Origin of the sequence: Aeromonas sp. 97A, assembly GCF_051919185.1 — a bacterium.
Lineage (GTDB): Bacteria > Pseudomonadota > Gammaproteobacteria > Enterobacterales > Aeromonadaceae > Aeromonas > Aeromonas veronii.
In genome coordinates this window covers 3522501-3570000 of record NZ_JBQBFF010000001.1, presented here as the reverse complement: position 1 = coordinate 3570000, position 47500 = coordinate 3522501, and the positions used below count along the sequence as shown (strand labels likewise).

Annotated in this window: 46 protein-coding genes, 1 tRNA gene and 2 rRNA genes (2 of these 49 only partly in view); 29 read left to right on the top strand and 20 right to left on the bottom strand. The window is 60.5% G+C overall.

The features are described from left to right. From ACTG27_RS16215 to ACTG27_RS16205, 3 genes are all read left to right on the top strand, one after another. A 23S ribosomal RNA gene (locus ACTG27_RS16215) occupies nt 1-2517 on the top strand (it extends 373 nt beyond the left edge of the window). A gap of 122 nt (nt 2518-2639) precedes the next feature. After that, a 5S ribosomal RNA gene (gene rrf / locus ACTG27_RS16210) occupies nt 2640-2754 on the top strand. A 95-nt stretch (nt 2755-2849) separates the two neighbouring features. After that, nucleotides 2850-2926, top strand: a tRNA-Asp gene (locus ACTG27_RS16205). Between the two features lie 265 nt (nt 2927-3191). On the opposite strand, the gene ACTG27_RS16200 is transcribed toward ACTG27_RS16205, so the two are convergent. Next, nucleotides 3192-5774: a bifunctional acetate--CoA ligase family protein/GNAT family N-acetyltransferase gene (locus ACTG27_RS16200; protein ID WP_439979961.1), complete on the bottom strand. Its 2583-nt coding sequence runs from the start codon at nt 5772-5774 to the stop codon at nt 3192-3194. Between the two features lie 73 nt (nt 5775-5847). Further along, nucleotides 5848-6039, bottom strand: a complete 192-nt coding sequence (locus ACTG27_RS16195) for a hypothetical protein (RefSeq protein WP_005339486.1) — start codon at nt 6037-6039, stop codon at nt 5848-5850. 192 nt (nt 6040-6231) lie between these two features. Here ACTG27_RS16195 and ACTG27_RS16190 point away from each other — a divergent pair, with 192 nt between their 5' ends. Further along, nucleotides 6232-7092, top strand: coding sequence for an amino acid ABC transporter substrate-binding protein (locus ACTG27_RS16190; RefSeq protein WP_160881293.1), 861 nt, complete (start codon nt 6232-6234; stop codon nt 7090-7092). On the opposite strand, the gene ilvY is transcribed toward ACTG27_RS16190, so the two are convergent. Then, nucleotides 7081-7974, bottom strand: coding sequence for an HTH-type transcriptional activator IlvY (gene ilvY, locus ACTG27_RS16185; RefSeq protein WP_005342097.1), 894 nt, complete (start codon nt 7972-7974; stop codon nt 7081-7083). The genes ACTG27_RS16190 and ilvY overlap by 12 nt on opposite strands. 221 nt (nt 7975-8195) lie before the next feature. Here ilvY and ilvC point away from each other — a divergent pair, with 221 nt between their 5' ends. Beyond that, nucleotides 8196-9677, top strand: a complete 1482-nt coding sequence (gene ilvC / locus ACTG27_RS16180) for a ketol-acid reductoisomerase (protein ID WP_005355979.1) — start codon at nt 8196-8198, stop codon at nt 9675-9677. 169 nt (nt 9678-9846) lie between these two features. Here the strand turns inward: ilvC and pgi are convergent, their stop codons facing one another. The 5 genes from pgi to coaBC all read right to left on the bottom strand — a co-directional run bounded on the left by pgi (nt 9847) and on the right by coaBC (nt 15243). Then, nucleotides 9847-11496 (bottom strand): glucose-6-phosphate isomerase, encoded by a 1650-nt coding sequence (gene pgi / locus ACTG27_RS16175; RefSeq protein ID WP_005339491.1) that lies wholly within the window; start codon nt 11494-11496, stop codon nt 9847-9849. Between the two features lie 338 nt (nt 11497-11834). Next, nucleotides 11835-12671 carry a mechanosensitive ion channel domain-containing protein gene (locus tag ACTG27_RS16170; protein ID WP_041210774.1) on the bottom strand — a complete coding sequence of 279 codons (837 nt, stop codon included), beginning with the start codon at nt 12669-12671 and terminating at the stop codon, nt 11835-11837. Nucleotides 12672-12836: 165 nt separating this feature from the next. Beyond that, on the bottom strand, nt 12837-13433 hold the full coding sequence (gene slmA / locus ACTG27_RS16165; RefSeq protein WP_005339495.1) for a nucleoid occlusion factor SlmA: 597 nt from the start codon (nt 13431-13433) through the stop codon (nt 12837-12839). Nucleotides 13434-13501: 68 nt separating this feature from the next. Then, nucleotides 13502-13960, bottom strand: coding sequence for a dUTP diphosphatase (dut, locus tag ACTG27_RS16160; RefSeq protein WP_123174040.1), 459 nt, complete (start codon nt 13958-13960; stop codon nt 13502-13504). Between the two features lie 80 nt (nt 13961-14040). Continuing rightward, entirely contained in the window at nt 14041-15243 is a 1203-nt protein-coding gene (gene coaBC / locus ACTG27_RS16155) for a bifunctional phosphopantothenoylcysteine decarboxylase/phosphopantothenate--cysteine ligase CoaBC (protein ID WP_123174039.1), read from the bottom strand. Between the two features lie 147 nt (nt 15244-15390). On the opposite strand from coaBC, the gene radC reads away from it, so the two are divergent. The 6 genes from radC to ACTG27_RS16125 all read left to right on the top strand — a co-directional run bounded on the left by radC (nt 15391) and on the right by ACTG27_RS16125 (nt 19053). Continuing rightward, nucleotides 15391-16065, top strand: a complete 675-nt coding sequence (gene radC / locus ACTG27_RS16150) for a RadC family protein (protein WP_005339502.1) — start codon at nt 15391-15393, stop codon at nt 16063-16065. A gap of 136 nt (nt 16066-16201) precedes the next feature. Beyond that, nucleotides 16202-16438: a 50S ribosomal protein L28 gene (rpmB, locus tag ACTG27_RS16145; RefSeq protein WP_005307492.1), complete on the top strand. Its 237-nt coding sequence runs from the start codon at nt 16202-16204 to the stop codon at nt 16436-16438. An 11-nt stretch (nt 16439-16449) separates the two neighbouring features. After that, the gene (gene rpmG, locus ACTG27_RS16140) at nt 16450-16617 is read left to right on the top strand and encodes a 50S ribosomal protein L33 (RefSeq protein WP_005307500.1); all 168 of its coding nucleotides are present in this window, start codon (nt 16450-16452) and stop codon (nt 16615-16617) included. 93 nt (nt 16618-16710) lie between these two features. Further along, complete coding sequence (locus tag ACTG27_RS16135) at nt 16711-17166, top strand: hypothetical protein (RefSeq protein ID WP_139429835.1); 456 nt, start codon at nt 16711-16713, stop codon at nt 17164-17166. A gap of 24 nt (nt 17167-17190) precedes the next feature. Beyond that, complete coding sequence (gene mutM, locus ACTG27_RS16130) at nt 17191-18003, top strand: bifunctional DNA-formamidopyrimidine glycosylase/DNA-(apurinic or apyrimidinic site) lyase (RefSeq protein WP_021231536.1); 813 nt, start codon at nt 17191-17193, stop codon at nt 18001-18003. A 114-nt stretch (nt 18004-18117) separates the two neighbouring features. Next, nucleotides 18118-19053, top strand: a complete 936-nt coding sequence (locus ACTG27_RS16125) for a VirK/YbjX family protein (RefSeq protein WP_439979960.1) — start codon at nt 18118-18120, stop codon at nt 19051-19053. Nucleotides 19054-19141: 88 nt separating this feature from the next. On the opposite strand, the gene coaD is transcribed toward ACTG27_RS16125, so the two are convergent. Further along, nucleotides 19142-19627, bottom strand: a complete 486-nt coding sequence (gene coaD / locus ACTG27_RS16120) for a pantetheine-phosphate adenylyltransferase (RefSeq protein ID WP_005357393.1) — start codon at nt 19625-19627, stop codon at nt 19142-19144. Nucleotides 19628-19761: 134 nt separating this feature from the next. On the opposite strand from coaD, the gene ACTG27_RS16115 reads away from it, so the two are divergent. Then, complete coding sequence (locus ACTG27_RS16115) at nt 19762-20799, top strand: glycosyltransferase family 9 protein (protein ID WP_252413458.1); 1038 nt, start codon at nt 19762-19764, stop codon at nt 20797-20799. A gap of 51 nt (nt 20800-20850) precedes the next feature. Here ACTG27_RS16115 and ACTG27_RS16110 read toward each other — a convergent pair whose 3' ends face one another. Beyond that, the gene (locus ACTG27_RS16110; protein ID WP_204380396.1) at nt 20851-21627 is read right to left on the bottom strand and encodes a glycosyltransferase family 2 protein; all 777 of its coding nucleotides are present in this window, start codon (nt 21625-21627) and stop codon (nt 20851-20853) included. Nucleotides 21628-21903: 276 nt separating this feature from the next. Between ACTG27_RS16110 and waaF the strand changes: the two genes are divergently transcribed. Next, nucleotides 21904-22938 (top strand): lipopolysaccharide heptosyltransferase II, encoded by a 1035-nt coding sequence (gene waaF, locus ACTG27_RS16105; protein WP_204380395.1) that lies wholly within the window; start codon nt 21904-21906, stop codon nt 22936-22938. Between the two features lies 1 nt (nt 22939). Continuing rightward, on the top strand, nt 22940-24205 hold the full coding sequence (gene waaA, locus ACTG27_RS16100; protein ID WP_236317848.1) for a lipid IV(A) 3-deoxy-D-manno-octulosonic acid transferase: 1266 nt from the start codon (nt 22940-22942) through the stop codon (nt 24203-24205). 78 nt (nt 24206-24283) lie between these two features. Here the strand turns inward: waaA and ACTG27_RS16095 are convergent, their stop codons facing one another. The 3 genes from ACTG27_RS16095 to ACTG27_RS16085 are packed head-to-tail and all read right to left on the bottom strand — an operon-like array spanning nt 24284 to nt 26361. Further along, nucleotides 24284-25543 carry a PTS ascorbate transporter subunit IIC gene (locus ACTG27_RS16095; RefSeq protein WP_005357405.1) on the bottom strand — a complete coding sequence of 420 codons (1260 nt, stop codon included), beginning with the start codon at nt 25541-25543 and terminating at the stop codon, nt 24284-24286. Between the two features lie 51 nt (nt 25544-25594). After that, nucleotides 25595-25882 carry a PTS sugar transporter subunit IIB gene (locus ACTG27_RS16090; protein ID WP_005356014.1) on the bottom strand — a complete coding sequence of 96 codons (288 nt, stop codon included), beginning with the start codon at nt 25880-25882 and terminating at the stop codon, nt 25595-25597. Nucleotides 25883-25917: 35 nt separating this feature from the next. Next, nucleotides 25918-26361 carry a PTS sugar transporter subunit IIA gene (locus ACTG27_RS16085; protein ID WP_439979958.1) on the bottom strand — a complete coding sequence of 148 codons (444 nt, stop codon included), beginning with the start codon at nt 26359-26361 and terminating at the stop codon, nt 25918-25920. A 251-nt stretch (nt 26362-26612) separates the two neighbouring features. On the opposite strand from ACTG27_RS16085, the gene ACTG27_RS16080 reads away from it, so the two are divergent. The 4 genes from ACTG27_RS16080 (at nt 26613) to ACTG27_RS16065 (ending at nt 29318) form a co-directional block, all read left to right on the top strand. Beyond that, nucleotides 26613-27635, top strand: coding sequence for a LacI family DNA-binding transcriptional regulator (locus ACTG27_RS16080; protein ID WP_439979957.1), 1023 nt, complete (start codon nt 26613-26615; stop codon nt 27633-27635). 32 nt (nt 27636-27667) lie between these two features. After that, nucleotides 27668-28648: an acrylyl-CoA reductase (NADPH) gene (acuI, locus tag ACTG27_RS16075; RefSeq protein WP_439979956.1), complete on the top strand. Its 981-nt coding sequence runs from the start codon at nt 27668-27670 to the stop codon at nt 28646-28648. 74 nt (nt 28649-28722) lie between these two features. Continuing rightward, nucleotides 28723-28848 (top strand): hypothetical protein, encoded by a 126-nt coding sequence (locus tag ACTG27_RS16070; protein WP_005339521.1) that lies wholly within the window; start codon nt 28723-28725, stop codon nt 28846-28848. Between the two features lie 137 nt (nt 28849-28985). After that, the gene (locus ACTG27_RS16065) at nt 28986-29318 is read left to right on the top strand and encodes a DUF2799 domain-containing protein (RefSeq protein WP_166740634.1); all 333 of its coding nucleotides are present in this window, start codon (nt 28986-28988) and stop codon (nt 29316-29318) included. A gap of 20 nt (nt 29319-29338) precedes the next feature. On the opposite strand, the gene ACTG27_RS16060 is transcribed toward ACTG27_RS16065, so the two are convergent. Both ACTG27_RS16060 and ACTG27_RS16055 read right to left on the bottom strand, forming a co-directional pair. Then, nucleotides 29339-29503 carry a hypothetical protein gene (locus tag ACTG27_RS16060; protein ID WP_005339525.1) on the bottom strand — a complete coding sequence of 55 codons (165 nt, stop codon included), beginning with the start codon at nt 29501-29503 and terminating at the stop codon, nt 29339-29341. A 112-nt stretch (nt 29504-29615) separates the two neighbouring features. Continuing rightward, nucleotides 29616-30050 carry a flagellar basal body-associated protein FliL gene (locus tag ACTG27_RS16055; protein WP_005339527.1) on the bottom strand — a complete coding sequence of 145 codons (435 nt, stop codon included), beginning with the start codon at nt 30048-30050 and terminating at the stop codon, nt 29616-29618. Nucleotides 30051-30195: 145 nt separating this feature from the next. Between ACTG27_RS16055 and ACTG27_RS16050 the strand changes: the two genes are divergently transcribed. Both ACTG27_RS16050 and ubiA read left to right on the top strand, forming a co-directional pair. Beyond that, nucleotides 30196-30732: a chorismate--pyruvate lyase family protein gene (locus ACTG27_RS16050; RefSeq protein ID WP_150390081.1), complete on the top strand. Its 537-nt coding sequence runs from the start codon at nt 30196-30198 to the stop codon at nt 30730-30732. After that, nucleotides 30729-31598, top strand: a complete 870-nt coding sequence (gene ubiA / locus ACTG27_RS16045; protein WP_005356031.1) for a 4-hydroxybenzoate octaprenyltransferase — start codon at nt 30729-30731, stop codon at nt 31596-31598. The genes ACTG27_RS16050 and ubiA overlap by 4 nt, the downstream gene beginning before the upstream one ends. 69 nt (nt 31599-31667) lie before the next feature. Here ubiA and plsB read toward each other — a convergent pair whose 3' ends face one another. Then, nucleotides 31668-34091, bottom strand: coding sequence for a glycerol-3-phosphate 1-O-acyltransferase PlsB (gene plsB / locus ACTG27_RS16040; RefSeq protein ID WP_103251815.1), 2424 nt, complete (start codon nt 34089-34091; stop codon nt 31668-31670). Nucleotides 34092-34295: 204 nt separating this feature from the next. Between plsB and lexA the strand changes: the two genes are divergently transcribed. The 4 genes from lexA (at nt 34296) to dinF (ending at nt 37901) form a co-directional block, all read left to right on the top strand. Continuing rightward, on the top strand, nt 34296-34919 hold the full coding sequence (gene lexA / locus ACTG27_RS16035; protein WP_005339540.1) for a transcriptional repressor LexA: 624 nt from the start codon (nt 34296-34298) through the stop codon (nt 34917-34919). A 484-nt stretch (nt 34920-35403) separates the two neighbouring features. After that, complete coding sequence (locus ACTG27_RS16030) at nt 35404-35619, top strand: hypothetical protein (protein ID WP_019446524.1); 216 nt, start codon at nt 35404-35406, stop codon at nt 35617-35619. 210 nt (nt 35620-35829) lie between these two features. Beyond that, nucleotides 35830-36456, top strand: a complete 627-nt coding sequence (locus tag ACTG27_RS16025) for an SCO family protein (protein WP_005339543.1) — start codon at nt 35830-35832, stop codon at nt 36454-36456. A 2-nt stretch (nt 36457-36458) separates the two neighbouring features. Next, the gene (dinF, locus tag ACTG27_RS16020; RefSeq protein WP_439979954.1) at nt 36459-37901 is read left to right on the top strand and encodes an MATE family efflux transporter DinF; all 1443 of its coding nucleotides are present in this window, start codon (nt 36459-36461) and stop codon (nt 37899-37901) included. On the opposite strand, the gene trmL is transcribed toward dinF, so the two are convergent. The 3 genes from trmL to ACTG27_RS16005 form a co-directional block, all read right to left on the bottom strand. Then, complete coding sequence (trmL, locus tag ACTG27_RS16015) at nt 37833-38297, bottom strand: tRNA (uridine(34)/cytosine(34)/5-carboxymethylaminomethyluridine(34)-2'-O)-methyltransferase TrmL (RefSeq protein WP_115522537.1); 465 nt, start codon at nt 38295-38297, stop codon at nt 37833-37835. The genes dinF and trmL overlap by 69 nt on opposite strands. Before the next feature lie 74 nt (nt 38298-38371). Further along, nucleotides 38372-39742 carry an ATP-binding protein gene (locus ACTG27_RS16010; RefSeq protein WP_005357421.1) on the bottom strand — a complete coding sequence of 457 codons (1371 nt, stop codon included), beginning with the start codon at nt 39740-39742 and terminating at the stop codon, nt 38372-38374. Next, nucleotides 39724-40419, bottom strand: a complete 696-nt coding sequence (locus tag ACTG27_RS16005; RefSeq protein WP_005339549.1) for a response regulator — start codon at nt 40417-40419, stop codon at nt 39724-39726. Before ACTG27_RS16005 ends, ACTG27_RS16010 begins: the two co-directional genes overlap by 19 nt. A gap of 85 nt (nt 40420-40504) precedes the next feature. Between ACTG27_RS16005 and fieF the strand changes: the two genes are divergently transcribed. The 4 genes from fieF (at nt 40505) to ACTG27_RS15985 (ending at nt 43960) form a co-directional block, all read left to right on the top strand. Further along, nucleotides 40505-41416, top strand: a complete 912-nt coding sequence (gene fieF, locus ACTG27_RS16000; RefSeq protein WP_005339551.1) for a cation efflux pump FieF — start codon at nt 40505-40507, stop codon at nt 41414-41416. 8 nt (nt 41417-41424) lie between these two features. Continuing rightward, on the top strand, nt 41425-42204 hold the full coding sequence (gene cysE, locus ACTG27_RS15995) for a serine O-acetyltransferase (RefSeq protein ID WP_005342052.1): 780 nt from the start codon (nt 41425-41427) through the stop codon (nt 42202-42204). A 20-nt stretch (nt 42205-42224) separates the two neighbouring features. Beyond that, nucleotides 42225-43505, top strand: a complete 1281-nt coding sequence (locus ACTG27_RS15990) for a hypothetical protein (RefSeq protein ID WP_439979953.1) — start codon at nt 42225-42227, stop codon at nt 43503-43505. 245 nt (nt 43506-43750) lie between these two features. Next, nucleotides 43751-43960, top strand: coding sequence for a cell division protein ZapB (locus ACTG27_RS15985; RefSeq protein WP_005339554.1), 210 nt, complete (start codon nt 43751-43753; stop codon nt 43958-43960). Nucleotides 43961-44032: 72 nt separating this feature from the next. Here the strand turns inward: ACTG27_RS15985 and elbB are convergent, their stop codons facing one another. Further along, nucleotides 44033-44683, bottom strand: a complete 651-nt coding sequence (gene elbB / locus ACTG27_RS15980; RefSeq protein WP_439979952.1) for an isoprenoid biosynthesis glyoxalase ElbB — start codon at nt 44681-44683, stop codon at nt 44033-44035. A 400-nt stretch (nt 44684-45083) separates the two neighbouring features. On the opposite strand from elbB, the gene polA reads away from it, so the two are divergent. Then, nucleotides 45084-47500, top strand: partial view of a DNA polymerase I gene (polA, locus tag ACTG27_RS15975; RefSeq protein WP_439979951.1) — the 5' portion only. The gene runs 349 nt beyond the window's last position; only the first 2417 of its 2766 coding nucleotides appear in the window; its start codon is at nt 45084-45086; its stop codon lies off the right edge, out of view.

Sequence of the window (47500 nt, the reverse complement as noted above, 5' to 3'; positions counted from 1 at the left end):
GACACGTGACATCCTGTCTGAATATGGGGGGACCATCCTCCAAGGCTAAATACTCCTGACTGACCGATAGTGAACCAGTACCGTGAGGGAAAGGCGAAAAGAACCCCTGTGAGGGGAGTGAAATAGAACCTGAAACCGTGTACGTACAAGCAGTGGGAGCCCTTCGGGGTGACTGCGTACCTTTTGTATAATGGGTCAGCGACTTACATTTTGTAGCGAGGTTAACCGTATAGGGGAGCCGTAGGGAAACCGAGTCTTAACTGGGCGTCTAGTTGCAAGGTGTAGACCCGAAACCGGGTGATCTAGCCATGGGCAGGTTGAAGGTTGAGTAACATCAACTGGAGGACCGAACCCACTAACGTTGCAAAGTTAGGGGATGACCTGTGGCTGGGGGTGAAAGGCCAATCAAACTCGGAGATAGCTGGTTCTCCCCGAAAGCTATTTAGGTAGCGCCTCGGACGAATACTACTGGGGGTAGAGCACTGTTTGGGCTAGGGGGTCATCCCGACTTACCAACCCCATGCAAACTCCGAATACCAGTAAGTAATATCCGGGAGACACACGGCGGGTGCTAACGTCCGTCGTGAAGAGGGAAACAACCCAGACCGCCGGCTAAGGTCCCAAAGTTCTGGTTAAGTGGGAAACGATGTGGGAAGGCTCAGACAGCTAGGATGTTGGCTTAGAAGCAGCCATCATTTAAAGAAAGCGTAATAGCTCACTAGTCGAGTCGGCCTGCGCGGAAGATGTAACGGGGCTCAAACCAGGCACCGAAGCCGCGGATTCACACTTATGTGTGAGTGGTAGGGGAGCGTTCTGTAAGTCTGCGAAGGTGTATCGAGAGGTATGCTGGAGATATCAGAAGTGCGAATGCTGACGTAAGTAACGATAAAGGGGGTGAAAAGCCTCCTCGCCGGAAGACCAAGGGTTCCTGTCCAACGTTAATCGGGGCAGGGTGAGTCGACCCCTAAGGCGAGGCCGAAAGGCGTAGTCGATGGGAAGCAGGTTAATATTCCTGCACGACTTGTAATTGCGATGGGGGGACGGAGAAGGCTAGGTGGGCCAGGCGACGGTTGTCCTGGTGAAAGTGCGTAGGTGGTGTTTCCAGGCAAATCCGGAGACACAACACTGAGACACGAGACGAACACACTACGGTGTGGAAGCCATTGATGCCCTGCTTCCAGGAAAAGCCTCTAAGCTTCAGATTACAAGTCATCGTACCCCAAACCGACACAGGTGGTCGGGTAGAGAATACCAAGGCGCTTGAGAGAACTCGGGTGAAGGAACTAGGCAAAATAGAACCGTAACTTCGGGAGAAGGTTCGCTCTTGACAGTGAAGTCCCTTGCGGATGGAGCAGTTGGGAGTCGCAGTGACCAGATGGCTGGGACTGTTTATCAAAAACACAGCACTCTGCAAACACGAAAGTGGACGTATAGGGTGTGACACCTGCCCGGTGCCGGAAGGTTAATTGATGGGGTTAGCGCAAGCGAAGCTCTTGATCGAAGCCCCGGTAAACGGCGGCCGTAACTATAACGGTCCTAAGGTAGCGAAATTCCTTGTCGGGTAAGTTCCGACCTGCACGAATGGTGTAACCATGGCCATGCTGTCTCCACCCGAGACTCAGTGAAATCGAATTCGCCGTGAAGATGCGGTGTACCCGCGGCTAGACGGAAAGACCCCGTGAACCTTTACTACAGCTTGGCACTGAACATTGAACCTACATGTGTAGGATAGGTGGGAGGCTTTGAAGGCGTGACGCCAGTTGCGCTGGAGCCGTCCTTGAAATACCACCCTTGTATGTTTGATGTTCTAACGCAGGGCCCTGAATCGGGCTCGCGGACAGTGCCTGGTGGGTAGTTTGACTGGGGCGGTCTCCTCCCAAAGAGTAACGGAGGAGCACGAAGGTTGGCTAATCCTGGTCGGACATCAGGAGGTTAGTGCAATGGCATAAGCCAGCTTAACTGCGAGACGGACAGGTCGAGCAGGTACGAAAGTAGGTCATAGTGATCCGGTGGTTCTGAATGGAAGGGCCATCGCTCAACGGATAAAAGGTACTCCGGGGATAACAGGCTGATACCGCCCAAGAGTTCATATCGACGGCGGTGTTTGGCACCTCGATGTCGGCTCATCACATCCTGGGGCTGAAGTCGGTCCCAAGGGTATGGCTGTTCGCCATTTAAAGTGGTACGCGAGCTGGGTTCAGAACGTCGTGAGACAGTTCGGTCCCTATCTGCCGTGGGCGTTGGATGATTGAAGGGAGTTGCTCCTAGTACGAGAGGACCGGAGTGAACGAACCTCTGGTGTTCGGGTTGTCACGCCAGTGGCACTGCCCGGTAGCTAAGTTCGGAATCGATAACCGCTGAAAGCATCTAAGCGGGAAGCGAGCCCTGAGATGAGTCATCCCTGACCCCTTGAGGGTCCTAAAGGGCCGTTGGAGACCACAACGTTGATAGGTGGGGTGTGTAAGCGCGGCGACGTGTTGAGCTAACCCATACTAATTACCCGTGAGGCTTAACCATACAACACCCAAGAAGTGTTCTAAGGCTTGTAACAGATACCAAGCGAACTACTCAAATTCAGTGATAGTGACAAGCCAAGCGCAACATCACTACTCACGTCAGCTTTCTAGATTAAGAATTTGCCTGGCGGCCATAGCGCCGTGGAACCACCTGATCCCATGCCGAACTCAGAAGTGAAACGCGGTAGCGCCGATGGTAGTGTGGCATTCGCCATGCGAGAGTAGGACACTGCCAGGCACCCAATTAAACGGTGATGTGAAAACACATAGCCGGCTGCGAGGATGACACCTCAGAAGAAGCGGCAAATGATTTAGCGCAAGCTAACCGAATGCGGAGCGGTAGTTCAGTCGGTTAGAATACCGGCCTGTCACGCCGGGGGTCGCGGGTTCGAGTCCCGTCCGCTCCGCCACTAATTTGAAGGCCTTCCCGAATGGGAAGGCCTTTTTGCTATGGGCGTTTTTATCAAGTGACCCACAGGTTTGCATACCAGCACAAATACCAAAGCCCGGCTTAATGACCGGGCTTTGGTATTTTTAGCGTGTTAAACAGCCAACGTTTGGTTTTTACCTGCCAAGAGAGGGCCAGATAGCCGGTTATTTCCACCATTTTCTGGCTATATTCGAGCCTTGTTAGCTTCATTTGCAGCCAATTGAGCGAGTCTACAGGCGGTCAAATCAGCCTTCTGCTGTCTGCTGACTACAGGGCAGTTCCATATTGACCACCCCCTCTTCCATTTGCACGTCGATCTTGAAGCCAAGCCGTTTGGCGAGGTTGACCATGCCGCGATTGCTGGGCATGGTCATGCCGGATAGCTGGCCAATCCCTTGCTCTTTGGCGTAACGGATGATCTTCTCCATCATCAATTTGCCGAGCCCCACCCCTTTCAAGTCCGATCGCACCAGAATGGCAAACTCGGCATCGCTCAGGTCCGGGGTCGAGATAGCGCGTACCACGCCGAGGATTTGATCCTGCAGCTCGCCATCTTGCCCCACAGCCACGAAGGCCATCTCCCGGTCGTAATCGATCTGGGTCATGCGAGCCAGCTCTTCGTGGCCCAGCTCGCCCACATCGGCGAAGAAGCGTTTGTACCTGTCTTCATCGGAGACTTGCAGTACGAACTGCTTGTGAGCAGGCTCATCTTCCGGCCGGATCGGGCGCAGCAGGATATGGCGCTGATCTTTAAGCCAGGCACCCTCCTCCAGTTCGGTAGGATAGGGGCGGATCGCCAGTCGGTTGCTGGTCGGGATGGTGGGGTCACTCAGTGTGAGGCTGGCATCCAGCACCACCATTTCGGCGCCGTACGCTTGCAGCGGGTGCAGGTCCAGCTCCTGAATCTCAGGAAAGGCGAGCAGCAGTTCGGAGAGCTGGCAGAGCACCTGACCGAGGGCATCGATATCCAGTCGTTCCGGTGTGGCCTGCTCACGGATCTTGCGGCTCTTGATCGCACCGATGATCTGGTAACGAGCCAGTGCCTGATTGAGCGGTGGCAGGGCAGCCACCATCTCCTGCGGTTCGGCGCCCGACTCACCCAGCAGAATGACGGGGCCAAAGATGGCGTCTTGCTGGATCCGCACCCGCAGCTCCAGGCCGCCGCTGCGGCGAGCCATGCGTTGCACCAGCAAGCCTTCGATGCGGGCGCCCGGATCATGCTGTTTGACCCTGTCCAGAATGGCATCCGCAGCTTGCGCCACTTCGGCCGAGGTGCGCAGATTGAGCACCACCCCGTGCACGGCAGACTTGTGCAGGATGTCGGGTGAGCGCAGCTTCACCGCTACCGGATAGCCGATCTGCTCGGCGGTCAGGGTCGCTTCGATGGCGTCGGTGACGATCCAGGTTGGCAGGGTCGAGAGACCGGCGGCTTGTAAAATCGGGTGCACCAGATGGGTATCCAATCTTAGCTGTTTGCGCTCCTGCGCTTGGCGGATCAGCTGCTGGCACAGCTCGACATTGAGCTGGTTGCCATGCAGGGAGGCGGGGGTCTCCATCAACTGCTTCTGGTTGCGGCGGTATTCCACCATGTGCATGAAGGCGGCCATGGCGCTTTCCGGTGTGCGGTAGGTCGGGAAGCCCGCTTCGGTAAAGAGTTTGCGTCCCTCCTGCGCCGAGTATTCACCCGCCCAGTTGGTGAGGATGTTGAGACGGCGCGCTCTGGGGTGCTGTTTCAGATGGGCAATAAGATGGCTGGCCAGCGGCGCGCTCGGTGCCGTGAGCGAGGGGGCGTGGATGATCAGGATGGCGTCGATGCCATCTTCCTGCAACACGTTGTCCAGCGCCTCCTGATAGGTGGTGATGGTAGCATCGCTGCCAATATCGAGCGGCGGGCGAGCCAGCTTGCCGCCCCGCTCCAGCAGCACATCCACCGCCATATTGGCCAGCCCGCGGCCGTTGGAGATGATGGCGAGTCGCTCTCCCTTGAGGGTCATGGAGTGGCTGAGGGTTTCCACCGCGGCAAACAGTTCGTGGGTATCCCGTACCCGCAACATGCCGGCGCGGCGGATGGCGGCATCATAGACGTTGTCGAGGCCGTGGGCCGGATCGTGGCGCCCGCTTTTCAGTACCAGGATCGGCTTGTTGCGCGAGGCTGCTCGCGCTGCCGAGAGAAAGTGGCGGGCGTCGTGCAACTTGTCCATGTAGATCAAAATGGCGCGGGTGACGCTATCGCGGGAGAGTTGATCCAGCAGCTGGCCGAAGTCGATGTCGCAGTGATCACCAAGGGAGATGAAGGCGGAAAAGCCCAGTTCATGCTGCTTGGCCCAATCCAGAATGGTGGTGCTGACGGCGGCGGATTGCGACAGAAAGGCGACCTGCCCCGGCTTGGCGGCAGTGGGGGAAAAGCTGGCGTTGATCCCCTGGCCGGGCAGCAGCATTCCCATGCTGTTGGGGCCGAGCAGGCGAATGTCATATTGCTGGCAGACCCGTTTCAGCTCCAGTCGCTCCTCGGGGGAAAAGTCGGCGGCCAGTATGATGGCAGCCCCCGCGCCCTTTTGGCCGAGCGCTTCCAGCAACGGCAAGACCCGCTCCCGCCTGGTGCAGATGATGGCGAGATCCGGGGTCAGCGGCAGGCTGGCAATATCGGGATAGGCCAGCACGCCGGCGATGGCCTTGTTGCGCGGGGTGACGGGGAGGATGGGCCCTTTGAACTGGCCCGCCAGCAGGTGGCGCACAATTACATGACCCGCCTTGAGCGGGTCGGTCGAGGCGCCGATCACGGCGATTGAGTGGGGTTTGAACAGCCGATCCAGACCGCTTGCTTTCATGGGCACTCCCGACAAAAGGGGGAAGATACCAGTCTAATACGCCTTTGCTGCGGGTTCTGTGACCGGATCCTGATCACCGTTTGTTCAGGGCATTGGCACGCAGATAAAAGCGCAGTTCGCCCTGCACCCGGCGAATGGCTCCCAGGTGGCGTTCCTGCAGATAGATATCCTGCTCCCGGTCGAGCGCCGTACTGGGCACGCCCATGCTTTGCAGATACTCGTCAAACAGGGTTGAACCCTTGATCTCTACCAGATGCTGTTTCATGGCTCTCCTCCCTGCGCCTTGGCGTGTGTTGATGAACGCCCAGTCTGCGATGACCTGCCGGGTTTGCCTATTGTCACTTTTGACACGAGATTTGACACGAGAGCGCTCACACATCTTTCAGAGAGGGCGCCGTTGAGGTGCTGGCTGGCGTTATAGTATGGCGAGGAGCATGAGGCACGGATGGTGCGCAGGATGATCAGAGTCTGGTGGTGGTGCATGGCACTGTGGACGGTTGGCGCAACGGCAACCGAGCAGCCTATCCGCGCCTGGAATCTGCTGCTGGATCACCCCAACCCCGCCGTCGTCCAGTTGTTGCGCCTCTCCCTCGATCTCACCGTGCCAGAATATGGCCCCTATCAGCTGGTCTCCAGTCCGCAAATGGAGCAGGGGCGGGCGGTGAAGGAGCTGCGCAGCGGCGAGCTGGTTCAGGTCGGTGTTTTTGCCCCCGATGGTGAGCGAGAGCGTGAGTTGCTGGCAATCCACATTCCGCTGGCCAAGGGGCTGCTGGGGTGGCGGGTGTGTCTGGTTCGGCAGGGGGATGAGGGGCGTTTTGCCGCGATCGGATCGTTGGCGGACTGGCATCGCGCCGGGCTCTCCATCGGTCAGCATAGATCCTGGCCAGACACCCAGTTGCTGCGGGCTAACGGCCTCAAGGTGACGGTGGGCAATCTTTATGAAGCGCTGTTCAACATGCTGCGCAAGAAGCGTTTTGACTGCTTCCTGCGTTCGGTCATCGAGATCGAGGATGAGCTCAGGCAGCATCCCGATCTCGCCATCGAGCCCCGTCTGGTATTTCGCTACCCGTTGGCGCTGCTCTTCTTTGTCTCGCCAAAATATCCGGAGCTGGCCCAGCGCATCGAGCTTGGCCTGCTGCGGGCGCGGCAGTCTGGTGCTTTTGACCGGGTCTTTGAAGAGGGATTCGGCAGCACCATTCGGCGGCTGAAACTGGATGAGCGGGTGCGCCTCGAGCTGCACAACCCCGACTTGCCGCTGCCCAGCCGCATTATGATGGCCGATCCGGCCCTTATCTATAAACCGGTGTCAGCGCAGTGAGCCCTGATTCTGCGCGGTATCCCAGAAGGCGCGGATCAGCGGTTCTTCCAGCCGCTTCTTGAGTACCCCGATCCCCACATCAAATGGTTTGAAGGCTGGCTTGAGGTCGATGATCCGCACCTTGTCGCCGAGCGGGCTGTGGTCGATTACCGCCGCCGGTACCAGCCCCACGCCACAACCAAGCGCCACCATGGCGACGATTCCCTCGTTGCCCGCCACTTCGGCATAGATGTTGGGCGCTATCCCCTTGTTGCGAAACCATTGATCGCTGCGTTTGCGGGCCAGCCCCTGCTCGGAGAGGATGACTGGCAACTGCTCCCAATCAGGTTCTCCCTGACGGAACCACTGGTTCAGTTGCGGGGCGTTGCGCGGTGCGATAAAGACCAGCGGCACCAGCTGCAGGCTGGCGAACTCCAGCTTGGCGGGCAGGGCATCGGGGCGAGCGGCGATGGCGAGATCGGCCTCGTCGGCCAGAATCTTGTCCACCGCCAGCGCCGGGTCGCCGGTCTCCAGCTTGATCTCCAGCTGGGGGTAGCGGCGGCGAAAGCGCTCCAGCACCTCGGGCAGCAGAAAGTAACTGGCAGTGACCGAGCAGAATACCCGCAGCCGCCCCTGCAGCGGTTCATCGCTACGTTTGAGCTCCTGCTTGAGCTGGCGCCACTCCTGCAACAGGCCGCCGCCAAACTCCCGCAGTTTCTCGCCGGCAGGGGTGAGCCGCACCGAGCGGTTGTCCCGCTCGAACAGGATGCAGCCTGTCTCCTGCTCCAGCCGCTGGATGGCGCGACTCAGGGTGGAGGGGCTGACCGCCATGGCATCGGCACTCTTGCCGAAATGAAGGGAGTCGGCGAGGTGGAGAAACAGCTCGAGATTGCGAAGATCCATCTTTCAGCTCCTGGCGCGGCATATGTGCCCGATATCCAGCGGTTGGCGGCTTGTTTCTGCCATCTCGCGGTACATTCAGCAGGCAATTATGAAGGGTGATCGTTTCAGTTATTGCAACGTACTGTTTCGAATATATCAGTTCAGGCAATAAGTGTCCCGCGCTATAGTGGTTCAGACAACGCCGCTATCCGGCATGGAATCAATCGAACGGAGCAATCACCATGGCTAACTATTTCAACACCTTGAACCTGCGTCAGCAGTTGGCCCAGCTGGGCAAGTGTCGTTTCATGCAGCGCGAAGAGTTCGCGGACGGCTGCAACGTGCTGAAGGGCAAGAAGGTGGTGATTGTGGGCTGTGGTGCCCAGGGTCTGAACCAGGGTCTGAACATGCGCGACTCCGGGCTGGATATCTCCTACGCCCTGCGCAAGGCCGCCATCACCGAGAAGCGTGCCTCCTGGCAGAAAGCCACCGACAACGGCTTCGCGGTCGGTACCTATGAAGAGCTGATCCCGACTGCCGATCTGGTGCTGAACCTGACTCCGGACAAGCAACACTCCGACGTGGTCAAAACCGTGATGCCGCTGATGAAGCAGGGCGCCGCGCTGGGTTACTCCCACGGCTTCAACGTGGTGGAAGAGGGTCAGCAGATCCGCTCCGACATCACAGTCGTGATGGTTGCGCCGAAGTGCCCGGGGACCGAAGTGCGTGAGGAGTACAAGCGCGGTTTCGGCGTACCGACCCTGATCGCCGTTCACCCGGAGAACGATCCCAAGGGCGAAGGCATGGCCATCGCCAAGGCGTGGGCCTCTGCCACCGGCGGCGACCGTGCCGGGGTGCTGGAATCCTCCTTCGTGGCGGAAGTGAAATCTGACCTGATGGGCGAGCAGACCATCCTCTGCGGCATGCTGCAGGCCGGTTCCCTGCTCTGCTACGACAAGCTGGTTGCCGAAGGCACAGACCCGGCCTACGCCGGCAAGCTGATCCAGTTCGGCTGGGAGACCATCACCGAAGCCCTGAAGCAGGGTGGCATCAGCCTGATGATGGACCGCCTCTCCAACCCGGCCAAGCTGCGCGCCTTCGAGCTCTCTGAGCAGCTCAAGACCCTGATGCGCCCGCTGTTCGAGAAGCATATGGACGACATCATCGCCGGTGAGTTCTCCCGCGGCATGATGGCCGACTGGGCTGAAGATGACGTCAAACTGTTCACCTGGCGTGAAGAGACTGGCAAATCCGCCTTCGAAAACGCGCCGGCGTTTGCAGGCAAGATTGCCGAGCAGGAGTACTTCGACAATGGCGTGGTGATGGTGGCCATGGTCAAGGCGGGTGTCGAGCTGGCGTTCGAGACCATGGTGGCCTCCGGTATCTACGAGGAGTCTGCCTACTACGAATCCCTGCACGAGTTGCCGCTGATCGCCAACACCGTTGCCCGCAAGCGTCTGTACGAGATGAACGTGGTCATCTCCGATACCGCCGAGTACGGCAACTACCTGTTTGCCAACGCCGCCGTGCCCTTGCTACGCGAGCACTTCATGCCGACCCTGAAAGCGGGCGATCTGGGTGCCAGCAAGGCGGAAGGGCAGAGCGTCGACAACCTGGCGCTGCTGGCGGCCAACGAAGCGACCCGTAACCACCCGATCGAGAAAATCGGCCAGGTACTGCGTGGTTACATGAAAGACATGAAACGCATCGCCGTTGGCGGTTAAGCCAGCATCGGGCTGGAGGATGAAGGGGCGGGGATGACGATCCCCGTCGCCGGTCGGACTGGACACCCGCTCGGCCAGCCAGAAAAATCAGCCTGACAGTCATAAAAGATGGTCATAAAAAAGCCCCGCTCATCGAGCGGGGCTTTTGCATTCAGAAAGGCTGGATAAATCAGGCTTTCCACGCTTTCCAGGTGTTGATCAGACCGTTGGTGGAGCAGTCGTGGCTGGTGACAGCCTCGTTGTTGCCCAGCTCCGGCAGGATCTTGTTGGCCAGCTGTTTGCCCAGCTCCACGCCCCACTGGTCGAAGCTGAAGATATTCCAGATTGCGCCCTGTACGAAGATCTTGTGCTCGTACATGGCGATCAGGGCACCCAGGGTTTTCGGGGTCAGGCTCTTGAACAGGATGGAGTTGGTCGGGCGGTTGCCTTCGAACACCTTGAACGGCACCAGATCCTTGACCTGCTCCAGGGTTTTGCCTGCAGCCAGGAACTCGGCTTCAACCTCTTCCTTGCTCTTGCCGAAGGCCAGCGCCTCGGTCTGGGCGAAGAAGTTGGCCAGCAGTTTCGGATGGTGGTCACCGATCGGGTTGTGGCTGATGGCCGGCGCCAGGAAGTCGCAGGGGATCAGCTTGGTGCCCTGATGGATCAGCTGGTAGAAGGCGTGCTGGCCGTTGGTGCCCGGCTCACCCCAGATGATGGGGCCAGTCTGGTAGTCAACCGGCTTGCCGTTGCGATCCACGTACTTGCCGTTGGACTCCATGTTGCCCTGCTGGAAGTAGGCAGGGAAGCGGTGCATGTACTGGTCGTACGGCAGAATGGCTTCGGATTCGGCACCGTAGAAGTTGTTGTACCACAGGCCGATCAGCGCCAGCAGCACCGGCACGTTCTGCTCATAGGAGGCAGTGGCGAAGTGCATGTCCATCTCGAAGGCGCCTTGCAGCAGGGCTTCGAAGTTCTCGAAACCGACAGACAGGGCGATGGGCATGCCGATGGCAGACCAAGAGGAGTAGCGGCCGCCAACCCAGTCCCAGAACTCGAACATGTTGTTGGTGTCGATGCCGAACTCGGCCACGGCCTTGCCGTTGGTGGAGAGGGCCGCGAAGTGCTTGGCAACGTGGGCCTTGTCACCGGCGATGTTGATGAACCAGTCACGGGCGGTCAGGGCGTTGGTCATGGTCTCCTGGGTAGTGAAGGTCTTGGAGGCCACCAGGAACAGGGTGGTTTCCGGATCGATCTTCTTCAGGGTCTCGGCGATGTGGGTGCCATCGACGTTGGAGACGAAGTGCATCTGCAGGTGGTTTTTGTAGGGACGCAGTGCCTCGGTGATCATCACCGGGCCCAGATCTGAGCCACCGATACCGATGTTGACCACGTGCTGGATCGCTTTGCCAGTGTAGCCTTTCCACTCGCCGGAGATGATCTTCTCGCAGAAGCCCTTCATCTTGGCCAGTACGGCGTTCACTTCCGGCATCACGTCCTTGCCGTCGCACTCGATGGGGCGGTCGGAGCGGTTGCGCAGGGCCACGTGCAGTACGGAGCGGCCTTCGGTCATGTTGATCTTGTCGCCATTGAACATGGCATCGATCGCGCTGCGAAGATCGGTCTCTTTGGCCAGATCAACCAGCAACTTGAGGGTTTCTTCGGTGATCAGGTTCTTCGAGTAATCAACCAGGATGTCGCCGCCGAAGGTAAGGGAAAACTTGTCAAAGCGCTTCGGGTCCTGCGCGAACAGATCCTTGAGTCGGGTCTCTTTGTTTGCTGCAAAGTGGGCTTCCAGTGCCTGCCAGGCCTGGGTTTGGGTTGGATTGATATTTTTCATAGGATTCCTGAAATGCCAAGTTGTGTTTGAACCTTGCAGGCAAGGTCCCGCCAAACCTTATTATCCGAGCATTATAGCGAGCCGGCCGAGCGGCCCGTGTAACAGAGTTTTACCGATTGTCTTTTACCGCAATGGGGCAACCGTCGGGAGTATACAACCAGAACATCGGGATTATGAGTCACGAAAGCAAGGGGGATCTTGCGCTCGCTCATGATTGGGGCTGGCCCGCGGCTCTGAAATTGTTTTCATTCCGCCGGCCTGATTATGCAGCGGATGGCGCGCCAGAAATGACAATGCCAGCCCGAAGGCTGGCATTGTGGGTTGCTGCTTTACCGCGATTACGCCTGCGGTTTTTGCATGTGCATCACCATCTGCGGGAAGGGAATTTCGATCCCTTCGGCATCAAAGGTGAGTTTCACCTTCTCGTGGAAGTCGAACCAGACACCCCAGTAGTCGCCGGTCTTGACCCACGGGCGCACCACGATATTGACCGAGGAGTCGGCCAGCGCGGCGACGGCGATGGTGGCTGCCGGATCTTTCAGGATGCGCGGCTCTTCGTTCACCAGGCGCTCGAGGATCTGCTTGGCCTTGCGCAGGTCGGAGCCGTAGCCGATGCCGAAGGTCATATCGACGCGGCGGGTATCCATGCGCGAGTAGTTGACGATGGTGCCGTTGAGGATGGCGGAGTTCGGTACTACCACCATCTTGTTGTCACCGGAGGTGAGGGTGGTGGTGAACAGCTGAACGGATTGCACCACGCCAGACGTGCCAGCCACTTCGATAAACTCGCCCGCCTTGATAGGGCGGAAGATGATCAGCAGGAAGCCGGCGGCAAAGTTGGAGAGCGAGCCTTGCAGCGCCAGACCGATGGCCAGACCGGCGGCACCGATGATGGCGACGAAGGAGGCGGTCTGCACCCCGACCCGGCCCAGCGCGGCGATCACCACGAACACCAGAATGGCGTATTTGAGGATGCTGCCAACGAAGTGGGTGACGGTGGTGTCGAGCTTGCGCGCCTGCATCACTTTTACCACGCCACCGCTGAGCAGATTGGCGGCGATATAGCCGACCAGCAGGGTGAGCAGGGCGGCCGCGATGTTGACGGCATACTCGATCAGCAGGCCCTGGTTATTGACCAGCCAGGTCTGCGCTTCGGTAATGATTTCGGGTTCCATAGGATGTCCTTTCGGGTGCTAAAGGTTTATGGCGCATGAATCTAACATCGCAGCGCGACAGTCCGGGTCGCATCTGGTGCTTATTTTACTGCCATAAAAAGCTGTCACAAAAAAGAAGGGAGGCCAAGGCCTCCCTTCTTCATGCTCGGTGAAAAGCGCTGCCGCTCAGCTCTGCAGCAGCTGGCTGCGGATAAACTGCCACTGATCCTCGAAGCCGGCGGTGGGCTTGAGCTTGAACTCGGAACGGACAAACTGGCTGATGCGGCCTTCGGTATAGGCCAGCAGCAGATTGGCCAGCATGGTCTCGTCGAGCTGGAAGCCCTGACCTTCACGCAGCCGCTTCTCGCGCAGTACCTGCTTGATCTGGGTCTCCAGCTTGTCAAACAGGATGCTGATGCGATCCCGCAGCCGATCGTGCTCACCCAGCAGGGCGTCGCCGTTGAGGATACGGGTGATGCCGGGATTGCGCTCGGCGAACACCAGCAGCAGCTGCAGGATGTGGTGGCAGCGCGCCATGGTGTCTTTCTCTTCCGCCATGATCAGATTGACCCGTGACAGCAGGGAATCCTCGATAAAGTCGATCAGCCCCTCGAACATCCGCGCCTTGCTTGGAAAGTGTCGATAGAGGGCTGCTTCAGAGACGCCGACCTCGGCCGCCAGACGGGCCGTGGTGATACGCTGACCCGGACTGGTTTCCAGCATATGGGCGAGCGCCTGCAGGATCTGATCGCGCCGACTCTGTTTCTGATTACTGCTTGCCATGGATTCCCCTAAAAAAACAATGGCTTGATTCTATTATTAGGCACCGCCCATCGGGCTGGTGTGGTCTGTTATTGGCGACCAGAAGAACCAAAACCGCCTTCACCCCGTTCGCTCTGATTGAACTCATCGACCAGTTGGAAGCTGGCCTGAACTACCGGCATGATCACCAGCTGGGCGATGCGCTCGCCGGGTTGCATGATGAACTCATCTTTGCCGCGGTTCCAGACCGAGACCATCAGCTGACCCTGGTAATCGGAATCGATCAGACCGACCAGGTTGCCCAGCACGATGCCGTGCTTATGGCCGAGGCCGGAGCGGGGCAGGATGGTGGCACACAAACCCGGATCCTGGATGTGAATGGCCAGACCGGTCGGCACCAGAGTGGTATCGCCCGGAGCCAGAGTCAGCGGTGCATCCAGCAGGGCACGCAGATCCATACCGGCAGAGCCCGGTGTGGCGTAGGCGGGCAGCGGGTACTCGGTACCGATACGGGCATCCAGAATCTTCAGTTCAATTTGTGTAGTCATGAATCGCTTTTTCAGTTGGATCTTGTATTGGCGTCCCTCTTGGCGGGCGGGGCGCCGTGAGTCTTGTTCTTTCGGGACGCTCAGTGCCGGTAGTGGCGTGCAATCAGGGCGATCAGGTGACGGGCCAGCGTCAGCTTGTCGGCCAGCGGCAGCGGGGCCTGGCCCCCTTGCCAGAACACGGTCAGGGCGTTGTCATCGGCGTTGAAGCCTTGCCCCTCGCGGGACACATCGTTGGCGGCGATCATGTCCAGCCGCTTACGCTGCAACTTGTCGAGGGCGTATTGTTCCACATCCACGGTTTCGGCGGCAAATCCGACGGTGAAGGGTTTGTCTGAAAGGGCTCCAACGGCCGCTATGATGTCGGGGTTTTTCACCAGCTTCACCACCATCTGGTCGTTGCCGCCGGTCTTCTTGATCTTCTGGCTGGCGACCTGTTCGGGGCGGTAGTCGGCCACCGCCGCGCAGCCGATGAAGAGGTCGCACTCGCCGACCCGGCTCATCACCGCCTGATGCATCTGCTCGGCGCTCTCGACATCGATGCGGGTGACGCCTGCCGGTGTAGTCAGCGTCACCGGGCCGCTCACCAGCGTCACTTCGGCGCCCGCTTCACGGGCAGCTCGGGCGATGGCGTAGCCCATCTTGCCGGAGCTGTGGTTGCTGATGTAGCGCACCGGATCCAGTGCCTCGCGGGTTGGTCCTGCGGTGAGCAGCAGCTTGACGCCCGCCAGCAAGGGCTCGGCGGCCAGCTGCTGGCAGCAGCGATCCACCAGTTCGAGGGGATCCAGCATCCGCCCCGGGCCCACATCGCCACAGGCCTGGCTGCCGGCATCCGGCCCCCACAGCAGAATGCCGCGGCTGGCCAGGGTCTTGAGGTTGGCCTGGGTGGCGGCGTTGAGATACATCTGCTGGTTCATGGCTGGTGCCAGCGCGATGGGCGCCGGAGTGGCCAGACAGAGGGTGGTCAGCAGTTCGTCGGCCATGCCGGCGGCCATCCGTGCCATCAGGTTGGCGCTGGCGGGGGCGATCAGTACCAGATTGGCCCACTTGGCCAGTTCGATATGGCCCATGCCCGCTTCGGCAGAGGGATCCAGCAGGCTGTAGGCCACCGGATGACCGGAGACCGCCTGCAGGGTCAGCGGGGTGATGAACTCCTTGGCGGAGCGGGTCATCACCACCCGCACTTCGGCGCCCTGATCTTTCAGGCGGCGTACCAGCTCGGCACTCTTGTAGGCGGCGATCCCGCCACTGACACCCAACAGGATGCGTTTATCGGCCAATCTCATCTGCTGTTTCTCTATCCGGCTCATTCTGACTGGTCGGCTAAGATACCACAGGCAATGGATGACGACAGGGGTTGGCATCAAGGGGTGTGGTCGGGCGCGCGCAATTTTTTGCTATGTTTTTTCTCAACAGGGATGAGGGAGAGACAAATGAGCATCAAAGAGTGGCCGGAAGATGAACGCCCCAGAGAGAAGCTGCTGCGTCAGGGGCCCGCGGCGCTCTCCGATGCCGAGCTGCTCGCCATCTTTCTGCGCACCGGCGTCAATGGCCTGAGTGCAGTGGATCTTTCACGTAATCTATTGAATCAATTCGGCTCTTTACGCAGTTTGCTGGGGGCGGATCAACGGGCATTCTGCGAGGCGCACGGCCTTGGCCCGGCCAAATATGCCCAGTTGCAGGCGGTGCTGGAGATGGCCAGACGCCATCTGGCCGAGCAGCTGCAACGGGGCGATGCGCTCACCTCGCCCCAGCTGACTCGGGACTATCTGCAGGCCCAGCTGCGGGATCGGCCGCGTGAGGTGTTTGCCCTGCTGTTGCTCGACAATCAACACAGAGTCATTCAATTTGTTGAGCTTTTTTTCGGCACCATCGACTCGGCGAGCGTCTGGCCAAGAGAAATCGTGCAGATCGCGCTCAAACATAATGCAGCCGCGGTGATTCTGGCGCATAATCACCCGTCCGGCGTCGCCGAGCCCAGTAGGGCCGACCGCCAGATCACGGATCGGATCACGGCCGCTTTGGCCCTGATCGATATCAGAGTGCTGGATCACTTGGTGATCGGTGATGGCATCACGGTTTCTTTTGCCGAGCGCGGTTGGCTATAACTGTGCTCTGGCACCGTATTAGTTGATCTTTGATCACGGATGCTGTATAAAATGCCGCCTTCTGTTTGCCCCGCAATCGAAGGCCAGCGGGGCAGATATTTGCTCGAGCAATGAAGTAAGATTTGGAGAGACTGACATGTCTAGAGTATGCCAAGTAACCGGCAAGCGCCCGGCAGTTGGTAACAACCGTTCGCACGCTAACAACGCCACCAAGCGTCGTTTCCTGCCGAACCTGCACACTCACCGTTTCTGGGTTGAGAGTGAAAAACGCTTCGTAAGCCTGCGCGTATCCGCAAAAGGCATGCGTATCATCGACAAGCGTGGCGTTGAAGTGGTTCTGGCTGAACTGCGCGCCAGCGGTGTTAAGGTATAAGGAATTAGATCATGGCTAAAGGTATTCGCGAGAAAATTCGCCTGAACTCCAGCGCCGGTACTGGTCACTTCTATACCACTACCAAAAACAAGCGCACCATGCCCGAAAAAATGGAGATCAAAAAGTTTGATCCCGTTGTTCGTCAGCATGTGATCTACAAGGAAGGCAAAATCAAGTAATTACTTGATGCTGCATTCCCAAAAACCCGGCTTCGTGCCGGGTTTTTTTATGCGCCGAATTCAGTACACTGCCGGTTCAAAGGGAGGCTTGTCATGTTCAAATTGAGCCGCAAAGGCTGGAATAACGTGATCATTGTGGTGGTGCTGATCGTGATCACCCTGTTGCATCGTATGGAGACTGCCCAGCAGGAGAACAGCGCCAAGCGCGCTCGCCCCTTGCTGCCGGATGCGGCCGTGGTGCTCACCTGGCAGGGGCCGAGCTGGCAGATTGAGCGGATTGGTCAGGGCTGGCGCAGCGTGCCGGATCTGGCGCTCGACACTGCGCAACTGGATGCCCGTCTGGCGCGCTGGCAGAGCTGGTTGCTGCCTCCCGGCGAGGTGGTGCGGGGTACCCCGGTGACCATCAAGGTGTGGATTGCCGGCCAGAACGATCCGATCGAGATCGGCCTCTATCAGAACAGCGGTCAGTATGGTGCCCAGCTGCCCTCCGGTCTCTGGCTCACCCTCACTGCCGAGCAGTATCGCGATCTGCTGCGTCCTGCCCCCTGAGTTCCTTTTCCTTGCGAGGTGCCCATGCCTGAATTGCCAGAAGTTGAAGTCAGTCGTCAGGGGATCTCCCCCTGGCTCACCGGTATCAAGGTGACGCGTGTAGTGGTGCGGGATGGCCGCCTGCGCTGGCCGATCCCCGGTGAGATTCAGGAGCTGGTGGACCTCACCATCCATCGGGTGCGTCGCCGTGCCAAATACCTGCTGCTGGAGACCGATTTCGGCACTGCCATCCTTCATCTGGGGATGTCCGGCAGCCTGCGGGTGCTGGATATCGGCACGCCAGCCGAGAAGCACGACCACGTGGATATTGAGCTGGAGAATGGCAAGCTGCTGCGGCTCAACGATCCGCGCCGCTTCGGCGCCCTGCTCTGGACTCGCGAACCGGCCGAAGCCCATGCGCTGCTCGCCAAGCTGGGGCCCGAGCCGCTCACCGATGCCTTCAGTGCTGATTACCTGCGTGAGCGCGCCAAGGGACGCAGCACCGCCATCAAACAGTTCCTGATGGACAATCAGGTGGTGGTCGGGGTGGGCAACATCTACGCGAATGAGGCGCTCTATGCTGCCGGCATTCACCCCAAACGGGCGGCGGGCAATATCAGTGCCGAGCGGCTGGGAACCCTGGTGGCCGAGATCAAGCGCGTGTTGGCCGAGGCGATTCGCCAGGGCGGCACTACCCTCAAGGATTTCACCAGCGCCGATGGCAAGCCGGGCTATTTCGTGCAGCAGTTGCAGGTTTATGGCCGTGGCGGTCAGCCCTGTTTCCACTGTCACACCCTGCTGACCGAGACAAGAATGGGCCAGCGCACCACGGTTTTTTGCAGTCATTGCCAGCGCTGAGCGCACTTTTTGCCCCGATCCGGGGGAAGTTGTAACAGCGTATTTCCACTCTGTTGAAGATTTGCACAGCTGTCACTAGTATCCCGACCGTTCAGGCGGTTTGAGAATATAAAAATGACAGTTAAATCAATAGACTGGGAATATTTATCCCGGCAGGAGCGCTATTGCGCAAAATCCATGGCCCGCTTCCTCTACCCCGAGGGATGTGACCGGAAAACCTTCAATCGCGGCAAGTTCGTGCTGCGCAGCCTGCTCTATCGCAAGTCGCTGAGCCGGGTCTTCAGCCTGTTTCAGTGCGACTCGCTCAAGGCGCTGCCAGCGGTCTATCCCGAGCTGCTCGACAAGCCGATGCGCCCCTATCGCTTCGCCTGTGCCAGCGCCCGTGAGCGGGCCGAGATGCTGGAAAATCACTACCGTTTGCTGCTGGAGTGCTACCCGCAGTTGATCGACCCCCTCTATCTGGGCGAGGGGATCGAACTTGGTCACTATCCCCAGAGCGGCTGCCGCATTCTGCTGCGCCACGATGGCACCTTCCGCCGCGAGGCCGAGCTGGCGCTCTCCATCGTCAACGGCGAGGGGCAGCGCCTCTACAGTTGCGCCTTTTCGCTGGCGGGTAGCGTGGATCGTTTGATTCTGATGATCGGCTCCATGCAGGGGCCGGAGCCTGCGGTCGACAATGCTCAGGAGCGGGTGCGCGAGCTGACCAAAGAGGGGCACGGCCTGCGGCCCAAATCCCTGCTGGTGCAGCTGGTGCTGCAACTGGCGCAGAGCATGGCGGCGGCGGAGGTGCTGGCGGTGCGCAAGCGGGCCCACGTGTTTCAGGCCAAGCGCTACAGCAGCAAGCAGAAAGCCAATTTGCAGGCCGATTATGACGAGCTGTGGCAGGAGTTCGACGCCCGGGATGTGGATGCCAACTTCGTCGCCCTGCAAGCCCAGCCGCGCAAGCCGCTGGAGGAGATCGCCTCCAAGAAGCGGGCCATGTATCGGCGCCGCTACGAGTGGCTCGATCTGCTGGTGCAGGAGATGAATGAGCGGTTTGCCCGTCAGTAACCGGCAAGCAGGCTGGCCTCTCCATGCGAGAGAAACAACAAGGGCTACCCGCGGGTAGCCCTTGTTGTTTCTGCCATCAGGGGAGGAATTAGCGCTGTTGCTGTTTGGCTGCGATGGCCTGGGCCACCACGGGATCGACAAACTGGCGGATGTCGCCACCGTGCAGCGCCACCTCTTTCACCAGAGTGGAGGAGATAAAGGAGTTCTCCTCGGCTGGGGTGAGAAAGACGCTCTCAAGCGTGGGCATCAGGCGACGGTTCATATTGGCCAGCTGAAACTCGTACTCGAAGTCGGAGACGGCGCGCAGGCCGCGGATCAGCACGTTGGCCTGATGCTCTTTGGCAAAATCGACCAGCAGACCGGAGAAGCCCACCACCTTGACGTTGGGAAGCTGGCTGGTCACTTGCTGGACAAGCTGGACACGTTCTGCCAGATCGAACAGCGGGCGCTTGCTCGGGCTGTTGGCGACCCCGACCACCACCTCGTCAAACAGCTTGGCGGCGCGGCCGATGAGATCGGCGTGGCCATTGGTAACGGGATCAAACGTCCCGGGATAAATCACCCTGGTAGTCATCTTTGCGGTCCTGCAACCTGGAAATTTGGTCGCATTATAAGGTCGTCGCTTGAGAATAGCAGTGCATCAGGCAAGAATACGCCATCGCGCATCAAGCCTCCCTGCATTGGTGACAGGGAGCAAAGGGATTTTTTATGAAACGTATTCTGGTCGTTCGCAATGACAAGATTGGTGACTTCATGCTGGCGTGGCCGAGCTTCGCCATGCTCAAAGGCTCCATGGAGTGTCATGTGACTGCCCTGGTTCCAGCCTACACGGCGCCGCTGGCCAGGCTCTGCCCCTGGATTGACGAGGTGATCATCGATCCGGGCGTGCGTGCCGACAAGGAGCAACAGCGGGCGCTGCTGGCGCGGATCAAGGCGGCTGCGTTCGACGCGTCCATCTGCCTCTTCTCCAACTCCCGCAACGCCATGCTGGTGTGGAAGGCGCACATCCCTTACCGGCTGGCCCCGGCGACCAAGCTGGCGCAGGTGCTCTACAACCAACGTCTGGTGCAGCGCCGCTCCCGCTCCCAGAAGCCGGAGTCCGAGTACAACCTGGAGCTGATCCGCCGCTTCCTGGCCGATCAGCAGGTGGCCGTGGTGGAGCCCAAGACCCCCTTCCTGCAGTTCGATGACGAGATCCTGCGGCAGGTGCGCGAGCAGTTGGCACTCAAGCTCAAGCTCGATGCCAGCCGCCCCTGGCTGATGGTGCATGCCGGTAGCGGCGGTTCGGCCAACAATCTCTCCATCGAGCAGTATGCCCGCATCATCATCAAGCTCAATCAGGCCTGCCCCGAGCTGCAGTGCGTGCTGACCGCAGGCCCGGGCGAGGAGAAGATGGCTGAACAGCTGGCGGCCGAGCTACTGGCTCACGGCGGCAACGGCTGGATCTACCGCTCCAGCGATGGTCTGCCGATGTTCTGTCAGGTGCTGGCCAACGCCGCTTTGTTTATCGCCGGCAGTACCGGCCCGCTCCATATCGCTGGGGCGCTCGACGTGCCGACCATCGGTTTCTTCCCGATGCGCCGCTCCGCCACTCCGCTGCGCTGGAAGCCCCTCAACAGCGAAGGGCGCCACCTTGCCTTCAGCCCGCCGGAGGATAGCGACCATCCTGAGGATATGAGCCAGCTCGATCCCAAGACCATGGTGCCGGTGATGGCCCGCTGGGCGGCGCCTTTCTGGCGCAAATAACGTATGCAGCAATGCAAACAGGGCCCCGCGGGGCCCTGTTTCGTATGACGGTTATTCCGGCTGCTGCGGTTGCTGGCGTACCCAGAGGTCGGCGTATTTGACGAAGGTGGAGTGGGCGGAGAGGATCGCCAGCAGCAACCCCTGCTTGCCATCGAGGAAGCCCGCTTTGAGCAGGTACATCTTGAGGAAGCAGCCAACAGCATGGATCAGCCCCTGACTGAGGGAGCCCTTCTTGCCGCGAGCGGTGCGCTGATCGGCCCAGGCGCGGGCATAACCGGCGGATTTCACCAGATAGTGCTCCAGATCCCGATAGGTGAAGTGGAGCAGGTCGCCATGAATATTGACGATCTTCATGTTGGCCCGCACTTCCACCTTTTCGTGCACCAGCGCCTCGTTGTAGCTGGTGAGCGCCTTGGGGTAGAGGCGCAGCACCCGATCCGGATACCAGCCACTGTGGCGGATAAAGCGGCCAAACACCCAGGAGAGGCGCGGGATCGAGTAGATGGTATCGCTGGCCGGATTGGCCATCACCTCGGCGATGGCGGTTTTCAGCTCGGGGGTGAGCCGCTCGTCGGCATCCAGCCACAGCACCCAGTCGGACTGCACGTGGGACTGGGCCAGTCGGCGCTGTTTGCCAAAGCCGGGCCACTTGGCGTTGATGAAGAAGCGGGCGCCAAATTCGGCGGCGATGGCCGGGGTCTCGTCCTGACTGCCGGAGTCCAGAATGACGATCTCGTCCACCAGTCCGTCGAGGGAGGCGAGGCACTTGCGCAGGTTGTCGGCTTCATTCTTGACGATCAGAACGGCAGCCAGAGTCGGTTTTTTCACGAATGTGGGCTCACGGTTATTGCCCGGCTGGCGGGTCGAATGCGTATTGATGGGCCATTCTAACGGAAAAACGGGCCAAAGAGAGAGCCGCCATTGCCCGTTTCTATCAGCTGTTTGCCTGTCTCGTCACGTCCGGTTGGAAGCGGGGCACCGCTGGAAAAATGGGGTGACGGCAACGTCTGCCAAGGATCTTCTGTTATTTATCCAGTCATTCTTGGGGCATAATCTCGCCCAGTGATGATTAACAGCCGGGCCAGTCCCGAGAGAAGACGCGTGATGAAAATATTGGTGATCGGCCCCTCCTGGGTCGGCGATATGGTGATGTCCCAGAGCCTCTACAAGGCGATCAAGGCCAACCATCCGGAGTGTGAACTGCACGTGATAGCCCCCGCCTGGTGCTGCGCCCTGCTGGAGCGGATGCCGGAGGTGGACAAGGCGATCACCATGCCCCTCGGCCACGGTGACTTCAAGCTGGTGGCGCGCCGCCGCCTCGGCAAGCAGCTGGCGGCGGAGAAGTACGATCAGGCCATCGTCCAGCCCAACTCCATGAAGTCGGCGCTGATCCCCTGGTTTGCCCGCATTCCGGTCCGTACCGGCTGGAAGGGCGAGAGCCGCTACGGTCTGCTCAATGACCTGCGCAGCAACAAGTCCGCCTTCCCGCTGATGGTGGAGGGCTATCTGGCGCTCGCTTATCCCAAGGCGCAGATGAAGAGCCGGGCCGATATCCCGACCATTCCGCACCCGGCTCTCCACGTCGATTTGATCAACCAGAGCAAGGCGCTGGAGCGGCTGGGACTGGATCGCGCTCGCCCGGTGCTGGTGCTCTGCCCCGGTGCCGAGTTTGGCCCGGCCAAGCGCTGGCCGGAGGGGCACTATGCCGTGGTGGCCCAGCAGCATCTGGACGAAGGGTGGCAGGTGTGGATCTTCGGCTCCAACAAGGATGTCCCGGTAGCCAATACCATCCGGGATCGGGTCAACCTGCTAACTCGCCCCAACTGCCACGTGCTGGCGGGCAAGACCAGCCTGCACGAGGCGATCGATCTGATGGCGCTGGCCAGCCGGGTCATCTCCAACGACTCCGGCCTGATGCACATCGCTGCCGCCCTCAACCGGCCGCTGGTGGGCGTCTATGGCTCCACCTCGCCGCTCTACACCCCGCCGCTGGCGGATCGGGTCGAGATCGTTCACACCGACATCGAGTGTCGCCCCTGCTTCAAGCGCACCTGCAAGTTCGGCCATCTCAAGTGCCTGATCGACCTGGCGCCGGAGCAGGTGGTCGATGCCTGCAAGAAGCTGGAGCAGAGTCAGTAAGATGCCCTACCGTCTGCTCTACAACCTGCTGATCCATCTGGGATTGCCGCTGGCGCTGCTGGCCCTCTACAAGCCGAAGAAAGGCAAGCCCGGCTTTGGCAAGCGCTGGGCCGAGCATCTCGGGCGGCTGCCCGCCACCGGACAGGAGGCGCCGCTCTGGATCCATGCGGTGAGCGTGGGGGAGACGCTGGCCATCACGCCGCTCATTCGTGCCCTCAAGGCGGAGCGGCCCGATCTGCCGATCCTGCTCACCACCACCACCCGCACCGGCGCCGATCAGGCTGCCAGGCTGGGGGATCTGGTGAGCCATCGCTACGCGCCGCTTGACTACCCCTGGGCCATTGCGGCCTTTCTCGACACCTTCAAGCCGCGCGCGCTCTGGGTGATGGAGACCGAGCTGTGGCCGAACTGGCTGGCCGCCTGCGAGGCGCGCCACCTGCCGGTGACCATCATCAACGCCCGTCTTTCCGAGCGATCCTGCCAGCGTTATGCCCGCTTCCACGGCGCCTTCGACGCCCTGAGCCGGCCGCTGACCCATCTGCTCTGCCAGCATCAGGATGATGCCGACCGCTTCGCCCGCCTCGGCATCGATCGTTCGCGGCTGGCGGTGACCGGCTCCATCAAGTTCGATATCCAGTTTGGTGACGAGGTGCAGGCCAAGGGGCGTGCCCTGCGCCAGCAGCTGGGGACGGATCGGCCGGTCTGGATCGCCGCCAGCACCCATCAGGGTGAGGACGAGCAGGTGCTGGCCGCCTTCGATCTGCTGCTCAAACGCCACCCCGCTGCGCTGCTCATTCTGGTGCCGCGCCACCCCGAGCGGTTCGACCGGGTGGGCGAGCTGTGTGCCCCTTACGGCTGCGTGCGGCGCACTGATGGTGCTGCGGTGAGTGCGGAGGATAAGGTCTATCTCGGCGATACCATGGGCGAGCTGCCGCTGATGCTGGCGGCGGCCGATGTGGCCTTCGTCGGCGGCAGTCTGGTGAAGATCGGCGGTCACAACCTGCTGGAACCGGCGGCGCTCGGCAAGCCCTGTCTGACGGGGCCCGCCTACTTCAACTTCAGCGATATCACCCGCCAGCTGGTGGCTCAGGGTGGCGCCGCCATCGTGGCCGATGCCGCCGAGCTGGGCGAGCAGGTGAGCCAGCTGTTTGCTGATGCAAGCGCCCGCCGCGAGATGGGCGAGCAGGCCCGCGCCGTGGTGCTGCGCAATCAGGGAGCGCTGGCGCGCACCCTCTCGCACTGCCTCACTGCGTTGGAGAACGACTGAGTGTCAGCCTTTCATACAGCCCGGCCATAAAAAAACGGAGCGCGATGCGCTCCGTTTTGTTTTTGGCGGTGGCCGGAATTAGCGAACGATCAGCCCCAGCAGGATGCCGACCACACCGAAGTCGGAGTCGCTGAAGGTGGTGTTGGCGAAGCCGAGGTCGCCCAGCACCGGCAGCAGGAACACCGGCAGAATGGTGAGCAGCAGCAGGCCGTTGGCGAAGGAGCCCAAAATGGCGCCGCGACGACCACCGGTGGCGTTGCCGAAGACCCCGGCAGCGGCGCCGACGAAGAAGTGCGGTACCACGCCCGGGATGATGACGGTCAGGCCCATGGCGTAGAGCAGCGCCATCCCCACCAGACCGGCGGCAAAGCTCGACAGGAAGCCGATCAGCACGGCGTTGGGGGCATAGGGGAAGACGATTGGGCAGTCGAGTGCCGGCTTGGCGTTCGGCACCAGCTTGTCGGAGATCCCCTTGAAGGCCGGAACGATCTCGGCGATGACCATCCGCACACCCTGCAGGATGACGTAGACACCGGCGGCGAAGGTGATGGACTGCATCAGGGAGAACATGAACCAGTGCTTGCCCTTGGCGACGCTGGAGACAAACTCGGGGCCGGCGAAGGCGGAGGTCACCAGGAAGATGATGCCCATGGTGAAGGAGATGGCCACCGGGGTATCGCGCAGGAACAGCAGGCTTTTGGGCACCTGTACATCTTCGCAGCTGTGGGCCTTGTTGCCGAACTTGGCGCCGATCAGGGCGGAGAGCACGTAGGAGCAGGTGGAGAAGTGGCCCAGCGCTACGTCATCGGAGCCGGTGATCTGCTTCATGAAGGGGTGGGCGATGGCCGGGAAGAAGACCATGGCGACGCCGACCACCAGACTGCCGACCGCGATCAGCGGCACACCGCTCATGCCACCGGCAGAGAGGATCACTGCCACCATCATCGACATGAACAGGGTGTGGTGACCGGTCAGGAAGATGAATTTCCACGGGGTCAGACGGGCGATCAGGATGTTCACCAGCATGGCGAAGAACATGATCATCGCCATCTCCTTGCCAAACGAGGTCTGGGCGATGGAGACGATGGCCTCGTTGTTGGGGACGACCCCCTTGATACCGAAGGCGTGCTGGAAGATAACGGCGAAGTCACCCAGCGAGTTGATCACCAGAGTGGCACCGGCCCCCAGAATGACGAAACCCATGATGGTCTTGACCGTGCCCTTGATGCACTCGGTCACCGGTTTCTTCTGGGCAATCAGGCCAATTAGCGCGATCAGGCCGACCAGCACGGCGGGCTCGGACAGCACGTCAAACATCAGAAAGTTGAAAAATTCCATGGTCAGCTCCTGGCAATGGAAGATGCGGCCCGCAGGCCGCATGGGGGATCCTTAGAGGGCGCCCAGTTCGCGCAGGGCGGTGGCGAGCTTCTCTTTCATCGCGGCCTTGTCGACCATGTTGTCGAGGGCCACCAGACGGCCGTTGACGCCCATGCTCTGTAACTGCTCGGCGATGTCGCGGGTGGCGACAAAGATCTCGGCGGTTTCGCTGCCGGCGGAGGCCAGATCGCGATGATCCACTTCGGCGGTGACTGCCAGCTCTTTCAGGATGCTCTTGATGCTCATCTCCATCATCAGGCTGGTGCCCAGACCGTGACCGCATACAACCAGAATTTTCATTGTCTCTTCCTCTGTCAGGTGCGCCGTGGCGCAGATCAGTAGCGCGCCAGAATGCGCAGGATGTCGTCTTTGGTTTCGGCCGCGATGATGGCCGCCACGTACTCTTCATTCATAAACAGCTCGGCCAGCTGGGCGATGGTCTCCACGTGGGAGTTGCTGTCGCTGGCGGCCAGGGTGATCAGCAGCTGGATCGGGTCGTTGCCTTCGGAATCAAAGTTGACCCCCTGCTTGATAACGGTCAGACCCAGACCCAGCCGGTTGACTCCATCCTCGGGGCGAGCGTGGGGCATCGCCAGACCGGGGCCCAGTACGTAGTAGGGGCCGAGCTCCTCATGAGAGCGAAACAGCGCCGCCACGTAGGAGGGCTCGATGGTGCCATTGGCCAGCAGGGGCGCCGTGGCCAGCTCGATGGCGTGGCGCCAGTCGCGGGCGGTGGGTTCGATGCGGATGACATCCTCGGTCAGCAGTTGAGTCAGCATGGTGGTGATCCGGCTAGTTAAGATGGCGCCAATCTATCGATCTTGCGGTGGTGAAACTGTGAGGGTGATCGCGAAAGTTAGCGCTATCAGATAGCGCTAACATCAAACTGTGATAGCGCTATCACTTCACCCATTAACGGGAGTCATCTTGCCCCCGTGATCCGGGAAAGAGGGTAGAATCGGCCCTGAGCAAATGGTCAGTGGCGCTCTTTTGCCTTAAAGTGAGCAGCCGCAAGTCGAGGATGGGATGGATGTCAGAAGCAAAGAAGCGCCGTAGCACGGGTCGGGTGACCCTCAACGATGTGGCCCAGCTGGCTGGTGTGGGGGCCATGACGGTTTCCCGTGCCCTGCGCACGCCGGAGATGGTCTCCGACAAGATGCGCGAGCGTATCGAAGCCGCGGTGGAAGAGCTCGGCTATATCCCCAATCGTGCCGCCGGTGCGCTGGCGTCGGGTATCTCCCAGACCATAGTGGTCATAGTGCCCAGTCTGGCGGATGCCGGTTGTGGCGAGATGATTGCGGGCCTGCAACAGGCCCTGCTCGACGAGGGTTATCAGATCATGCTGGGGGATGCCCAGCATCTGAAACAGCAGGAAGAGAGCTTGCTGACCAGCTTCTTGCAGCACAATCCGGCGGCGGTGGTGCTGTTTGGTGGCGATCCCGGCGAGACGATCCGTGCCCGCCTGAAAGCTGCCCGTTTGCCGGTGGTGGAGGTGGGTGCCATGGCCCGCAGCCCCATCGACATGAATGTGGGAGTCTCCAACTTCGATGCTGGTTATGAGTTGACCCGCCACCTGATCGAACGTGGCTATCGCAATATCGGTTTTCTCTGTGCCCGTCAGGAGCAGTGGATGCTGCAACAGCGGATGCAGGGCTGGCACAAGGCGCTGCTCGACAACTACCTCTCTCCCGATGCCATCATCAACACCTCGGAGCGCCCCAACTTCAGCACGGGGGCGACCATGCTGGGTGAATTCCTGCTGCGCTGGCCAGAGCTCGATGCACTTATCTGCGTCAACGACGAGCTGGCGGCCGGCGTGCTGTTCGAGTGCCAGCGTCGCCATTTGAATGTGCCGGGCAAACTCGCCATCGCCGGATTTGACGATCTGGATGTGGCGCGCGCCTGTTATCCGACCCTTACTTCGGTCAGGATCCCCTATCGAAAAATGGGGCAGGAGGCTGCCGAGCTGATCCTGCGCCAACTGGCCGGGGAGCCCGTGATGGGCACTGCGCTGGCTCTCGATTTTCAACTGCAAAAGCGTCAAAGCAGCTGATCCCCGTTTCACACGTCATCAAAGAGGCAACCATGTTCAAGGCTCTGTTACTGGAAAACCAAGACGGCAAGACCATTCCGACCCTGACCCGGCTGGCCGAGAGCCAGTTGCCGGAAGGTGAAGTGCGGGTAGCGGTCGCTTACAGCTCCATCAACTACAAGGACGGGTTGGCCATCACCGGCAAGGGCAAGATAGTGCGTCAGTGGCCGCTGGTGCCCGGCATCGACTTCGCCGGCACCGTGCTTGAGTCTGCCGACAGCCGCTATCAGCCCGGCGACAAGGTGGTGCTGACCGGTTGGGGCGTGGGCGAAGGCCACTGGGGCGGTATGGCCGAACAGGCGCGGGTCAAGGGGGACTGGCTGGTGCCGTTGCCCGCCGGGCTGGATGAACGGCAGGCCATGTGCATCGGTACCGCCGGTCTCACCGCCATGCTCTGCGTGCTGGCGCTGGAAGAGGCGGGCATTACTCCCGCAAGTGGCGAGGTGCTGGTCACCGGTGCGGCAGGCGGTGTGGGGGCCACCTCGGTTGCCCTGCTGGCAGCCCTTGGCTATCAGGTGGCGGCGCTGACCGGTCGTCCCGAAGAGCAGGGCGCCATGCTGACCGCACTGGGTGCCAGCCGCATCGTGCCACGCAGTGAACTGCTGGTGCCCGCCAAACCGCTGGAGAAGCAGCTGTGGGCTGGCGCCATCGATACCGTCGGCAGTCAGGTGCTGGCCAAGCTGCTGGCTCAGATGAACTATGGCGGCGCCGTGGCGGCCTGCGGGCTGGCGGGTGGCTTCGATCTGCCGACCAGTGTGATGCCCTTCATCCTGCGCAATGTGAGGCTGCAGGGGGTTGATTCGGTGATGTGCCCGTTTGAACGTCGTCAACTAGCGTGGCAGCGACTGGCACGGGATCTTCCCGCCAGCTTCTTTGCTCAGGCGGTCACCGAGATTGGGCTGGAGCAGGTAGTGGAGGCCGCCGAGGCCATCACGCAAGGCCAGATCGCCGGTCGGACTCTGGTCAAACTTTGAACTCTCTCTGACTGGCGAGCCCGACAATTCCGGATAAAATTGGAGTGCGGGTGAACTATCCAAGGAGAGTGAAGATGGGTGGACACAAGCCGGATTACGACTCCTCTGATGATGATTGGGAGCCGGATTCCTGGGAAGAAGAGCTGGATCAGTGGGAAGATGAAAGCTGGCAGGATGATGACACTTTCGATGACCAGTGAACCACGGCATTGAACGAACAGGCGGGCTTTGGGCCCGCCTGATTTTTTTGCAGCGCTCACACGGCTGAGCGTTCGTCCTTGGTCAGGGGCGGGCCGCTGGGTAGAATGAACTGCCCAAATGACGCTCAAGGATGACTATGCGATTCACCATCATATTGTTGGCTGCCCTGCTGGGTGGCTGTGTCTCCAACGATGATCCCTGCGAGAAGGTATGGAGTGAGGTGGGGGAGGCGGATGGCAAGCTGGGCTTCACCACCGAGCGGATCGAGTTCCATCAGGGCCAGTGTGGCAAGAAGGTGGATCCCGAACTGTGGAAGCAGGGACATCAGAAGGGATTGGCATGGTATTGCCGCCCTGAGCATCTCTATCTGGCTGGCCGTTCCGGCGAGGAGTATCGCGGCGTTTGCCCGAATGATACCCAGGCGCGCAGATTGTTCGAACAGGGGCGTCAGGGGTGGACCGATCAATAACGCCCTGACAGGGAGGGGCGTTACTCCTCTTTCAAACGCAGCGGCTGGCAGAGGTAACCCTTGTCATTGGCACTGCGGGCGCACTTGCTGCAGACAAACTTGGGTTTGCGGACTATCTTGCGCAACGCCTTGAGATCGGTGGGGATCTCGTGACGGCGCCATTCACACAGGGTTTTGCTGCCCATAACGACTACCTCTACGACTTGACGGCCGTATTGTAATCGATTTTCATTTCGAATAAACCGGCAAAGCTCGCTTATTGGCCGATATGCCAATAAGCGATTGTTTCGGGAGGGATTACTGGTAGAGGAACTTGGTGAAGATAAGCTCGCGCACCGCTTTCTTGCCGGTCTCTTTCACCAGCAGTTCGTTGACGGTTGTCTCGCACTCCTTGCGCAGCTCTTCTCGGTTGGTCAGGGACTTCACTTGATCGGCATTTTTGCTGCCAATCAGACGGATGATGGCATCGCGGATCAGCGGGTCATGCTGCTCCAGCAGTTTGAGGTCGGCTTCGTTTTCCGCCATCAGCTCTACCGTGACCCGGATATAACCGAGGGTTTTGCTATCACTCAGGTAGTTGGTGATGATGTCGGGATCGAGCGCGTGGTAGGAGAAACCGGGCTTGGCAGCCCCCTCTGCGCCCTCGGCGGGCGGCTCATCTTCAGCCAGAGCTTGCTGCTGCAGGGCGCCACAGCTCAGTAACAACACCAGCAGAATTTTGAAGATCTTCATATAGATGGCTCATCAGCAAGAGATAACCCATTTTTGATGTTGCCATCGGGGCCGTCAAGCACGGATGTTCTTACATTTCGCTATTGATTTACGGATAATAAACCGGATTTTAACCTGAACACGGAAATCTCTGGATGGTGAAGCTGTGAAGTCCGAGTTGACTGTTCCCCTCACGCCGTTAAGCGGGTGGCTGGCCCCCGAATGTTGCGAATTGCCCACCAGCTTGCGCCCCTGGCTGCTGGAGCCCGGCTCCATGACCCGGCGGCTGCGTCAGCACAATCGCCACTTTTCGGTGGAGTGGCTGGGCAATCACCCGGTCGCCCTTACTGCCGATGAGCAGTGGCTGGTGGATTCGGCCTCGCCGGCCGGTACCTGCCGCGAGGTGATCCTGCACGGGGATCGTGGGCCCGCCGTGCTGGGCTGGACCCTGTTTGCCGATGACGCACTGCAAGGGAGCGGCATTGCCGAGCTTGGCGAGCAGCCGCTGGGTGAGCGGGTATTTGGCCATGAGCCTGCCCGCCGTGATCACCTGCAGCTGGCCCGTTTCGATATTGCCGCCAATCCCCGTTGCCCGGCCGCCACTGTCTGGGGGCGTCGTTCCCGTCTGTTTCTGGGGCAGTGGCCACTGCTGGTGCACGAGCTGTTTCTGCCCTCTCTCGTCTGTGACAAGGAGCTGGAGTGAATCTGTTAACCAAGGAGCGGGGACTTGCCTATATGCAGTTGGCCCGCGTCGACAAGCCCATAGGCACTCTGCTGTTGCTGTGGCCAACCCTGTGGGCGCTCTGGCTGGCCGCTGGTGGCCTGCCCAATCTCTGGGTGCTGACCGTGTTTGTGGTCGGCGTCTTTCTTATGCGCTCGGCAGGGTGCGTCATCAACGACTATGCGGATCGCAACTTCGACGGCCATGTCAAACGCACCGCCGGTCGCCCCTTGCCCACGGGCAGAGTCAAGCCGTGGGAGGTGCTGGCGCTCTTCTTCGTGCTGGCGCTTATTTCGTTTGGTCTGGTGCTGACCATGAATCCGCTCACCATCGGCCTGTCGTTTGTCGCCCTGCTGTTGGCGGTGAGTTACCCCTTCATGAAGCGCTTTATCTCGAACCCTCAGCTGGTGCTCGGGATGGCCTTCTCCTGGTCGATCCCGATGGCCTATGCGGCGCAGGCGGATGCCCTGCCGCTGGTGGCCTGGCTGCTCTTCTTCGCCAACCTGCTCTGGACCGTGGCTTACGACACCCAGTACGCCATGGTGGATCGGGATGACGACCTCAAGATTGGCCTCAAATCCAGCGCCATCCTGTTTGGTCGTTACGACAAGCGGATCATTGGCGTACTGCAACTCTCGACTCTGCTGCTGTTGCTGGCGGTCGGGCAGCTGATGACGCTGGGGGGCTGGTATTACTGGGGATTGCTGGGGGCGGCGGTGCTGTTTGTCTATCAGCAGCGGCTCATTCGCGAGCGGCAGCGGGAAGCCTGCTTCCAGGCGTTTCTCAACAACAACTATGTGGGGGCGCTGGTGTTTGCCGGTCTGGTGCTCGATTACCTGCTGGCGTGACATGTTCCCGCGCAGACTCCGATAAAAAAGAAGGCCGCATCATGCAGCCTTCTTTGTTTGCGTTGCAGATCAGAGCTGATTGCCTGCCTGAATGGTACGGCGGATCTTGTTGCTCAGCAGCGGCACTATGTTGTCGGCCAGCGCCTGGAAGCGGCCGAGATCCGGCTTGCACTCGGGAGAGAGGTAGCCCTCTTTGCGCAAGGTGTGGATCAGGGTGCTGAACAGCTTCTGGTCGAAGAACTCGGGGGCGTTGATGCCGTGCAGGGTGCCGAGGCGCTCTGCCATCATCAGGCCGTCCGCCTCCAGCTGCTCCGCCTCGATATGGGGTTGGGCCAGCACCCGGGTCAGCACGATGGCGTAGCGTTGCAGGGTCTCCTGAATGCTCTCCGCCAGCAGCAGCAGGCGCATCTGGTTGGCCGGATTGACCCAGTAGCCGTCATCGCGGGTCTCGATCAGTTGCTGGGTCTGCAGCGCGTCGAGCAGGCTGTCGACCAGCGCCGGCAGCTCCTCCTCTTCATAACGCAGGAACAGCTCGGTCTTGAGCAGCGGATAGATGTCGATGCAACGGGCCATGATCTCGCTGCGGGAGATCCCTTCGCACCGTTCGATCAATGCCGCCACCAGAGAGGGCATGGCGAACAGGTGGAGGATGTTGTTGCGGTAGTAGGTCAGCAGGATCGCCTGATAGCGGTCGAGACTGATGATCTGCCCCAGTTTGTCCTCGCTCACCTCGAACTTGTTGAGCTCCATCGCCTGATCCAGCAGGGTCTTGGCATCCTCATCCGGAATGGTGCTCTGCGGACTGTAGGGCACCGCTTTGAGCAGATCCAGATAGGTGTTGAGCTGGGCCTGCAACTCGTCGCGGGTCAGGGCGTGGCGCTCGGCGGCCAGCAGCGCCAGCGCACTCAGGGTCAGGCCGTTGACCGCGGCAGCGCCGTTGATGCGGGTCATCAGCAGTTCGGCCAGATTGTTGACGGTGCCCGCCATCCACTCCGGACGCTCCTCTTCCCCGATGTGCTTTTTCCAGTCGGGGATATGTTCGCTCAGGTAGCTGTTGAGGGTCAGCGGTTCGCCGAAGTTGACGAAGCCACGGCCGTAGTTGCGCAGCTTGCGCAGAATGCCGAGCACCTGCAGGAAGCTCTCTTTCTCCTTGCGGCTCCCCTTGAGCTCGTTGTGGTAGGTGTTCACCTCCATCACGTGCTCGTAACCCAGATAGACCGGCACCAGAGTCACCGGCCTGTCCAGCCCGCGCATCATTGCCTGCAGGGTCATCGCCAGCATGCCGGTCTTGGGCGGTAGCAGACGGCCGGTACGGGAGCGACCACCTTCGGTGAAGAACTCTACCGAGTAACCCTTGGCAAACAGCAGGTTGAGGTATTCCCGGAATACCGTGCTGTAGAGCGGGTTGCCCTTGAAGGTGCGGCGAATGAAGAAGGCGCCGCCGTGGCGGAAGATGGGGCCCGCCGGCCAGAAGTTGAGGTTGATGCCTGCCGCGATATGGGGCGGCACCATCCCCTGGTGGTAGATGACGTAGGAGAGCAGCAGGTAGTCCATGTGGCTGCGGTGGCAGGGAACGTAGACGATCTCGTGCCCTTCCTGCGCCAGCTGGCGTACCTTCTCGGCGCCATTGACCGACAAACCGCGGTAGAGCTTGTTCCACAGCCAGCCGAGGAAGCTCTCGCCCAGGCGGATCAGCCGGTAGGAGAAGTTGGAGGCGATCTCGTCCATGTAGCCATGGGCGCGCTTTTGCGCCTTCTCGAGGCTGATCCCCTCGCGCTGGGCCTCCTCTTCAATCGCCTGCTGGATCACCGCGGAGTCGAGCAACTGCTTGAACAGCAGGTTGCGGTTCGGCAGTTTCGGGCCAGTGGCGGCCAGCTGCTGGCGGCTGAAGTGGGTACGGGCCACTCGTGCCAGCTTGTGGGCGATCGCCTCGTCGGTGCCGTGTTTGTCCGCCATATAGCGCAGGGAGAGGGGCGGCGAGAAGCGCACCAGATTCTCGCGACCCTTGAGGATCACGATGAGCGCCTTCTTCAGCCGGTTCGGCGCCAGGCTGCTGATGATGTTGAGGCCGGAGGCTTCTTCCCCTTCCCGACCCGGAGCGCGGCCCCAGAACAGGGTGACGGGCACCACCTGGATATCCAGTGCGGGATCCTGCTTGTGCAGATCCAGCAGCTGATGGAACTCCTGCAGGAAAGGGAGCGGTTTGCTGCGTTTGCCAAACAGGGGAGGCGGACGATCCAGACAGACATAGCGCGGCAGCAGCTGGCCGTTCAGTTCCAGCGGCGTGAAGGGGCCGGGCAGACCGAGATCCTCGCAGCACTGCTGCAGGGTCATCAGGTCGGTGATCGAACTGGTTTTCAGGGCATAGACGATGGGTCTGGCCGGATCCAGATTGAGTTCTGTGATGGGATTTTCCGGCAGGCTCTTGTGATTGACCAAGCCGCTGACCGGCCATTGCAAGATGGCTCTGGAAATCTTCTGTCCTAGGGACATGTGCGTCTGCTCTCCAAAAAAATGCGGCGTGAGCATAGCAAATCGGCGGCCCCTTGTCGCCGAGAGGTACGATGAGTCAGCTGCGCAGGATCAAAACAGCAGTAAATGAGGGGTTGGTTGCGACAAATGTCAGCTGCGCCTTGCCTTGGCCACTGCACTGTATATACTGCCAGTGTGCTGTATAAAAAGACAGGTGCCAATTCTATGAAACCCCTTACCCCCCGCCAGGCCGAAGTGCTGGAGCTGATCAAGGTGAACATGAGCGAGACCGGTATGCCGCCGACTCGTGCCGAGATTGCCCAGAAGCTTGGTTTCAAGTCGGCCAATGCGGCCGAAGAACATCTGAAGGCCCTGGCCAAAAAAGGGGTCATCGAGATCATGCCGGGCACGTCCCGCGGCATTCGCCTGTTGCTCGAAGAGGAAGAGGTGCTGGAAGAGAGCGGCCTGCCGCTCATCGGCAAGGTGGCTGCCGGTGAACCCATCCTGGCGCAGGAGCATATCGAGAGCCACTATCAGGTGGATCCCGCCCTGTTCCACCCGCGCGCAGATTTTCTGCTGCGGGTGCAGGGGATGAGCATGAAGAACATCGGCATTCTGGATGGCGATCTGCTGGCGGTGCACAAGACCCAGGAGGTGCGCAACGGTCAGGTAGTGGTCGCCCGTCTCGATGAGGATGTCACCGTCAAGCGCTTCCAGCGCAAGGGCAGTCAGGTATGGCTGCTGCCGGAGAATGAAGAGCTCTCCCCCATCGAGGTGGATCTCTCCTGCCAGCAGCTCACCATCGAGGGGCTGGCTGTCGGGGTAATCCGCAACGCCGACTGGATGTAATCCTCCCCGCCAACTGCGTTTGCCACACGGCCTCCTTCGGGAGGCCGTGCTGTTTCTGGCGCACTTTCCCTGTCATATCAAACAGATCATCGGCGGCGGCATTTTTGTCCTGCGCGACCGGCTACCAATCATCCATTTCAGATATATGCTCAGATCAGTGCCCTGTCGCCGAGACAGGGCTTGGCACCTCCCTCTGACCATCACAATGTGTCGGTACGGGAGGGCCGGTAACAACGAGAATCGGGCAGTACACCTTCACGGGATATGAAGGGGGAGTGGGGAGATCCCGAGCCTTGTCAGGCAAAGGGGACCACTCGTAATGGTTGCAGATAGTCGTGACGGGCCTGTTCCCAGTTCAGGCCGACGAAGCAACATGACCTGTCGGTCAAGGAGGACTGGTATGGCATCAAGATCGCCATGGGATTCAGAGGCTGGGGCTGCGCCAGCGGAATCGTCAATCACCCGCTTTGTCAAAGGTAGCCGGATGACCTGGTTTTACGGTCTCTGGCTGCACCATCGTGGGTCGCACTGGACGCTCTGGCTGGGATGCCCGAAAGAGAAGGTGGTGCGTCTGGTGTTGCTGTTCAAGCGGGGCCATGGCGATCGCCAGGGGGAAGAGGGCTGGCTGGCCCCCGTGATTCCCATCGGCGTGCGGGCCATCGGCAAGATGTTGCAGCAGGGGCGTAACGCTCGCCCCTGAGCAGAAGAGACAAACAAATCCATCCATAACCGGCACCCGAGGGGGCCGGTTTTTTTATGGCTGAAATTGGCGATTAATTATGCCAAATGGTCGACTCCTGACAGGGCGTTGCACAAGGTTGAACCACCTTAGCGGCTCGCTGGGGTACAATGCCCCCCTCTTGTCCGGTCACTGCTGGCCATCTGCCTCGAACTGAAAGGGTCTCTTGTTATGATGAAGCTCCGCTATCCCTTGCTCTTTCTGCTGCTGACAGCCTGCCTGATCCTGGTGTTCTACGCCACGCAGCCAGAGCAGCCGGAACAGGCCGATTATTATCCGGCGGGGCGGGACATCAATGATTTCGCCTTTACCGATGCGGACAACCAGCCGTTCACCCCTGCCAACCTGAAGGGGCACTGGACCTTCCTGTTTGTCGGCTACACCTTTTGCCCCGATATCTGCCCCACCACCCTGGCAGATATGCGCTCCGTCTATGACCAGCTGAAGAAGATGGCGCCCGACAGTCAGGTGGTGTTTATCTCGGCGGATCCCCAGCGTGACGACATTCCACGCCTCAAGACCTATACCGCCTTCTTCAATCCCGAATTCAAGGCGGCCACCGCCCCCCACGACAAGCTGTTCCCGTTTGTGCGCAATCTGGGGCTGATCTACTCCATCGCCAATCAGGGGGAGAAGGATTACCTGATCGATCACTCCGCCTCCATCGTGCTCATCAATCCCAAGGGCAAGCTGCAGGCGGTATTCCGCCCGCAGGTGGCGCCGGGTCAGGTGCCCAGGGTGCAGATGGCCACCATGCTCTCTGACTTCGCCCGCATCCTGAAGTTGGCAGGCCACTGAGCGTGACCCCAGCTGTTGCCCCCTGGTGGCGAGATCCCTCTCGCCACCGCGCTGTTTTTGCGCTCGCCCTGCCCATGGTTTTCTCCAATATCACCACCCCCTTGTTGGGGCTGGTGGACACCTGGGTGATCGGTCATCTCGGTCAGGCCTGGTTTCTGGGGGGCGTTTCGGTCGGTGCAACCCTGATCAACCTCATTTTCTGGCTGCTCGGCTTCTTGCGGATGTCGACCACCGGCCTGACGGCGCAGGCGCACGGCGCCGCCGACGGTCGTGCCCAGCTCGATACCCTGCTGCGGGCGCTGGGGCTGGCCATTGCTCTTGGCCTGGCGCTGCTGTTGTTGCTCTTCCCCCTGTTGCCACGACTGATCGCCCTGAGTGGCGGTTCGCCCGAGGTGCAGCTCTATGCGGGCCAATATGTGGCGGTGCGGATCTGGAGCGCCCCGGCGGCGCTCTGCAATCTGGTGATCATGGGCTGGCTGTTGGGGATGCAGGATGCCCGCAGCCCCATGGTGATGCTGATCCTCACCAATCTGGTCAACATGGCGCTCGATGCCCTGTTTGTGCTCGGGCTCGGCTGGCAGGTGCGGGGTGTGGCAGCGGCCTCGGTCATGGCGGACTACTGCGCGCTGGCCGTCGGCATCTGGCTGGTACGCCGTCAGCTGGGGCAACTGGCGCCGACGGTGTGGCAGGATGGTTGGCAGCGCTGGCGGCAGCTTGCGCCCATGGTGCGGCTGCTCGGTCTCAACCGCGATATCTTCCTGCGCTCCCTCTGTTTGCAGCTCTGTTTCGCCTTCATGACTCTGCAAGGGGCACGACTGGGGGATGTGGCGGTGGCCGCCAATGCGGTGCTGCTCAACTTCCTGATGCTCATCTCCTACGGACTCGATGGTTTTGCCTATGCGGTGGAGGCCATGGTAGGACGAGCCATCGGTCAGCGGGATCGGCAGAAACTGCGGGAGGCCATCGTGCTCAATCTGGGCTGGGCCGCCCTCATCGCCACTGGTTTTACCCTGGTGTTTGCCCTCTTCGGTGCCCACCTTATCGGCTATATCACCGACATTCCGGCCGTGGTGGCGGAGGCAAATCGTCAGCTTCCCTGGCTGATCGCCATGCCCTTGCTGGCGGTCTGGTGCTTCCTGCTGGATGGCGTATTTATCGGGGCGACCCGGGCCCGGGAGATGCGCAACAGCATGTTGCTGGCCGCGTTTGGCGGCTTCTTCCCGATCTGGTGGCTCTGTCAGTCGTGGGGCGTGGCCGCGCTATGGGCGGCGATGGCGGCGCTGATGGTGGGGCGCGGTCTGTCGCTGGGGGTCACTTGCTGGCGGCTGGAGCGCAGCGGGCATCTGCTCGACGCCGCCACTGATCATCGGTGGCACTTACATGGCACCGTCGTAGCCGAGCTGGCGCCAGCTCTCGTAGACAAAGACAGACACCGCGTTGGATAGGTTCATGCTGCGGCTCTGGGGCACCATAGGGATGCGCAGCCGTTGCTCGAATGGCAGGCTCTCGATGATCTCGATGGGCAGGCCGCGACTCTCCGGGCCAAACAGCAGGGCGTCGCCAAGGGCATATTGTGCTGCCGAGTGCGCGGTGCGCCCCTTGGTGGTGCAGGCAAACACCCGCTTGGGCGCTACGGCGGCCAGAAAAGCCTCATAGCTCGACCAGCGCTTCACCTCGGCAAACTCGTGATAATCGAGTCCCGCCCGCTTTACCCGCTTGTCATCCCACTCAAATCCCAGCGGCTCGATCAGGTGGAGCCGGTAACCGGTATTGGCGCAGAGCCGGATGATATTGCCGGTGTTGGGCGGAATTTCCGGCTGGTAGAGGACGATATCGAGCATGACGAGCTCCTGCAAAGAGATGTAAAGCCAAGAAGGGGCGCCAGCATACCCAGCGCCCGTCCGGATGAAAAGGATCAGGCGATGGGCAAGCGGATGGTGATGGTCAGCCCGGTCGGGTGATTGTTGCTGGCCGCAATGGTGCCGCCGTGGCGCTGTATTGCCTCCGAGGCGATGGCCAGCCCCAGCCCGGTGCCGCCAGTCTTGGCGTTGCGGGCGTCATCGACCCGGAAGAAGGGCTGGAACAGCAGCGCCTGCTGCTCGTCTGGCACCCCGGGGCCGTCATCCCGAATGGTCATCACCCACTCCAGTCCCTCCCGATACCAGTCCACCTTGATGAACTCGCGGGCATATTTGAGGGCGTTGCGCAGGGGGTTCTCCACCGCCCGGGCCAGCAGCTCGGGCCACATCTGGATCGACTCGGCAGGCAGCGGCGGCAGTCTGAGCTGCTTGCCGCTCTGGTTTGCCTCGAACATGGCATCTTCAAGGATGGGCTCCAGCAGGTCGGCCAGCGGCTGCACGATGGGGGCCTCAACATGCTGCTGCACTCGCGACAGATCCAGCAGATCGCCTATCAGCTTGTCCAGCCGCCCGATCTCCGATTCGATCCGCGCCAGCTCGGCGCTGTCACCCTGCTTGCGGCGGATCAGCGCCTGCGCCAGTTGCATCCGGGTGAGAGGACTGCGCAGCTCGTGGGAGATATCGGAAAGCAGCTGTTTCTGCTTCTGGATCATGCTCTTGAGCGTCTCCACCATGCGGCTGACGTTATCCGCCAGCTGGCCGATCTCGTCGCCCCGTCCCAGGTTGGGTATCTGTACCTCCAGATTGCCGGCCGCCAGTTGGGAGACCGACTTCTGCAACTGCAGGATGGGGCGGGTCAGCCGCCAGGCGAGCAGCAGGCAGAGCGGGGTGCTGACCAGCATCGAGATGCCCAGAATGCGGATCGGGTGATCCAGCACCTGAATAAACAGGAACAGGTAGGGATTCTCGGCATTGAGGCCGAAATAGACGTGATAGCGATGACCGTGGTGCTCCATCAGGAAGGGGCCGGCGATCGCCTTGCGATCCTCGTTGCCCAGCATGGGATTGGCCGGGTCATCGGCATCCACCATAAAGCGCACCACGAACTTGCGCGGATGGGTGGTGGACTGGATCTGCCCCTTCTCGTCGCGCAGGTAGACGTTGTCCACCGGCAGCATGGCGATCTTGTCCATCGCCTTGGCCAGATCGAAATCCTGATCAGGCTCGGCGGCGTTGAGCAGGGCCTGCACGTTGTTCTGCATCCGCGCCACTTCGTGGGTCGGCAGCGGGATCTGGTTGCGGGGATCCAGGGTCGGCAGGCTGATCACGGCGGCCAGCATCACCAGCAGCATGAACCAGAACCAGAGGAAGATGTGGGTCGAGATCCCGTTGAGGGAGTTGATTCGCTCTATTCTTGCTCTAGCCACAGGTACCCGCGCCCCCGTACGGTTTTGAAGCGGGGCTGGCCATCGGTGCGGTCCGGCAGCTTCTTGCGCAGGTTGCTCAGGTGCATGTCGATGGCCCGATCGAAGGGTTCCAGCTTCTTGCCCAGCACCTGCTCGGAGAGGTGGCTCTTGCTGACGATCTGGCCGGGATTGCGCAGCAGGCACTCCAGCAGCCCGAATTCGGTGGCGGTCAGCTCCAGCAGCTGTTCGCCGCAGCGGGCCTGCTGCAGGCCGGGTTGCAGCACGATATCCATGAAGTGCACTTCGTCGGAGGAGTTGCCGCGCTGGGGCGGGGCGCTCTGGGTTCGGCGCAGGATGGCGCGTACCCGGGCCAGCAGCTCCCTGTCATCGAATGGCTTGGCCAGATAGTCGTCGGCACCCGCTTCCAGACCGTTGACCCGATCCTGGCTGTCACCGCGGGCGGTCAGCATCAGCACCGGGGTATCGTGGGTCTTGCGCAGCTTGGTCAGCATGGCAAAGCCGTTGAGCTTGGGCATCATCACGTCCAGCAGCACCAGATCGAAGCTCTGCTCCGCCAGCCGTTGCAGCCCCTCTTCACCATCCTCGGCGACCGTGACCTGAAATCCCTCCAGGGTCAGAATTTCGGTGAGCAGTTGGGTCAATTCAAGATCGTCGTCGACCAGGAGTATTCTGTTCATCTGGTGTTATTCCGCAGATTTTCGCGCCAAACTGACGCCGGGGTCAGGGTATAATAAGTTTTTCATCGCCAGAGGAAAGCCGGTTTTGAGCCATCAACAATATTCCCGTTGGGTGACCTTTGCCAGCATAGCGGCGGTCACCACCGCTACCTTGCTGATCATCGGCAAACTGATCGCCTGGTTGATGACCGACTCGTCGACCCTGCTGGCGTCGCTCACCGACTCCTTCATGGATGTGAGTGCCTCCATCATCAACCTGCTGGCCATTCGCTATGCGCTTGCCCCCGCTGATGACGAACACCGTTTCGGTCACGGCAAGGCGGAGTCGCTGGCGGGCCTCATCCAGTCGGCCTTTATCTCCGGCTCCGCCCTGCTGCTGGTGATGCACGGAATTTCATCCCTGCTCAATCAGGCGCCTATTCTGCGGCTGGAGGCGGGTCTCTGGGTCAGTGGCGGCTCCATCGTGCTGACCCTGCTGCTGGTCAGCTTCCAGAGCTTTGTCATTCGCAAGACCAACAGTGTGGCCATCAAGGCCGACATGCTGCACTACCGTTCCGATCTGCTGCTCAATGCCGGTGTCTTGCTGGCGCTGGTGCTGGCGGGGCAGGGGTGGTATTGGGCCGACGGCCTGTTTGCCATCCTGATCGGGCTATTCCTGTTGTGGGGGGCGGGACACATTGGCTACGAGTCGGTGCAGGCCCTGCTCGATCGTCAGTTGCCAGCGGAAGAACAAGCGAGAATAATGGCGCTCTGCTGTGCCGTAGAAGGTGTACACGGCGTACATGACCTGCGCACCCGTCAATCCGGGCCGACCCGATTCGTACAGTTGCATCTTGAACTGGATGATCAGATCCCCCTGGTCAAGGCCCATCAGATCGCCGATGAAGCCGAACTGGCGGTACGCCAGGCATTCGAGCGGATGGATGTCATCATCCACATGGACCCCATCTCGGTGCTGACAAAAGAACAACAGAGCCCTCACCCAGAACAACAGTAGGCTGCAACATGGATGAACTGGTTGCCAAAACCTGGCACAAAATTCAGCAAGAAGCACAGTGCATGGCGGCCCAGGAGCCGATGCTGGCCAGCTTCTTCCACTCCACCATTCTCAATCACAAGAATCTGCGTTCGGCCCTCAGCTTCCAGCTGGCCAACAAACTCGACAGCGCCACCATGCCCGCCATCGCCCTGCGCGAGGTGATCGAGCTGGCCCTGCGCAGCGAGCCCGAGCTGCTGGCGGTAGTGGCGGCCGACATCTGCGCCGTGCAGGAGCGGGATCCGGCGGTCGATCTCTTCTCCACCCCGCTGCTCTATCTCAAGGGGTTCCATGCCCTGCAGGGGTATCGGGTCGCCAACTGGCTGTGGCGTCAGGGGCGCCGCTCGCTGGCCCTTTATCTGCAAAACCAGATCTCGGTGGTGTTCGGGGTGGATGTGCACCCGGCCGCCCGCATCGGCAAGGGGATCATGTTTGACCATGCCACCGGCATAGTGGTGGGCGAGACGGCAGTGATTGAAGATGATGTCTCCATCCTGCAGAGCGTGACACTCGGTGGTACCGGCAAGGAGAGCGGCGATCGCCACCCCAAGATCCGCGAAGGGGTGATGATAGGGGCGGGCGCCAAGGTGCTCGGCAATATCGAAGTGGGCGTGGGCGCCAAAATTGGCGCGGGCAGCGTGGTGATCAACCCGGTGCCGCCTCATACCACGGTCGCTGGCGTACCTGCCAAGATCGTCGGCCGTCCGGAGTGCGACAAGCCTTCCCTGGATATGGATCAGTGTCTCTGATCTCCCGGCCGGAGTAGTCGATGGCCAAACGCTGGTCGGGTTATCTGATTTTGGGGATGTGGCTGCTCAACCTGCTTCATCTCTATCTGGGACTCTCCCCCTGGCCAGCGGCCATGGCGGCCTGGGGGGCGTCACTGCTCACCTGGCCCTGGCTGGTGGGGGCCGCCAAGCGGCAGGCGCTAGCCCTTTATGGCGCGGCGCTGTTGTTGCTCATCTTCTCCTGGTGGCAGGGTGCGACCCTCACCGCCGGTGATTGGCTGTTGCCCAACATCAATATGCTCACCATGTTTGCCGCGGTGAGCACCCTCAACCTCGCCACCTCGGGTCTCTTGACCGGCACCACCTCCTGGACCGGGCGAAAGGGGCTGTGGAGCACCATGGCCAGCCTCAATCTGCTGGGGGCGGTCATCAACCTCTCGGTGCTCTTTATCATCGGCGATCGGCTGGAGCGCAATGGCACCCTGGAGCGGCGTCAGGTGATGGTGCTGAGCCGGATCTTCTGTGCGGCTGCCTTCTGGTCACCCTTCTTTGTCGCCATGGCGGTGGCGCTCACCTATGCGCCGGGCTTGCAGCTCTCCCATATTCTGCCGTTCGGGATCCTCGCCGCCTTGCTGGCGATGGGGCTGACTGCCTGGCAGGTGGAGCGGATCGGGGTGGCCGACTTTGCCGGTTATCCGCTGCGGCTGCAGACTCTGGGGTTGCCGGTCACGCTGGCGCTGCTGGTGCTGCTCATCAAGCAGATCTGGCCCCAGCTCGGCATTCTGGCGGTGATCGCGCTGGTGGCCCCGCTGCTGGCGTTGCTCTTTATGCCGAGGGCCGGGCGCAAGGCGGCCCTCAAGCGGCAGGTGGTGGAGCGCTTCCCCGCCATCGGCGGTCAGCTGGTGTTGTTTCTGGGGGCCGGTTTGCTGGCGGCAGGCATCAACAGTGCGCTGTCGGTCATCGATCTCGGTGCCGGCCACGGCCTGCCACTGTTCAACCACTTTGGCTGGCTTGAGGCATCCCTCACTCTGCTATTGATTTTGCTGGTGGCCATCGTCGGGGTGCATCCGCTCATCAGTATCTCCGGGCTGGCGCCACTGCTCTGGCCGCTGGCGCCGGATCCCAGCCTGCTCGGCATGTGTTTCCTGCTGGGATGGGGGCTTGCCACCGGCACCAGTCCGCTCTCCGGATCCAATCTGGCGCTGGCCTCCCGCTACAACCTCAGTGCCGGGCTGATCCTGCGCTGGAACCTGTTCTACGGCCTGCTGATGTATGTGGTCGCCTGTCTGTTGCTGGGGGCTTATATCGCCTTGCATGGATAACGGCGGCGCCGTCAGGAGGGTGCAAATGATGCGCGGGCGGCGGGGCTTTTACGCACGGTTCAGTGTGTTGTCGCGGCTCGGGCGCAGGATGCGAGAAAAATAGACGCATATTTAGACAATACATCTATGGAAGGCGCATTTTACAGCGCACTGGCTTGTTTGTGCCGATGCGCTCGGGGTATGCTGGCTTCACGCGCTTGAATCGCCCTCTGTGGGGCATCGCAATTGAACAAACAGGTATGCATATGTCACTAGAAGTCCTTGAGCAACTCGAATCCAAAGTACAATCCGCCGTCGACAACATCTCCCTGCTGAAGATGGAGCTGGACGAGCTGAAAGAGCAGAACAGCAAGCTGCAAGACGAGAACCATCAGCTGCGCAACGAGCACACTGCATGGCAGGAGCGTCTGCGTGCCCTGCTGGGCAAAATGGATCAGATGGGCGAAACCATCTAATTCATCGCCTTCAGGCAGAATTGAAAACGGGCCGCTCCATGAGCGGCCCGTCTGTTTTTGGCGGGATGGGAATTACAGCGCCAGCAGTTGCTTGACTGTCTTCTCGATGCCGTCCACCGCTTCGACTATGTTGTTGGCCAGCATGTAGGCGGGGGTGGAGATCACCTTGCGCTCCTGATCCACCACAAACTCGTTGACCGGGCAGTTGAGATGGCTGCCACCCATCGCCTCGATGGCGTTGGCGGTGCCTTCGTCATGGCCGATGGTCGCCAGCGTCCCGGCACCATAGATCAGCGGGATCATGGCGGGCGCGATGCAGATATAGGCGGCCGGTTTGTTGGCTTTGGCAAAGCTCTGGCACGCTTGCAGCACATCGGGCTGGATCTGGCACTCGGCCCCCTTGATAGCAAAGTCGCACAGGTTTTTGGCCGCGCCAAAGCCGCCGGGCACCAGCAGCGCGTCGTAATCGGCCGCATCCAGCTCGGCCACATCCTTTATCTGGCCACGACAGATGCGGGCTGCTTCGACCAGCACATTGCGGCTCTCTCCCTCGCTCACTTCACCGGTCAGGTGGTTGATGACATGGAGCTGCGCCACGTTCGGGGCGAAGCACTGGACGGCGGCTCCCTGACGGGCCAGCGCCAGCAGGCTGATGACGGCCTCGTGGATTTCGGCTCCGTCAAAGACACCGCAGCCACTCAAAATCACGGCCACTTTTTTCATGGCAAACTCCTCGTTGTTGAAAATGTGAGCCAGGATGGATTGTTGTACTTTTGTATGGTTATCGCTCGCCCTCCGCTGGTCAAGTCATCTTGCTGTGCTAGGATTGTTTCGTTTTGGATCCTGCCGTACCTACTCCCTTAAATCTTTTTCCACATTGATCGAGATCATTCTAACTGTCTCGCGATCGGTTTTTACGATCTCAATGCATTGTTTTTAATGGGTTTTTATATTCTTATGCACAGTTTTATCACTGTGCGTCCTGATGCGCCCCATTTTTGAACACAGAGTTATCCACAGACTGAGTTCCTTTATCAGGCGCTGTGTGCTGTTGCTGCGCCCCTTGGTGTGAGGGGGGCCCTGTGGCATCCTAGCGGCTGTTTATCTCTGGCAGGACGATTTCATGGCCCCTAGCAATCCCCTTATTCTGGTCGACGGCTCCTCTTATCTTTACCGCGCCTTCTTCGCCTCCCAGCAGGCCGATCTGCGCACATCGACCGGTTTGCCGAGCGGCGCCGTCCGTGTCATGGCCAACATGATGCGCAGCCTGCGCAAGCAATATCCTGACTGTCATGTGGCCGTGGTGTTTGATGCCAAGGGCAAGACCTTCCGCGACGACATCTATCCCGAGTACAAGGCGACCCGCGCCAGCATGCCGGACGATCTGCGCAGCCAGGTCGCGCCTATCCACCAGATGATCAAGGCGATGGGCTTTCCCTTCCTGATGGTGGAAGGGGTTGAAGCCGACGACGTGATCGGCACCCTGGCCCGCCAGGCGACCGAGAAGCAGCTGCCGGTACTGATCAGCACCGGTGACAAGGATATGGCGCAGCTGGTCTCCGACCATGTCACCCTGATCGACACCATGAAAGATGTGAAGACCGATCGGGAAGGGGTGATCGAGAAGTTTGGCGTACCGCCCGAGCTCATCATCGACTATCTGGCCCTGATGGGTGACAAGGTCGACAACATTCCCGGCATGACCGGTGTCGGCGAGAAGACCGCACTGGCCCTGCTGCAGGGGATTGGCAGTATCGACGAGATTGCCGCCAACCTGGACAAGGTCGCCGCCCTCGGCTTCCGTGGCTCCAAGGCGTTCGCCGACAAGTTCCGCGAGCAGGAGGAGCAGGTTCGTCTCTCCTATCGACTGGCGACCATCAAGACCGACGTCGAACTGGAACAGAGTCTGGAAGAGCTGTTGCTCAAGCCGGTCGACAAGGAGTCCCTGCTGGCGGTCTATCGCGAATACGAGCTGCGCAACCTGATCAAGGAGCTGGAATCCGGTGGTGAAGAGGGCCGCGAGAGCGCCGGACAGGACGAGGCTGGCGATGAGAGCGCCGCTCCGGTTGCCGCCATCGAAACCGACTACCGCTGCATTCTGGACGAAGCCGAGTTTGACGGCTGGCTGGAACAGCTGAAAGCGGCACCGTTGTTTGCCTTCGATACCGAAACCACCAGTCTCGACTATATGGAGGCGCGGATCGTCGGTGTCTCCTTCGCGGTTGAGCCGGGCAAGGCTGCTTATGTGCCGTTTGGCCACGACTATCTGGGGGCACCGGTACAGCTGAGCGAGGCCGTGGTGTTGGGCAAGCTCAAGCCGCTGCTGGAAGATCCGACTCGTCTCAAGGTGGGACAGAACCTCAAGTACGATCGCAACGTGCTGCTTAACCATGACATCGACCTGCAGGGCATCGCCTACGACACCATGCTCGAGTCCTACGTGCTCAACTCCACCGCCAGCCGCCACGACATGGATTCGCTGGCCAAGCGTTATCTCGGGGTCGAGACCACCTCCTTTGAAGATATCGCGGGCAAAGGGGTGAAACAGCTCACCTTCAACCAGATCGAGCTGGAGCAGGCGGCCCCCTATGCGGCGGAAGATGCTGACATCACCCTGCGTCTGCACCAGACCCTGTGGGGTCAGCTGGAGGCCGTACCGGGCCTTGCCAAGGTATTCAGCGAGATCGAACTGCCGCTGCTGCCAGTGCTGGCGCGGATGGAGTTGCTCGGCACCACCATCGATCCCAAGTTGCTGCACCAGCAGAGTCAGGAGATCGAGCTGCGGTTGGCGGAGCTGGAGAAACAGGCCCACGAGCTGGCCGGGCAGGAGTTCAACCTCTCCTCGCCCAAGCAGCTGGGGGAGATCCTCTTCACCAAGCTGGGCCTTCCGATCATCAAAAAGACGCCGAAGGGTGCGCCATCCACCGCAGAAGAGGTGCTGGCCGAGCTGGCGGAGACCTACGAGCTGCCGCAACTGCTGATGGAGCATCGTGGGCTGGCCAAGCTCAAGTCCACCTACACCGACAAGTTGCCGCTCATGATCAAGCCGCAGACCGGGCGGGTACACACCTCCTATCATCAGGCGGTAGCGGCTACGGGCCGTTTGTCATCATCTGATCCCAACCTGCAGAACATCCCGGTGCGCAACGAGCAGGGGCGCCGGATCCGTCAGGCCTTTATTCCGAGCGCCGGTTACAAGCTGGTGGCGGCGGACTACTCCCAGATCGAGCTGCGCATCATGGCGCACCTCTCCGGTGACAAGGGGCTGCTGACCGCTTTTGCCGAGGGCAAGGACATCCACAAGGCGACTGCCGCCGAGGTGTTCGGCGTGGCGCTCGATGCGGTCACCACCGACATGCGCCGCAGCGCCAAGGCGATCAACTTCGGCCTCATCTATGGCATGAGTGCCTTCGGTCTGGCCAAGCAGCTGGGGATCGGTCGTGCCGAAGCGCAGAAGTACATGGATCTCTACTTCGAACGCTACCCGGGCGTGTTGGAGTATATGGAGCGCACCCGTCAGCAGGCGGAAGCCCAGGGCTA

Excerpts from the sequence above, each read along its gene's own strand:
- ACTG27_RS16200 (WP_439979961.1), bottom strand. The coding sequence starts at position 5,774 with ATGAAAGCAAGCGGTCTGGATCGGCTGTTCAAACCCCACTCAATCGCC.
- ACTG27_RS16195 (WP_005339486.1), bottom strand. The coding sequence starts at position 6,039 with ATGAAACAGCATCTGGTAGAGATCAAGGGTTCAACCCTGTTTGACGAG.
- ACTG27_RS16190 (WP_160881293.1), top strand. The coding sequence starts at position 6,232 with ATGATCAGAGTCTGGTGGTGGTGCATGGCACTGTGGACGGTTGGCGCA.
- ilvY (WP_005342097.1), bottom strand. The coding sequence starts at position 7,974 with ATGGATCTTCGCAATCTCGAGCTGTTTCTCCACCTCGCCGACTCCCTT.
- ilvC (WP_005355979.1), top strand. The coding sequence starts at position 8,196 with ATGGCTAACTATTTCAACACCTTGAACCTGCGTCAGCAGTTGGCCCAG.
- pgi (WP_005339491.1), bottom strand. The coding sequence starts at position 11,496 with ATGAAAAATATCAATCCAACCCAAACCCAGGCCTGGCAGGCACTGGAA.
- ACTG27_RS16170 (WP_041210774.1), bottom strand. The coding sequence starts at position 12,671 with ATGGAACCCGAAATCATTACCGAAGCGCAGACCTGGCTGGTCAATAAC.
- slmA (WP_005339495.1), bottom strand. The coding sequence starts at position 13,433 with ATGGCAAGCAGTAATCAGAAACAGAGTCGGCGCGATCAGATCCTGCAG.
- dut (WP_123174040.1), bottom strand. The coding sequence starts at position 13,960 with ATGACTACACAAATTGAACTGAAGATTCTGGATGCCCGTATCGGTACC.
- coaBC (WP_123174039.1), bottom strand. The coding sequence starts at position 15,243 with ATGAGATTGGCCGATAAACGCATCCTGTTGGGTGTCAGTGGCGGGATC.
- radC (WP_005339502.1), top strand. The coding sequence starts at position 15,391 with ATGAGCATCAAAGAGTGGCCGGAAGATGAACGCCCCAGAGAGAAGCTG.
- rpmB (WP_005307492.1), top strand. The coding sequence starts at position 16,202 with ATGTCTAGAGTATGCCAAGTAACCGGCAAGCGCCCGGCAGTTGGTAAC.
- rpmG (WP_005307500.1), top strand. The coding sequence starts at position 16,450 with ATGGCTAAAGGTATTCGCGAGAAAATTCGCCTGAACTCCAGCGCCGGT.
- ACTG27_RS16135 (WP_139429835.1), top strand. The coding sequence starts at position 16,711 with ATGTTCAAATTGAGCCGCAAAGGCTGGAATAACGTGATCATTGTGGTG.
- mutM (WP_021231536.1), top strand. The coding sequence starts at position 17,191 with ATGCCTGAATTGCCAGAAGTTGAAGTCAGTCGTCAGGGGATCTCCCCC.
- ACTG27_RS16125 (WP_439979960.1), top strand. The coding sequence starts at position 18,118 with ATGACAGTTAAATCAATAGACTGGGAATATTTATCCCGGCAGGAGCGC.
- coaD (WP_005357393.1), bottom strand. The coding sequence starts at position 19,627 with ATGACTACCAGGGTGATTTATCCCGGGACGTTTGATCCCGTTACCAAT.
- ACTG27_RS16115 (WP_252413458.1), top strand. The coding sequence starts at position 19,762 with ATGAAACGTATTCTGGTCGTTCGCAATGACAAGATTGGTGACTTCATG.
- waaF (WP_204380395.1), top strand. The coding sequence starts at position 21,904 with ATGAAAATATTGGTGATCGGCCCCTCCTGGGTCGGCGATATGGTGATG.
- waaA (WP_236317848.1), top strand. The coding sequence starts at position 22,940 with ATGCCCTACCGTCTGCTCTACAACCTGCTGATCCATCTGGGATTGCCG.
- ACTG27_RS16095 (WP_005357405.1), bottom strand. The coding sequence starts at position 25,543 with ATGGAATTTTTCAACTTTCTGATGTTTGACGTGCTGTCCGAGCCCGCC.
- ACTG27_RS16090 (WP_005356014.1), bottom strand. The coding sequence starts at position 25,882 with ATGAAAATTCTGGTTGTATGCGGTCACGGTCTGGGCACCAGCCTGATG.
- ACTG27_RS16085 (WP_439979958.1), bottom strand. The coding sequence starts at position 26,361 with ATGCTGACTCAACTGCTGACCGAGGATGTCATCCGCATCGAACCCACC.
- ACTG27_RS16080 (WP_439979957.1), top strand. The coding sequence starts at position 26,613 with ATGTCAGAAGCAAAGAAGCGCCGTAGCACGGGTCGGGTGACCCTCAAC.
- acuI (WP_439979956.1), top strand. The coding sequence starts at position 27,668 with ATGTTCAAGGCTCTGTTACTGGAAAACCAAGACGGCAAGACCATTCCG.
- ACTG27_RS16070 (WP_005339521.1), top strand. The coding sequence starts at position 28,723 with ATGGGTGGACACAAGCCGGATTACGACTCCTCTGATGATGATTGGGAG.
- ACTG27_RS16065 (WP_166740634.1), top strand. The coding sequence starts at position 28,986 with ATGCGATTCACCATCATATTGTTGGCTGCCCTGCTGGGTGGCTGTGTC.
- ACTG27_RS16060 (WP_005339525.1), bottom strand. The coding sequence starts at position 29,503 with ATGGGCAGCAAAACCCTGTGTGAATGGCGCCGTCACGAGATCCCCACC.
- ACTG27_RS16055 (WP_005339527.1), bottom strand. The coding sequence starts at position 30,050 with ATGAAGATCTTCAAAATTCTGCTGGTGTTGTTACTGAGCTGTGGCGCC.
- plsB (WP_103251815.1), bottom strand. The coding sequence starts at position 34,091 with ATGTCCCTAGGACAGAAGATTTCCAGAGCCATCTTGCAATGGCCGGTC.
- lexA (WP_005339540.1), top strand. The coding sequence starts at position 34,296 with ATGAAACCCCTTACCCCCCGCCAGGCCGAAGTGCTGGAGCTGATCAAG.
- ACTG27_RS16030 (WP_019446524.1), top strand. The coding sequence starts at position 35,404 with ATGACCTGGTTTTACGGTCTCTGGCTGCACCATCGTGGGTCGCACTGG.
- ACTG27_RS16025 (WP_005339543.1), top strand. The coding sequence starts at position 35,830 with ATGATGAAGCTCCGCTATCCCTTGCTCTTTCTGCTGCTGACAGCCTGC.
- trmL (WP_115522537.1), bottom strand. The coding sequence starts at position 38,297 with ATGCTCGATATCGTCCTCTACCAGCCGGAAATTCCGCCCAACACCGGC.
- ACTG27_RS16005 (WP_005339549.1), bottom strand. The coding sequence starts at position 40,419 with ATGAACAGAATACTCCTGGTCGACGACGATCTTGAATTGACCCAACTG.
- cysE (WP_005342052.1), top strand. The coding sequence starts at position 41,425 with ATGGATGAACTGGTTGCCAAAACCTGGCACAAAATTCAGCAAGAAGCA.
- ACTG27_RS15990 (WP_439979953.1), top strand. The coding sequence starts at position 42,225 with ATGGCCAAACGCTGGTCGGGTTATCTGATTTTGGGGATGTGGCTGCTC.
- ACTG27_RS15985 (WP_005339554.1), top strand. The coding sequence starts at position 43,751 with ATGTCACTAGAAGTCCTTGAGCAACTCGAATCCAAAGTACAATCCGCC.
- elbB (WP_439979952.1), bottom strand. The coding sequence starts at position 44,683 with ATGAAAAAAGTGGCCGTGATTTTGAGTGGCTGCGGTGTCTTTGACGGA.